At 68.2% G+C, this 56,919-nt stretch carries 55 protein-coding genes and 1 pseudogene (2 of these 56 only partly in view); 16 read left to right on the top strand and 40 right to left on the bottom strand.

The genetic code is table 11. The features are described from left to right. The 4 genes from ACPXCG_RS19555 to ACPXCG_RS19540 form a co-directional block, all read right to left on the bottom strand. A protein-coding gene (locus ACPXCG_RS19555) for a ribonuclease J (protein WP_425793769.1) crosses the window boundary here: on the bottom strand, nt 1–833 show its start. It extends 1,207 nt beyond the left edge of the window; 833 of the gene's 2,040 nt are visible here — the first part of the coding sequence; the start codon lies at nt 831–833; the stop codon falls past the left edge of the window. Continuing rightward, complete coding sequence (dapA, locus tag ACPXCG_RS19550) at nt 833–1,738, bottom strand: 4-hydroxy-tetrahydrodipicolinate synthase (protein ID WP_164308314.1); 906 nt, start codon at nt 1,736–1,738, stop codon at nt 833–835. Before dapA ends, ACPXCG_RS19555 begins: the two co-directional genes overlap by 1 nt. Nucleotides 1,739–1,800: 62 nt before the next feature. Then, nucleotides 1,801–2,553: an FAD-dependent thymidylate synthase gene (gene thyX / locus ACPXCG_RS19545; RefSeq protein WP_425793768.1), complete on the bottom strand. Its 753-nt coding sequence runs from the start codon at nt 2,551–2,553 to the stop codon at nt 1,801–1,803. A gap of 92 nt (nt 2,554–2,645) precedes the next feature. Beyond that, nucleotides 2,646–3,431, bottom strand: coding sequence for a DUF427 domain-containing protein (locus ACPXCG_RS19540; RefSeq protein ID WP_425793766.1), 786 nt, complete (start codon nt 3,429–3,431; stop codon nt 2,646–2,648). On the opposite strand from ACPXCG_RS19540, the gene ACPXCG_RS19535 reads away from it, so the two are divergent. From ACPXCG_RS19535 to ACPXCG_RS19525, 3 genes and pseudogenes are all read left to right on the top strand, one after another. Next, nucleotides 3,418–3,612, top strand: coding sequence for a hypothetical protein (locus tag ACPXCG_RS19535; protein ID WP_425793764.1), 195 nt, complete (start codon nt 3,418–3,420; stop codon nt 3,610–3,612). The genes ACPXCG_RS19540 and ACPXCG_RS19535 overlap by 14 nt on opposite strands. A 206-nt stretch (nt 3,613–3,818) precedes the next feature. Beyond that, nucleotides 3,819–5,395: pseudogene (locus ACPXCG_RS19530) on the top strand (alkaline phosphatase D family protein). 54 nt (nt 5,396–5,449) lie between these two features. After that, nucleotides 5,450–6,295, top strand: a complete 846-nt coding sequence (locus tag ACPXCG_RS19525; protein WP_425793762.1) for a tyrosine-protein phosphatase — start codon at nt 5,450–5,452, stop codon at nt 6,293–6,295. Nucleotides 6,296–6,335: 40 nt separating this feature from the next. Here the strand turns inward: ACPXCG_RS19525 and ACPXCG_RS19520 are convergent, their stop codons facing one another. Together ACPXCG_RS19520 and ACPXCG_RS19515 are read right to left on the bottom strand one after the other, a co-directional pair. Then, nucleotides 6,336–7,100: an HAD-IIB family hydrolase gene (locus ACPXCG_RS19520; RefSeq protein WP_425794006.1), complete on the bottom strand. Its 765-nt coding sequence runs from the start codon at nt 7,098–7,100 to the stop codon at nt 6,336–6,338. A gap of 94 nt (nt 7,101–7,194) precedes the next feature. Next, entirely contained in the window at nt 7,195–7,770 is a 576-nt protein-coding gene (locus ACPXCG_RS19515) for a TetR/AcrR family transcriptional regulator (RefSeq protein WP_425793761.1), read from the bottom strand. An 86-nt stretch (nt 7,771–7,856) separates the two neighbouring features. On the opposite strand from ACPXCG_RS19515, the gene ACPXCG_RS19510 reads away from it, so the two are divergent. Further along, nucleotides 7,857–8,876 (top strand): NADP-dependent oxidoreductase, encoded by a 1,020-nt coding sequence (locus tag ACPXCG_RS19510; RefSeq protein WP_425793760.1) that lies wholly within the window; start codon nt 7,857–7,859, stop codon nt 8,874–8,876. Nucleotides 8,877–8,881: 5 nt separating this feature from the next. On the opposite strand, the gene ACPXCG_RS19505 is transcribed toward ACPXCG_RS19510, so the two are convergent. The 4 genes from ACPXCG_RS19505 to ACPXCG_RS19490 are packed head-to-tail and all read right to left on the bottom strand — an operon-like array spanning nt 8,882 to nt 11,832. Beyond that, entirely contained in the window at nt 8,882–10,105 is a 1,224-nt protein-coding gene (locus ACPXCG_RS19505; RefSeq protein WP_425793759.1) for a winged helix-turn-helix domain-containing protein, read from the bottom strand. Nucleotides 10,106–10,113: 8 nt separating this feature from the next. Then, nucleotides 10,114–10,635, bottom strand: a complete 522-nt coding sequence (locus ACPXCG_RS19500; protein WP_425793758.1) for a dihydrofolate reductase — start codon at nt 10,633–10,635, stop codon at nt 10,114–10,116. Continuing rightward, nucleotides 10,635–11,471, bottom strand: coding sequence for a thymidylate synthase (locus tag ACPXCG_RS19495; RefSeq protein WP_425793757.1), 837 nt, complete (start codon nt 11,469–11,471; stop codon nt 10,635–10,637). The genes ACPXCG_RS19500 and ACPXCG_RS19495 overlap by 1 nt, the downstream gene beginning before the upstream one ends. Before the next feature lie 43 nt (nt 11,472–11,514). Then, the gene (locus ACPXCG_RS19490) at nt 11,515–11,832 is read right to left on the bottom strand and encodes a hypothetical protein (RefSeq protein WP_425794005.1); all 318 of its coding nucleotides are present in this window, start codon (nt 11,830–11,832) and stop codon (nt 11,515–11,517) included. Between the two features lie 65 nt (nt 11,833–11,897). Between ACPXCG_RS19490 and ACPXCG_RS19485 the strand changes: the two genes are divergently transcribed. Further along, nucleotides 11,898–12,590 (top strand): TetR/AcrR family transcriptional regulator, encoded by a 693-nt coding sequence (locus ACPXCG_RS19485; protein WP_425793756.1) that lies wholly within the window; start codon nt 11,898–11,900, stop codon nt 12,588–12,590. A gap of 34 nt (nt 12,591–12,624) precedes the next feature. Here ACPXCG_RS19485 and ACPXCG_RS19480 read toward each other — a convergent pair whose 3' ends face one another. The 4 genes from ACPXCG_RS19480 to ACPXCG_RS19465 are packed head-to-tail and all read right to left on the bottom strand — an operon-like array spanning nt 12,625 to nt 14,859. Continuing rightward, on the bottom strand, nt 12,625–13,080 hold the full coding sequence (locus ACPXCG_RS19480) for a flavodoxin family protein (RefSeq protein ID WP_425793755.1): 456 nt from the start codon (nt 13,078–13,080) through the stop codon (nt 12,625–12,627). Then, complete coding sequence (locus ACPXCG_RS19475; RefSeq protein WP_425793754.1) at nt 13,077–13,556, bottom strand: hypothetical protein; 480 nt, start codon at nt 13,554–13,556, stop codon at nt 13,077–13,079. Before ACPXCG_RS19475 ends, ACPXCG_RS19480 begins: the two co-directional genes overlap by 4 nt. 5 nt (nt 13,557–13,561) lie before the next feature. After that, nucleotides 13,562–14,314, bottom strand: coding sequence for a 4-hydroxy-tetrahydrodipicolinate reductase (gene dapB, locus ACPXCG_RS19470; protein ID WP_425793753.1), 753 nt, complete (start codon nt 14,312–14,314; stop codon nt 13,562–13,564). Nucleotides 14,315–14,370: 56 nt separating this feature from the next. Next, nucleotides 14,371–14,859, bottom strand: coding sequence for an Lrp/AsnC family transcriptional regulator (locus ACPXCG_RS19465; RefSeq protein ID WP_425793751.1), 489 nt, complete (start codon nt 14,857–14,859; stop codon nt 14,371–14,373). A 138-nt stretch (nt 14,860–14,997) separates the two neighbouring features. Between ACPXCG_RS19465 and ald the strand changes: the two genes are divergently transcribed. Continuing rightward, nucleotides 14,998–16,104, top strand: a complete 1,107-nt coding sequence (gene ald, locus ACPXCG_RS19460; RefSeq protein WP_425793750.1) for an alanine dehydrogenase — start codon at nt 14,998–15,000, stop codon at nt 16,102–16,104. 139 nt (nt 16,105–16,243) lie between these two features. Here the strand turns inward: ald and ACPXCG_RS19455 are convergent, their stop codons facing one another. The 5 genes from ACPXCG_RS19455 to ACPXCG_RS19435 form a co-directional block, all read right to left on the bottom strand. Beyond that, entirely contained in the window at nt 16,244–17,011 is a 768-nt protein-coding gene (locus tag ACPXCG_RS19455; RefSeq protein WP_425793749.1) for an NRDE family protein, read from the bottom strand. 11 nt (nt 17,012–17,022) lie between these two features. After that, nucleotides 17,023–18,510: a putative nucleotidyltransferase substrate binding domain-containing protein gene (locus ACPXCG_RS19450; RefSeq protein WP_425793747.1), complete on the bottom strand. Its 1,488-nt coding sequence runs from the start codon at nt 18,508–18,510 to the stop codon at nt 17,023–17,025. 109 nt (nt 18,511–18,619) lie between these two features. Further along, the gene (locus tag ACPXCG_RS19445; protein WP_425793746.1) at nt 18,620–20,890 is read right to left on the bottom strand and encodes a polyribonucleotide nucleotidyltransferase; all 2,271 of its coding nucleotides are present in this window, start codon (nt 20,888–20,890) and stop codon (nt 18,620–18,622) included. A gap of 403 nt (nt 20,891–21,293) precedes the next feature. After that, on the bottom strand, nt 21,294–21,563 hold the full coding sequence (gene rpsO / locus ACPXCG_RS19440; RefSeq protein ID WP_267628575.1) for a 30S ribosomal protein S15: 270 nt from the start codon (nt 21,561–21,563) through the stop codon (nt 21,294–21,296). A gap of 163 nt (nt 21,564–21,726) precedes the next feature. Next, the gene (locus ACPXCG_RS19435; RefSeq protein WP_425793744.1) at nt 21,727–22,695 is read right to left on the bottom strand and encodes a bifunctional riboflavin kinase/FAD synthetase; all 969 of its coding nucleotides are present in this window, start codon (nt 22,693–22,695) and stop codon (nt 21,727–21,729) included. Between the two features lie 160 nt (nt 22,696–22,855). On the opposite strand from ACPXCG_RS19435, the gene ACPXCG_RS19430 reads away from it, so the two are divergent. After that, on the top strand, nt 22,856–23,611 hold the full coding sequence (locus ACPXCG_RS19430; RefSeq protein WP_425793743.1) for a metal-dependent transcriptional regulator: 756 nt from the start codon (nt 22,856–22,858) through the stop codon (nt 23,609–23,611). Between the two features lie 17 nt (nt 23,612–23,628). Here ACPXCG_RS19430 and truB read toward each other — a convergent pair whose 3' ends face one another. The 11 genes from truB to rimP form a co-directional block, all read right to left on the bottom strand. Next, nucleotides 23,629–24,531, bottom strand: coding sequence for a tRNA pseudouridine(55) synthase TruB (gene truB, locus ACPXCG_RS19425; RefSeq protein ID WP_425793742.1), 903 nt, complete (start codon nt 24,529–24,531; stop codon nt 23,629–23,631). 1 nt (nt 24,532) lies between these two features. Next, the gene (locus tag ACPXCG_RS19420; protein ID WP_425793741.1) at nt 24,533–25,189 is read right to left on the bottom strand and encodes a 4'-phosphopantetheinyl transferase family protein; all 657 of its coding nucleotides are present in this window, start codon (nt 25,187–25,189) and stop codon (nt 24,533–24,535) included. Next, nucleotides 25,186–26,175, bottom strand: a complete 990-nt coding sequence (locus tag ACPXCG_RS19415; protein WP_425793740.1) for a metallophosphoesterase family protein — start codon at nt 26,173–26,175, stop codon at nt 25,186–25,188. The genes ACPXCG_RS19420 and ACPXCG_RS19415 overlap by 4 nt, the downstream gene beginning before the upstream one ends. 62 nt (nt 26,176–26,237) lie before the next feature. Continuing rightward, nucleotides 26,238–26,993, bottom strand: coding sequence for an esterase/lipase family protein (locus ACPXCG_RS19410; protein ID WP_425793738.1), 756 nt, complete (start codon nt 26,991–26,993; stop codon nt 26,238–26,240). A 67-nt stretch (nt 26,994–27,060) separates the two neighbouring features. Continuing rightward, nucleotides 27,061–28,410, bottom strand: coding sequence for an MATE family efflux transporter (locus tag ACPXCG_RS19405; protein ID WP_425793737.1), 1,350 nt, complete (start codon nt 28,408–28,410; stop codon nt 27,061–27,063). Nucleotides 28,411–28,415: 5 nt separating this feature from the next. Then, complete coding sequence (locus ACPXCG_RS19400) at nt 28,416–29,372, bottom strand: DHH family phosphoesterase (protein WP_425793736.1); 957 nt, start codon at nt 29,370–29,372, stop codon at nt 28,416–28,418. Next, nucleotides 29,369–29,842, bottom strand: a complete 474-nt coding sequence (rbfA, locus tag ACPXCG_RS19395) for a 30S ribosome-binding factor RbfA (RefSeq protein WP_425793735.1) — start codon at nt 29,840–29,842, stop codon at nt 29,369–29,371. Before rbfA ends, ACPXCG_RS19400 begins: the two co-directional genes overlap by 4 nt. A gap of 93 nt (nt 29,843–29,935) precedes the next feature. Continuing rightward, a complete protein-coding gene (gene infB / locus ACPXCG_RS19390) occupies nt 29,936–32,761 on the bottom strand; it encodes a translation initiation factor IF-2 (protein ID WP_425793733.1) in 2,826 nt (941 codons plus the stop codon). A gap of 102 nt (nt 32,762–32,863) precedes the next feature. Then, on the bottom strand, nt 32,864–33,223 hold the full coding sequence (locus ACPXCG_RS19385) for a YlxR family protein (RefSeq protein ID WP_425793731.1): 360 nt from the start codon (nt 33,221–33,223) through the stop codon (nt 32,864–32,866). 44 nt (nt 33,224–33,267) lie between these two features. Then, on the bottom strand, nt 33,268–34,305 hold the full coding sequence (gene nusA, locus ACPXCG_RS19380) for a transcription termination factor NusA (RefSeq protein WP_425793730.1): 1,038 nt from the start codon (nt 34,303–34,305) through the stop codon (nt 33,268–33,270). A 107-nt stretch (nt 34,306–34,412) separates the two neighbouring features. Beyond that, nucleotides 34,413–34,955, bottom strand: a complete 543-nt coding sequence (gene rimP, locus ACPXCG_RS19375; RefSeq protein WP_425793729.1) for a ribosome maturation factor RimP — start codon at nt 34,953–34,955, stop codon at nt 34,413–34,415. 175 nt (nt 34,956–35,130) lie between these two features. On the opposite strand from rimP, the gene ACPXCG_RS19370 reads away from it, so the two are divergent. Both ACPXCG_RS19370 and ACPXCG_RS19365 read left to right on the top strand, forming a co-directional pair. Continuing rightward, the gene (locus ACPXCG_RS19370) at nt 35,131–35,676 is read left to right on the top strand and encodes a hypothetical protein (protein ID WP_425794004.1); all 546 of its coding nucleotides are present in this window, start codon (nt 35,131–35,133) and stop codon (nt 35,674–35,676) included. Continuing rightward, the gene (locus ACPXCG_RS19365; protein ID WP_425793728.1) at nt 35,673–36,107 is read left to right on the top strand and encodes a ferritin-like domain-containing protein; all 435 of its coding nucleotides are present in this window, start codon (nt 35,673–35,675) and stop codon (nt 36,105–36,107) included. Before ACPXCG_RS19370 ends, ACPXCG_RS19365 begins: the two co-directional genes overlap by 4 nt. 92 nt (nt 36,108–36,199) lie before the next feature. Here the strand turns inward: ACPXCG_RS19365 and ACPXCG_RS19360 are convergent, their stop codons facing one another. After that, nucleotides 36,200–37,930: a proline--tRNA ligase gene (locus ACPXCG_RS19360; protein WP_425794003.1), complete on the bottom strand. Its 1,731-nt coding sequence runs from the start codon at nt 37,928–37,930 to the stop codon at nt 36,200–36,202. Nucleotides 37,931–38,032: 102 nt separating this feature from the next. Here ACPXCG_RS19360 and yaaA point away from each other — a divergent pair, with 102 nt between their 5' ends. Then, nucleotides 38,033–38,773 carry a peroxide stress protein YaaA gene (yaaA, locus tag ACPXCG_RS19355; RefSeq protein ID WP_425793727.1) on the top strand — a complete coding sequence of 247 codons (741 nt, stop codon included), beginning with the start codon at nt 38,033–38,035 and terminating at the stop codon, nt 38,771–38,773. Nucleotides 38,774–38,782: 9 nt separating this feature from the next. On the opposite strand, the gene ACPXCG_RS19350 is transcribed toward yaaA, so the two are convergent. The 3 genes from ACPXCG_RS19350 to cobA all read right to left on the bottom strand — a co-directional run bounded on the left by ACPXCG_RS19350 (nt 38,783) and on the right by cobA (nt 42,223). Next, entirely contained in the window at nt 38,783–39,313 is a 531-nt protein-coding gene (locus tag ACPXCG_RS19350) for a pyridoxamine 5'-phosphate oxidase family protein (RefSeq protein WP_425793726.1), read from the bottom strand. A gap of 47 nt (nt 39,314–39,360) precedes the next feature. Next, nucleotides 39,361–40,878, bottom strand: a complete 1,518-nt coding sequence (locus ACPXCG_RS19345) for a DHA2 family efflux MFS transporter permease subunit (protein ID WP_425793725.1) — start codon at nt 40,876–40,878, stop codon at nt 39,361–39,363. Nucleotides 40,879–40,990: 112 nt separating this feature from the next. After that, nucleotides 40,991–42,223, bottom strand: coding sequence for a uroporphyrinogen-III C-methyltransferase (gene cobA / locus ACPXCG_RS19340; protein ID WP_425793724.1), 1,233 nt, complete (start codon nt 42,221–42,223; stop codon nt 40,991–40,993). Between the two features lie 139 nt (nt 42,224–42,362). Between cobA and ACPXCG_RS19335 the strand changes: the two genes are divergently transcribed. The 3 genes from ACPXCG_RS19335 to ACPXCG_RS19325 all read left to right on the top strand — a co-directional run bounded on the left by ACPXCG_RS19335 (nt 42,363) and on the right by ACPXCG_RS19325 (nt 45,580). Further along, a complete protein-coding gene (locus ACPXCG_RS19335; RefSeq protein WP_425793723.1) occupies nt 42,363–44,024 on the top strand; it encodes an AMP-binding protein in 1,662 nt (553 codons plus the stop codon). Between the two features lie 201 nt (nt 44,025–44,225). Next, nucleotides 44,226–44,906 carry a response regulator gene (locus ACPXCG_RS19330; protein ID WP_425793722.1) on the top strand — a complete coding sequence of 227 codons (681 nt, stop codon included), beginning with the start codon at nt 44,226–44,228 and terminating at the stop codon, nt 44,904–44,906. A gap of 473 nt (nt 44,907–45,379) precedes the next feature. Beyond that, nucleotides 45,380–45,580, top strand: a complete 201-nt coding sequence (locus ACPXCG_RS19325; protein ID WP_425793721.1) for a hypothetical protein — start codon at nt 45,380–45,382, stop codon at nt 45,578–45,580. Nucleotides 45,581–45,761: 181 nt separating this feature from the next. On the opposite strand, the gene ACPXCG_RS19320 is transcribed toward ACPXCG_RS19325, so the two are convergent. From ACPXCG_RS19320 to mqo, 6 genes are all read right to left on the bottom strand, one after another. Beyond that, complete coding sequence (locus ACPXCG_RS19320) at nt 45,762–47,408, bottom strand: GAF domain-containing protein (protein WP_425793719.1); 1,647 nt, start codon at nt 47,406–47,408, stop codon at nt 45,762–45,764. Further along, a complete protein-coding gene (locus ACPXCG_RS19315) occupies nt 47,405–48,850 on the bottom strand; it encodes a cobyrinate a,c-diamide synthase (RefSeq protein ID WP_425793718.1) in 1,446 nt (481 codons plus the stop codon). Before ACPXCG_RS19315 ends, ACPXCG_RS19320 begins: the two co-directional genes overlap by 4 nt. 43 nt (nt 48,851–48,893) lie before the next feature. Continuing rightward, nucleotides 48,894–49,511 (bottom strand): cob(I)yrinic acid a,c-diamide adenosyltransferase, encoded by a 618-nt coding sequence (cobO, locus tag ACPXCG_RS19310; RefSeq protein ID WP_425793717.1) that lies wholly within the window; start codon nt 49,509–49,511, stop codon nt 48,894–48,896. Nucleotides 49,512–49,550: 39 nt separating this feature from the next. Continuing rightward, entirely contained in the window at nt 49,551–51,578 is a 2,028-nt protein-coding gene (locus ACPXCG_RS19305) for a VWA domain-containing protein (RefSeq protein ID WP_425793716.1), read from the bottom strand. Next, complete coding sequence (locus tag ACPXCG_RS19300) at nt 51,575–52,081, bottom strand: GNAT family N-acetyltransferase (protein ID WP_425793715.1); 507 nt, start codon at nt 52,079–52,081, stop codon at nt 51,575–51,577. The genes ACPXCG_RS19305 and ACPXCG_RS19300 overlap by 4 nt, the downstream gene beginning before the upstream one ends. Nucleotides 52,082–52,165: 84 nt before the next feature. Continuing rightward, nucleotides 52,166–53,695 (bottom strand): malate dehydrogenase (quinone), encoded by a 1,530-nt coding sequence (gene mqo, locus ACPXCG_RS19295; RefSeq protein ID WP_425793713.1) that lies wholly within the window; start codon nt 53,693–53,695, stop codon nt 52,166–52,168. A gap of 185 nt (nt 53,696–53,880) precedes the next feature. Between mqo and ACPXCG_RS19290 the strand changes: the two genes are divergently transcribed. The 3 genes in view from ACPXCG_RS19290 to ACPXCG_RS19280 are tightly spaced (at most 50 nt apart) and all read left to right on the top strand, a layout consistent with a single transcriptional unit that may run on beyond the window. Further along, nucleotides 53,881–54,966 (top strand): alpha/beta hydrolase, encoded by a 1,086-nt coding sequence (locus tag ACPXCG_RS19290; protein WP_425793711.1) that lies wholly within the window; start codon nt 53,881–53,883, stop codon nt 54,964–54,966. Further along, a complete protein-coding gene (locus ACPXCG_RS19285; protein ID WP_425793710.1) occupies nt 54,963–56,357 on the top strand; it encodes a mycothione reductase in 1,395 nt (464 codons plus the stop codon). The genes ACPXCG_RS19290 and ACPXCG_RS19285 overlap by 4 nt, the downstream gene beginning before the upstream one ends. Nucleotides 56,358–56,407: 50 nt before the next feature. Further along, nucleotides 56,408–56,919, top strand: the 5' portion of a protein-coding gene (locus ACPXCG_RS19280) for a molybdopterin-dependent oxidoreductase (protein ID WP_425793709.1). It continues 85 nt past the right edge of the window; the window shows 512 of its 597 coding nt (coding positions 1–512); it begins with the start codon at nt 56,408–56,410; the stop codon falls past the right edge of the window.

The following is a 56,919-nucleotide window of genomic DNA, read 5'->3' as shown; positions in this document are numbered from 1 at the left end:
GTCCGGATGGCCACCGCGATGGCGTCCGGGATCGAGTGATTGACCGCGAAGTACTCACAGTCGAACGGGCCGTGCGTGGTTCGCTCACCCTCGACCACCTGTACGAGCTTGGGGCGCAACCGGTGCTCGCGACACTTCGCGTCGACCAGTGCAAGCGTGAACTTCGACCCGATCACCGGGATGTCGCTGCGCAACCGGAGCAGGAACGGGACCGCGCCGATGTGGTCCTCGTGACCATGCGTCAGGACGATCGCGTCGACGTCGTCCATCCGGTCTTCGATGTATGTGAAGTCGGGCAGGATCAGGTCCACGCCGGGTTGAGCGTCTTCGGGGAACAGCACGCCGCAGTCGACGATGAGCAGGCGGCCGCCGTATTCGAAGACGGTCATGTTCCGCCCGATCTCACCGATGCCGCCGAGGGCCACGATGCGAAGACCGTTACGGGGAGCCCGGCGAGGGGTACCGAGTCGATCGACCGCAGGCACCGTCGCGGCCTGCGATCCGCGGTTGTCGCCCCGCCGGTCCCGGCGCTCGTGGCGTCCGCCGCCGGAGCGTGACTGCCCCGATTGGGCCCGCGCGGCGTGTTTCGGGTCGGCTTCCTGGCTGCTCCGGGCAGCCGACGAATCCGCCTTCTTGGGAGCCTTTTTCGCGGTAGCGCCCGACGCCTTGGCCGCCTTGGCAGGCGGTGCTGCGTCGGCCGGCGGTGCCGCCTTGGTGGACGGGGCCGCCTTGGTGGACGGGGCCGCCTTGGTGGACGGGGCCGCCTTGGTGGGCGGGGCCGGAGGTCCTGCCTTTCGGCTTGCGGTACGACGACGCCGCGCTGGCCCGGTCATCAGTTCAGCACGCCGGCCGTGCGGAGATCCGCCACGAGCGCCTCGATCTGCGGCCCGTCTGCCGGGACTTGCGGCAAACGCGGTCGGCCGACATCGAATCCGAGGATTCGCAGTGATTCCTTCACCATCGTCACACCACCCAATCGGCCCATCGCGTTCACCAGCGGGAGCATCGAGATGTTGAGCTCCCGGGCGGTCGCGATGTCACCCTTCTCGAACGCCATCTGCATGTCGCGCAACCGATCCGCGACCAGGTGCCCGATCACGCTGACGAATCCGGTCGCACCCACCGAGAGCCACGGCAGATTCAGCGCGTCCTCACCGGAGAGGTACTCCAGATCGGTCGACGCGATGATGCCCGCCGCCGAATGCAGGTCGCCCTTGGCGTCCTTCACACCCTTGATGCGCGGGTGTTCGGCGAGCGCGAGCATCGTGTCGTTGAGGATCGGGACCACGGACCGGGGCGGAATGTCGTACAGCAGCACGGGAAGATCGGTGGCGTCCGCGATCGAGCGGAAGTGTGCGTACAGGCCGGCCTGGGGCGGCTTCGAATAATAGGGCGTCACCACGAGCAGTCCGTGGGCGCCGACCTTCTCCGCCTCGATGGCGAAGCGAACGCTCTCGGCGGTGTCGTAACTGCCCGCGCCCTGGGTGATGCGAGCGCGGTCTCCGACGGCGTCGAGCACCACGCGCAGGAGCTCCAGCTTTTCCGGGACGGTGGTCGTCGGTGACTCGCCGGTCGTGCCCGACACCACGAGTCCGTCACATCCCTTGGACACCAGGTGTTCGGCCAGCTCGGCGGCCTTGTCCAGATCCAGCGCACCGTCGGGGGTGAAGGGGGTCACCATGGCGACGCCGATGGTCCCGAAGGGATGCGTCTGCGGCTGGTCTACGCCTGCGTTCATGGTGCTCAAGGCTACCTTCTCCGTGCCGCGGATACGCGTGCGGGCGCCCGGCGCGGCGCCGCTCAGCCCTCGAGGACGAACGGCGAGGTGGCGACCTCGGTTCCGTCGGACAGCGTGCCGATCTCGAAGTCACCGAACACCGTCGGCGCCACCTCCATGAGCTGACGCAGACACTCGACGGCGAGTTGCCGGATCTCGACGTCGGCGTGTTCGGTCGCGCGCATCCCGACGAAGTGCCGCCACGCGCGATAATTGCCGGTCACCACGATCTTGGTCTCGGTCGCATTCGGCAGCACCGACCGGGCCGCCTGCCGCGCCTGCTTGCGCCGCAGGATCGCATTGGGCACATCGGCGAACTTGGCCTCGAGGGCATCGAGCAACTCGCTGTAGGCCTTTCGCGCCGAATCGGTCGCCTCGGTGAACAAGGCCTCGAGCTCGGTGTCGCCGCGGATCGCCGGTGGTGCCACGACGTTCGAGTCGTGCTCCGGGACGAATCGCTGGGACAGCTGTGAGTACGAGAAGTGGCGGTGCCGGATCAGTTCATGGGTACACGAACGGGAGATACCGGTGATGTAGAACGTCACCGACGCGTGCTCGAGCAACGACAGGTGGCCCACCTCGAGGATGTGCCGCAGGTAGCCCGCGTTGGTCGCCGTCCGGGGATTCGGCTTGTCCCAACTCTGGTAACAGGCCCGACCCGAGAACTCGACGAGCGCCTCGCCACCATCGGCGTCGGTACTCCAATCGACGTCCGGCGGTGGGGTGAACTGCGTCGCGGCGACCATCTGCACCGTCAACGGCACCAACTCGGACACGTTGCCTCCTCACCGCATTCTGTTCGACCTGCCACCCGTTTCTGCGGGGTCGGTTCCGTCGATTGTCCACCAGTTGCGCAGACCCCTCCCCGTCACCCCGCGATACCGTCCACGGTGATGTCGACCCGATCGTCGTCGAAGCAGATCAGGTCACGAACCGGCTCACCGTCGATCAGCGGATCGGGATAGCACCACGCGACGTCGGCCACGGTCTGCCCGTGCACGATGGCCGACCAGTACGACGCGCGCCCCTTGTAGGCGCAGGTGGTGTGCGTGTCGCCGGCGACGAGCAGATCCATCCGGATGTCCTCCTGAGGCAGGTAATGACGTTGCGGAAGGTGGGTCTCGAGCAGCAACGTGGGCCGGTTGCTCTCGGCGACCACCACGTCGTCGATACGGACCACGACATGCCGGCTCGTGTCCAGACAATCGATGTGCTTGAACGGATCGTGTGGATGGGCGAGCGCGGTCTGCTCCTCCTCCCGCCACTCGTCGAACGCGGACCAGTCGAGGACGGCGTGGCCTCCCAGATCCGGATCGTCCGGGGTGAACGCGGCCGCGACCAGGGGGTGATCCCCGACGGCGATGTTCCAGGCGGTCCCCGGGCAGGTGTGCAGCAGAAATGCATCGTCCGGGGTCAGGATCGGCGGACGGTGCTCGGCCGGTGCGACCACGACCGGATCGATGAGCCCCGCCGAGATGTCCGCGATCGGTACGGCATAGGAGCCCACCACCCGGTCGGGCTCCCACACCTGGAGCACATCACGTGAGTCGACGACGGTCTCGCCGGCGACCGCAGCACGCACCCGTCGTCGCATCGCGCACCAGCGGAGTTCGCCGAGTCGGGACATCGTGAACCGGTCCATGTCGATCGCCATGATGGAAATCCTGCTCCTTCCGCCAGGGCGGCACCAGACCCTCGCCGCGGCGGAGACCGGCGATCGGATGTCGATCGGGCAGACTCCGGATGAACGTTCGGCGACACCCGTCAGAATCCCCACGGGCCTGCTGATCTGGGAGTGCGCGCCGGTCGCCACCGTGGCATCGGGTGCCGCATGATGAGCGTCGTGTCCGCACCGCCCCGTGACTCCAGTGCCCTCCGTGATTCCAGTGCCCTCCGTGACTCCAGTGCCCTCCGTGGCCCCCGTGACGCCGATCGGCCCGACGCCCCCTCTGCAGAACCGTCGGAGCGATCCGGGATCAGCCGCCGAGCCGTGTTGCGCACAGGCGCGGTGGCGGCCGGGGTCTCCACCGCCGGCATCGCCATGTCACCCGCCTCCGCCGCGCCCCGTTTGGCTGCTGTGTTCGCACACGGCGTGGCCTCGGGCGATCCGCTCCCCCACGGCGTGATCCTGTGGACACGCGTCACGCCGACCGCCGCGGCGACGCCGGGCTCGGGTCGCGGCCCCGGCGTCGACGTCATCTGGGAGGTGGCCCGTGACGCCACCTTCGTGCGCACGGTCGCATCCGGATCCGTCCGCGCGTCCATCGCGGCGGACCACACGGTGAAGGTCGATGTCGCCGGGCTGGAACCCGACACGCGGTACGTCTATCGATTCCGGGTCGCGTCGGGACCCACGGTGGGTGCGACGTCGCGACCGGCCATACCCGTACCGCACCGGCCCTCGGCGCCGATGTCGATCGGGTGCGGTTCGGCGTGGTCTCGTGCGCCAACTGGGAAGCCGGGCACTTCGGGGCGTATCGCCATCTCCGCGCACACCGCGATCTCACCGCGATCGTGCACCTCGGCGACTACTTCTACGAGTACGAGACCGGCGGCTACGGCGGGAAGTCCGGCGTGGTGCGGAAGACGGAACCGGCCAACGAGACGGTGACCCTGCGCGACTACCGGATTCGGCACGCCCACTACAAGACCGACGTCGACCTCGCCGAGCTGCACCGCCTCCTGCCGTGGATCTGCACGTGGGACGACCACGAGTCGTCCAACGACGCCTGGAAACGCGGCGCGGAGAACCACAGCGCAGGCGAAGGGCCTTGGGCAGCAAGAAAGGCCGCATCCGAGCGCGCCTATTACGAGTGGATGCCGGTGCGTCCCGAAGCGACCGGAACCGGCAGGCATCTCTACCGCAGGCTCCGTTTCGGCCGGCTGCTCGAACTGTCGATGCTGGACCTGCGGACGTATCGGGACCAACAGGTGTCGGCCACCTCGTCCGACGTCGACGACCCGCGCCGGAGCATCACCGGAGCGGCCCAGATGCGTTGGCTCACCAGCGGATTGACGTCGTCGTCCACGCGATGGCAGATCATCGGGAATCCGGTGATGATCGCACCCGTCCTGATCCCGCCTCTCGATGCCCGCAACACCGCGGCCGTCACCGAATTACTCGGCCTGCCCGCCGGCGGGGTGCCCTACAACGCCGATCAATGGGACGGCTACACCGCCGATCGCCGTCGACTGCTCTACGCCATCCGCGATCATCGCGTCGACAACGTCGTCTTCATCACCGGCGACATCCATTCATCCTGGGCCTGCGACATCCCGGCCGACGCGGCTCGTTTTCCCGCCGGCGGTTCGGTCGCGACCGAGCTGGTGGTCCCGTCGGTGACCTCGTCCAACATCGACGACATCCTCGGAGTGCCCGAGCACACCGTCGGCGCCGCCGTGCCGACGGCGATCATGGCGGCCAACCGACACGTCCGGTGGAACGACTTCGACGCACACGGCTACGGGGTGTTGAGCATCACGCCGGCGGCGGCGCAGATGGACTGGTACTTCCTCGTCGACAAGGCCGACCCGTGGACCAGTCGCTACCACGCCAGATCGTTCCGGGTGCGCTCCGGAACGCCACGCGTCGGATCCGTCGCCGAACCCGCCGACTAGCGTCACGGGAGGCACCGTGATCGTCACGTCCAACCAGGAAACGAAAGGCCCGAGATGACCACACCTTCGCACCGCTCCGCACTGCGGCGACGACTCGTATGCGCGGCCGCTGCACTCGCCGTGGTCGGCGCACCCGCGATCGCACCGACCGCAATCGGAACCGCGACGGCAGCCCCGTCGCAGACCGCACCCACGACCGCGCCCGCCGCATTCGACCTCGCCGGCACGGTGAACACGCGCATGTTCACGAACTATCACACCGCCGACGGTCACACGATCAACGGCCGGGTCATCCGCAGCGACAGCCTCGACAAACTCACCGCGGCCGATCAGAAGAAGCTGGCCGGACACCGGGTCACCTCGATCGTCGACTTCCGCAGTGACGTCGAGCGCGCCGTGCAGCCCGACCGCGCGGTCCCGGGTGCGACGGCGCTGAACTACAACGTCGTCGGTTCACCGGTCCCGATCAGCCTGGACTCGGGCTCGTCCGACCTGTCCGATCCGACGAGTTCGTATCGCGAGTTCGTGACCAGCGCGTCGGCGCGCGACGCGTTCCGGAAGACGTTGCTGGACATCAAGACCACCGCGGGCAAAGGTGACACCGTGCTGTATCACTGCACCGCGGGCAAGGACCGCACCGGCTGGGCGTCTGCCGTCCTGCTGAGCATCCTCGGCGTCGACCGCAGCACGGTCGAACAGGATTACCTGGCCAGCAACACCTTCCGCCATGCCGACGCCGGCGACTCGCTGAACGGCGTGAACATCTCGTCGCTGCGTGCCGCGTTCGCCGCTGCGGACAAGACGTACGGCAGCTTCGACAACTACGTGTCCAAGGGCCTCGGTCTGACGTCCGGCGACATCGCCGGGCTCAAGAAGGCACTGCTGGTCAAGCACGCGTGATCACGGCGTTCGCGAAGTCGGCTCGGCGATCGTCGGCGACTCACACGTCGACGATCGCCGACAGCTTCGCGTAGGTGTCCTGCCAGCCGTCGACGGCGATCGACTCGATCCCGAGATCCAGGACGGGCCGGTCGTTGCCGCCCTTGTCCAGACGGTCACCGAAGAACAGGATGTCGCCGGTGCCGAGATCCAGGATGTCCATCAACTTCCGCGCGCCATACGCCTTGTCGATGCCCTTCTTGGTGACGTCCACCGACGTCGACCCACCGCTGCGTACCTCGAGGTCGCTCAGGCGCTCGGCGGCATAGGCGCGCAGCGACTCCTTCTTGGCGCCATCGGGGTCCCAGGCTGCCTTGGCGTCGACCGGGGCCGACTGTCCCAAAGCACTGAACGTGATCTGACTGCCACGATCCTCGAGGATCGGGCCCCAGGTCTCCGACTCCCACAGACCGAGCTCCTTGGCCCCGGCCTCGAGGACCGCGAGCGTGCGCGTCTTCTCGTCGTCACCGAGGTATTCGGCATAGACGGTCTCCCAGTCGGTACCCGACCAGCGCACGTACTGCGTGCCACACGTCGGCATCAGGTGGAGGTTTCCGATCGAGTCGAAGGTCCCGAGACGCGCCAGGACCTGCGCGGAGAACTGCTCGAACCGGCCGCCGGAGATGATGCACCCGAGACTCCGGTCGAGCATGCGGCGCATCAGTGCGACCATCTCGTCGGCCATCGGGCTCTTCGACGGCGCCAGGGTGTCGTCGAGGTCGAACATGACCAGCCGGTAGTCCTTGCCCTGGTGCGAAACCGCCATCATCAGCCTTCCCGATCGAGCACGTCCGTGTGCACATTGGTCGAGCAGAAGCATGGCATCCCGGCGTCGCAATTGCACCAGTCGGGGTGGTCGGTCAGCGAATCATGGCCGACGTCACGTCGAGAAGCCGAACCGCCTCGTCCCGGTTGACGCGCGCGAGAGTCATCGCCGCGATGGTCGCCCCGGTGATGGACGTGGCACGCGCCGCGACGGACTCCGCGTCGTCGTCGGGGAATCGTGCGGCCACTCCCCTCGTGACGGCCGCGAGAAGTTCGGCGTGATAGGCACCGACCACCTGCCGCACGGCCGCGTCATCCCCGAGGGTGGACCCCGCGGTGCCGACGAGCAGACAGCCGGTCGGTTCGTCGGAGTCCCCGAGCCGCCCGATTGCCTCGGCCAGGCCGGTGAGGTACCCGGCCAGTGCCCCGGGCGCGACATCCGGTTCCAGCAGCGGACGGATGCGGGGCGCCACGATGGTGTCGAGATAGTCCTGTACGGCCGCGTCGAACAGCCCGCGCATGTTCCCGAACGCGTGGTAGATGCTCGATCGCGACAAACCGGTCACCTTCTCCACGTCGGACACCGAGACTCCGTCGAAACCCCTCTTCCAGAACAGATTCCGCGCCGAGGCGACAACGGTGGCGGTGTCGTACGCCTGCGTTCTGCCCATGGTCACCCCTGACTCGTTCGATTGTCGTGCCGACCAGCGTACGCTATTGTGGAACGATCGGTACACAATCCGGAAGGGACTCATCGATGACTCAGACCAGCACTCAGATCCAGCTCGCGAACCGGCCGACCGGCTGGCCGACGGACGCCGATTTCCGCACGGTCACCGTCGAGTACGGCGACCTCGGCCCCGGGCAGGTGCGCGTCGCCAACGAGTTCGTCTCGGTGGATCCGTACATGCGGGGCCGGATGATCGACACCCGTAGCTACATCCCGCCGTTCGTCCTCGACGAGACGATGACCGGTGGTGCCGTCGGCCGTGTGATCGAGACGACGACCGACGATCTGCCGGTCGGCACCCTGGTCTCCCATCAGTACGGTTGGCGAGACCTCGTCCAGGAGGACGCCAAGGGGTTCCGCGCGCTTCCCGAACCGCCCGAGGGCGTTTCGTCGTCGGTCTACCTGGGCATGCTCGGCATGACCGGGCTCACCGCGTACGTCGGGCTCCTCACGATTGCGCAGATGCAGCCCGGTGACACGGTGTTCATCTCCGGCGCGGCGGGCGCCGTCGGGACCGCTGCCGGACAGATCGCCCGACTCAAGGGCGCCGGAAGGGTCATCGGCTCCGCGGGTTCGGCCGAGAAGGTCGCGCTGCTCACCGAGCGCTACGGCTACGACGCGGCCTTCAACTACAAGGACGAACCGTCGGTGCGTAAGCAGCTCCGCGAGGCCGCACCGGACGGCATCGACGTCTACTTCGACAATGTCGGTGGCGATCACCTCGAGGCGGCGCTCGACTCGTTCAGCGACGGCGGACGAGCGGCGCTGTGCGGGGCTATCGCCCAGTACAACAGCACAACTCGCACCCCCGGACCCGGCAACATGGCCAACATCATCACGCGCGGCCTCACGCTCACCGGATTCACGGTCGGCCACCACTTCGATCAGCTGCCGGAGTTCACCCGCACGATGGGTCAGTGGTTCGCGGCCGGCGAGGTCGTGCACGACGAGACCGTGGTCGACGGGATCGACAACGCGGTCGACGCCTTCCTCGGTCTCATGCGAGGCCAGAACACCGGCAAGATGGTCGTGCGCATCCCGTCCTGATCAGCTCACCCGACGGCGGCGGAGAGTGCGCGGGCGAGATCGCCCCGCTCTCCGACGTCGACCCGGTCCAGTCCGAGCCACCCGGCCATCGCCCCGAGGTCGGCGGCCAGCCGGCCGGCGACGACCTTCTCGCCCCGGCCGTCCTCGAGAAAGGCGCCGAGCACCAGGAGCGCGCCGGCCTTGCGGTCGGCCTTCAGGTCGACGCGTGCGGCGATGTCGTCGCCCATCAGATACGGCAGCACGTAGTATCCGTGCACCCGTTTGTGTTCCGGCACATAGATCTCGATGCGGTAGTGGAAGTCGAAGACACGCTCGGCCCGTGGCCGGAAGAACACCAGCGGGTCGAACGGCGAGAGGATCGCGGTGCGATCGGTCCGGCGCGGGATCACCGCGCGGGCATGCAGGTAGGCCGGGTCCCGCCATCCCTCGACCGTGACCGGCGTCAGTTCCCCCGCATCGACCAGATCGCCGATCGCCGGCCGCACGTCGGCACTCTTGGTGCGGTAGTAGTCGGCGAGATCGGCGAGCGTCGCGACCCCCAGGGCGCTCGCCGCCCGCGCGGTCAGTTCCCGGTGCGCGTCGACCCGGTCGATGTGCTCACCGACGACGTCGGTCCCGATGACGCGTTCGGTCAGGTCGTAGTGCCGCACGAAGTTCTCGTTACGCACGGCCGAGAGGTCGCCGGCGGCGAACATGGCCTCACAGAGGTGCTTGACCTCCCCGCGATGCCACCAGCCACCCGGGATCCCCGTCGGGCGGACGATGCCGAGGTGATCCTCGATCTGCTTCGGCGTGCTCGGGCCGCCCTCGGCGATCACCGCGTGCACATCACGCGCGAGTTCCCGGTTGCGGCGCATGACGTCCTGCGTGAACCGGTACCGCCCATCACGGAATTCGTCTCTGCGCCAACCGAACAGAGGCCAGTCGTCGACGGGGATGAGTGCGGCCTCGTGGGCCCAGTACTCGACGAGAAGTCGCGATCCGCGCCGGGGGCGCCAGGCCGCGCGGTCGAGGATGTCGCGGTCGTAGGGACCCAGTCGGCTGAACATCGGCATGTAGTGGGCACGCGCGGCGATGTTCACCGAATCCATCTGCAGCAGCCTGGTCCGGCCGACGACCCTCCGCAGGTGCGCCGACGTCGGCGCACCGGACGGTGGACGATCGATGAATCCCTGTGCGGCAAGAGCGATTCGCCGCGCCTGCGCGGCGGAGAGGCTGGTACGGGTCATGTGCCCGGCTATGCCCCTCGCCCCGACCGCACACTCGCATGCCGGAGATAGTCAACGAATCGGAAGTGGAGGCCCGCCGACGACGGCTGCCAGTCACCGGTGACGTCGGCCTCCCACGTATACGGGTCCACCTCGGGCGCAAAGGCGTCGGCACCCTCGACCAGCATGTCGATTTCGGTGATGCGCAGATGCGTTGCCACACCCATCGATGCCTCGTAGATCTGCCCGCCACCGATAACCGTCACCGGCCCGTCAACCAGCCCGAGGGCGTCGCCGACCGTATGGACGATCTCGGCCCCTTCGGCCGACCACGTGGCCGACCGCGTGATCACGATGTTGCGCCTACCGGGCAACGGGCGGACCCGATCGGGCAGGGAATCCCAGGTCTTCCGCCCCATCACCACCGCGTCGGTCCCGGTCAGCTCACGGAACCGTCGCATGTCCTCGGGCACCCGCCACGGGATGGTGTTCTCGCGACCGATCGCGCCCACTCGATCCTGGGCCCACAGCAAGGTGACCGTGGTCGCCATCAGATCGCCACCGGCGCCTTGATCCCCGGATGCGACTCGTAGCCCACCACCGCGATGTCGTCGAACTCGTAGTCGAAGATCGAATCACGCTTCCGCAGTTCGAGTTTCGGATAAGGGTATGGATCACGCGACAGCTGCTTGCGCACTTGTTCGACGTGATTGTCGTAGATGTGGCAATCACCACCGGTCCAGACGAACTCGCCGACCGCCAGATCGGCCTGCTGCGCCATCATGTGCGTGAGCAGGGCGTAGGACGCGATGTTGAAGGGCACGCCGAGGAAGAGGTCCGCACTGCGCTGGTAGAGCTGACACGAGAGCTTGCCGTCGGCGACGTAGAACTGGAAGAAGGCGTGGCATGGCGGCAGCGCCATCTGCGGGATCTCACCGACGTTCCACGCCGAGACGATGTTGCGACGGGAGTCGGGGTTGGTCCGGAGCAGGTCGAGGGCGGCGGAGATCTGGTCGATGTGTTCACCCGAGGGAGTCGGCCAGCTGCGCCATTGCACGCCGTAGACCGGCCCGAGGTCGCCGTCGGCGTCGGCCCACTCGTCCCAGATGCTCACCCCACGGTCCTGCAGCCATCGGACATTCGAGTCGCCGCGCAGGAACCACAGCAGCTCGTACACGATCGACTTCAGATGCACCTTCTTGGTGGTGACCAGCGGGAAGCCTGCCGCCAGGTCGTAGCGCAACTGGTGCCCGAAGAGGCTGCGCGTGCCGGTGCCGGTGCGGTCGGCCTTGGGAGTACCGGTCTCGAGGACAAGCCGGAGCAGATCCTCGTACGGGGTCGGGATCGTCGCGGCGTGGGAGGTCGCTGAATGGGTGGCCGTGCTCACGATGACCAGCTTACGGGCGGCCGAACGTTATCCAGCGTAGCGCCTACGCGGGACGTCTCTGGATTCCTTCGCCGAACCGTACTTCGAGCACTGTTGTCGGCGTTCGCGGTGGCTCACCCGGCGGATGAATTCCATGCGCTGCGAGGACAGGATGCACCGCCGGGTGCACCACCTTTTCGAGCGCCTTGTCGCAGCTCTCCTCGGACTCCCAGACGTCGAGGTAACTCACCGTCTCGTCATCGTTCTGAATGGCGATGTGCACGACCAGGCCAGGCATCGGGGTGGCACCCATCCGGTCGGCGATCTCACCGTAGATCTCGGGTGTGATCGGGACATTTTGAGTCCACGCGAAGAAACTCATGATGCTCACCCACTTTTCATCCGACTCTTTATCGGATCAATTGGTATAGCGATATGCTAGACCCGATGTCAAACGCCGTCAATCGTCAACCTCCAGGTCAGCGCCCCCGTCGATACGACTCCAGTCGGCGGCGCGCAGCCGCGGAGGAGACCCGCACACGCATCCTCGAGGCGGCTCGCCGGTTGTTCATCGCTGACGGGTACGCCGTCACCACGGTCGCGGCGATCGCTCGGCAGGCAGATGTCGTCCCGGATACCGTCTATGCGACGGTCGGCCGCAAAGCAGCACTGTTCCGGGCACTCATCGAGCTCGCGCTCTCGGGGACCGGCCAGCCGGTGCCCGGCGCTCAACGCGACTACGCCGAGCGAGTTCGCGCAGCTTCCGACCCACATCGGAAGCTGGCCATCTACGCCGAGGCCGTCACCGCAATCCAGGCGCGCCTGGCCCCCCTGTTCCTGGTGTTACGCGAAGCCTCGGCCGTCGACGCTGAACTCAAGGCGCTCTGGGACGAGATCACCCGTCGGCGATCGGACAACATGCGCGCGCTCGCAGCGGATCTGGCGTCCACGGGTGCCACACGGGCCGATCTCACCGTCGACGAGATGGCCGACGTCATCTGGACCATGAACAGCTCCGAGTACTACTCCTTGCTGGTGATCGACAGAGGGTGGTCCGAACGGCGCTTCTGCGAGTGGCTGCTCGATTCATGGTCTCGATTGCTCCTCGACCAGAAGGCCGCCGGCAAATCGGCCGATTGACTGTCTCGCGTCTCGCGATCTGGACCGAACTCGCTCAGGCCTCCATCAGGCCGGCCGCGACCGTCGCGCCGAGTTCCCAGCACTTCTCGAGGTCGTCCTTGGTCGGCTTGCCCGCGACGGCGATGTACTCGGCTGCCTTGGTCCACCCGAGTCCGGTGGTGATCGAGTCGACGGCCTTCTCGGCGCCCTCGGTCCCCTCGTTGCCGTGCAGGTACAACCCGAACGGCCGCCCCTTGGTCGAGTCGAGGATCTGGTAGTAGGTGCTGTCGAAGGCGTGTTTGAGCGCGCCACTGATGTAGCCGAGATTGGCCGGGCTGCCCAGTACGTATCCGTCCGCTTCCAGCATGTCGGTTGCGGTGACGGCGAGCGCGGCACGCCGCACCACGTCCACACCCTCGATCTCCGGATCCGATGCGCCGGAGATCACCGCCTCGAACATCGCCTGGCAGTACGGCGACGGCGTGTGGTGGACGATCAGCAGGGTACTCACGTTTCCTCCCCTTTGAACTGTGCGACGGCCCTTTTCATCATCTGACGGGCACGCCCACGGTCGCCGGCGTAGTCATAGGCGCGGGCGATCCGGTACGTGTTGCGCCACTGCGATGGATCTGCCTCCCACTCCGCTTTGACCTGGGCAAACAACTCATCCGCCGCGTCCCGCTCGATGCGCCCCGAGGCCCTGCGCGGCAGCGAGGACACGTCGAGCTCACGCCCCTCCTCTGCCATGATCCGGGCCAGCCGCTGATGTTCGAGGCCTGCGCGGAGCGTCGCGTAGATCAGCCATGCACCGATGAACGGCAGGATCAGCACGCCGATCCCGATACCGATCCCGGCCACGGTCCCCGACGAGATGAGGTCGATCCCGCGCTCCCCGAGGATGACGAAGTACACGACCATCGCCACCACCAGGAACCCGATCATCCAGACGATCGGGCGGGCGTCGCGCTGTTTCGGTTCGGCGGCCATCTCGCTCAGAGGTCCATCAACTCTTCCAGGCCCACCGTCAGGCCCGGTCGTCCGCCGATCTCTCGGACGCCCAGGAGGACTCCGGGCGCGAACGATGCGCGGTCGAGCGAATCGTGGCGGATCGTCAGCGTCTCCCCCTCGGTGCCGAGGATCACCTCCTGGTGGGCCACGAGGCCCGCCAGCCGGACCGAGTGCACGCGGACACCGTCGACCTCGGCGCCTCGTGCGCCGTCGAGCTCGTCCGTCGTCGCGTCGGGGCTCTCCCCGACCCCGGCGTCCGCACGCGCCTGCGCGATGAGCGCCGCGGTGCGGTAGGCGGTTCCCGACGGCGCGTCCGCCTTGTGCGGATGATGCAGCTCGATGACCTCCACCGAGTCGTAGAACCGCGCGGCCTGCGCGGCGAAACGCATCGACAACACAGCCCCGATGGCGAAGTTCGGCGCGATGAGGACGCCGACGCCCGGGTTGTCGGCGAGCCACGACCGGACCTGGTCGAGTCGCTCATCGGTGAACCCCGTGGTGCCGACAACCGCGTGGATTCCGTTGCGGATCATGAACTCCAGGTTGTCCATCACCACGCCGGGATGGGTGAAGTCGATCACGACGGTGGTGTCGGATTCGGTGAATTTCTCGAGCGGGTCGCCCTTGTCCACGCCCACGGTGAAGGTCAAGTCGTCGGCGGCCTCCGCCGCGGCCACCATGGCCTGGCCGACCTTGCCCGCACTGCCGAGCACACCGACCCGGATCTCACCTGACATCGAGAAGTCCCTTCGTTTCGCGACATACCGCACCCGATTCTATGGCGCGTCGTCGTTCAGAAGATCGGCGCACCACCCCGGCGATGCTCGAAGACGAGCGACGTCGTCGTCCCGGACACCTCGCGCCGCGAGTTGAGCATCTCGACGAACTCTCGGAGTGCTTCGGTGTCGGCCGTGGCGACGTGCAGCATGTAGTCGTCGACACCGGCGAGGAAGAAGACGTCGATCACCGCGTCCTGGCGTGCGATCTCGCCGACGAAATGCCGGATCTCCCCACGGGCCTCCGACTGGAGACTGACCGCGACCATGGCTCGCAGGGGGCGGCCCACCGCCGCCGGATCCACTTCCGCGAAGAATCCACGGATGACCCCGAGATCGGTCAGTCGCCGGACACGTCCGTGGCAGGTGGACGCCGCAATGCCCGCCCGCGCCGCGAGCTCGCTGTTCGGCATCCGCGCGTCCGTCTGCAGGAGACGCAGCAGTGTTCGATCGGTGTCGTCGAGGGCGCGATCCGCGCCCCGAACATCCTTCGGCTGGACAGTCATGCCTCTCCTCACTTTCGTCGGATCTTCACCCTCACTCCGATTTGGAGAATGATCTACACAGACATTGTGCCATTTCCGTGGTTCCTTCACTCTTGAGTCAACACACCCGCTCCGCCCCCATCCGCAAGGAGAACCGTCATGCACGTCGGCATCCCCACCGAGATCAAGAACAACGAGTACCGCGTCGCGATCACCCCCGCAGGAGTCGCCGAACTCCACCACCGCGGCCACGACGTGGTGATCCAGGCCGGCGCCGGCGAGGGCTCTGCCATCCATGACAACGACTTCAAGGAGGCCGGGGCCCAGATCCTGTCCACCGCGGAGCAGGTCTGGGAGCAGTCCGATCTCTTGCTGAAGGTCAAGGAGCCGATCGCCTCCGAATACCCGCTGCTACGGGAGGGACAGACCCTCTTCACCTACCTCCACCTCGCCGCCAGCCGACCCTGCACCGAGGCATTGCTGGAGTCGAAGACCACTGCGATCGCCTACGAAACCGTCCGCGCGGCCGACGGCTCGCTCCCGCTGCTCGCGCCGATGAGTGAGGTCGCCGGACGGCTCGCCCCGCAGGTCGGCGCGTATCACCTCATGCGTTCCGAAGGTGGCCGCGGCGTATTGATGGGTGGCGTGCCCGGTACCGAACCGGCGAATGTCGTCGTGATCGGCGGCGGTGTCAGCGGCGTCAACGCCGCCACGATCGCCGTCGGCATGGGCGCGCAGGTGACCGTGTTCGACGTCGACATCGCCAAGCTCCGTGCCGTCGATGCCCGGTTCGCCGGCCGTGTCCACACCCGCTACAGCACCGGTCTGGCGCTGGCCGAAGCGGTTCGCGACGCCGATCTCGTAATCGGTGCGGTCCTGGTCCCGGGCGCGAAGGCCCCGGTCCTGGTGCCGAACAGCCTTGTGGCACAGATGAAGCCAGGCGCCGTCCTGGTCGACATCGCGATCGATCAGGGTGGGTGTTTCGAGGACTCGCGCCCCACCACCCACGACGACCCGACATTCGCCGTACACGACACGATCTTCTACTGCGTCGCCAACATGCCCGGCACCGTCGCCCGGACGTCGACGTCGGCGTTGACCGGCGCAACCCTCCCCTACGTCCTGCGTCTCGCCGACAAGGGCTGGGAGCAGGCCTGCCGCGACGACGCGTCGCTGGCCGCGGGGCTGAGCACCCACGACGGCGCCCTGTTCACGCCGGAGGTCGGTGCGGCCCTCGACATCCCGGTCGCCGCCGCGCCGTTCTGATCCAGCCCCAGTCCGCCGACCGGGTACGGTTTTGCGCCGAGCGGGCGCAGGATCTCATCGACCGTGCGCAGGACCTCGTGACCGCGCACGATGGGTGCACGACCGTGCCCGATCGGCGAGATCCTGCGCCCGATCGGCGTCAGAAGCGGATCGAGGTGGTGCCTCGACGACGGCCGCGGTAGGTGAAGCGGCGCTCGGTGATGTCGCCGCACCCGTCTCGGCCGATCCGCAGGACGGTCGAGGCACGCGTTCCGTAGCCCCGCATGTCGATGAAGATCGGCGACAGGTCGGCCTCGAGTTCGCCCGGGACCCCGGTGTCGGGCAGCCGCTCGACGGCGGGCCTGCGCCGATCGGCGAGGACGTTCAGATAAGGCTCGACAGTCGCCGTCCCGCCCGGCCGCAACACCAACTCCTCCATCGTCGCGCGCCCGTCGGTGACCTTCGGCCAGTCGCTGTCGAGCGCACCGTTGGAGAGGCCGTGCACCCCGGGCGCCACGCGTTCGGCGCGCGGCTCCGGCCAGTTGGTGATCCACCACAGTTCATGCTCGTCGCCGACGAGCAGGTTCACCGGCAGATACTCGTGTCCCTCCCGGCGCAGCCGCTGTGCAAAAGCACCGGGGTCATCGGCACCCACGAGGAATTGCACGGGCAGCGCGCCGCGTGAGCGCGGGCCCGGTGCGCCCGGCCGGCCCACCCGCACATTGGTCACCATCGCGACGCGCGACGGATTCACGGCGTCGACACCCATCCACGTCCCGCCCGCGACGCGATCCCGTCCCCCGATGATGGGCAGATCTGGCCAGCGCGACAGCGGCGCCGTCTCCCGACGGTGATACTCGTCCCGGTTCGCGGCGACCACGAGCCGCTGGTGCGGATCGGTGTTCCAGGCAAACAGAATGAGACACAAGGTGTTTCAACTCACTTCGACTGATCGGTGATCGGCAGGTAATGGCTCAGGTTGACCATCCGGCGCTGGACACCCGCGACCTCGCGTACCGCCTGCGCGACGAGGCTGCGATCGAGTGGCGACAGCCGCTTCATGGTGAGCAGGTCGCTCACCGGCTCACCCCGGTCGAACTGCGCCACCTGATAGGTGAGCCGGACCCGTTGCAGCACATCGAAGACCTCGACCAAAGTGGTCGCGTGGTCCGCCGGCAGCATCGGACTGCCTGCGGCCGCCCGTAGTCGCGATCGCGTGTTCAGCTCGGTGCTCTCGACGCTCAGCGCGGCCCATCGCGCGATGTTCACCAGTGGGGTGAGCGCATGGGCCTTGATGTCGAACGTGTCACCGCGCCGGGCCAGCATGTCACGCATCGAGCGCAGTCGCGCCTTGTAGGACAAGGCCTCCGCCAGCAAAAGACCCATCGTGCCCGGATGGGAACGCAGGTCGCTGAACACCTCCCCGACCGCCGACAATCCCTGGTCACCCCAGATGGGGCGTCCGTCGAGCAGCAGGGACGTGAAGATCATCCCCTTGTTCTCCAACGGCGCATCGATCCAGTCCCGTGCGGCCGCCCGCCACTGCGCATGTGTCCGGGCGAACAGCGGCTTCGACGCGATCGCACCGTTCGCGTCGATCGCCATTCCCGCACCTCGGAGAATCTCGTCGACCTCGGCGAACGCGGACCGGTACGCGACGATCTCGTCGTCTCCCAGTGCGTCGTCGAGCGACACGGCGGAATCCATGTCCGAGGTCAACACCGGCTCGCGACGCGCATTGCTGCCCAGCGAGAGCCAGGTCACCGAATCGGGGTCCAGGTCCGGATGTTGTGCGAGCACGAGTTCCAGAGCGCGCCGGACGACGGCGTCGTGAATCAATGACGCCACCGCGGTGATCTCGTGGACCGGCTGCCCACGGCGCAGCAGATCGGCGATCAGATATGGCACACGCTGCGCCCGCGCCTGCAGGTCGTCGACCGTCGGGGCACGGGACACCTGCCCGCGCAGCGACATTCCCGGACCCGACGGTGCCGCGACGAAGTCAGCCGCCGCCACCACACCGACGACGTCCCCGGCCGGATCGACGACCGGGATCACGCTCAGCTCCCGATCGAGGAGTTCGGTGAGCGCGTCGACAGCGGCGGTGTCGCGGCGGACACCATGGACGGGAACGGTGACCAGGTCGCCGACCGGGGTGTCGATGCCACGCCCCGTCGCCACCACCCGGGACCGGATGTCGGCGTCGGTGAGCAGCCCGTACTCGTGGTCCCCCAACGGGATCAGCACGTACTCCTGGCGACGCTCGGTCATCAACGCGGCCGCGTCCCGCACGGTCATTGCCGGCGACCCGATGACGGGCTCGGTCACCAGGAGGTCGTCGACGGTGGCACGGTCGGGCACGCCGTCATCTCGTCGGCGCGCGACGGTGAGCTTGTCGGGGGGAATGCCGCCCTCGGTCTCCGACACGAGTCCTCATCCTCCGATCGTCACGGCCGTCGCCGTCAGCCTATCCACGCCGGACGCAGACGGCCCGTCACCCACAAGCGGGTGACGGGCCGTGCGCGATTCGGGACGATCAGGCGTTGGCCTCGGCGGCCTCCGGCGCACTCTCGGCGGCGGCGTCGTCGTCGACCGGCACCAGGCTGATCTTGCCGCGCTCATCGATGTCGGCGATCTCCACGCGGAGCTTGGAGCCGACGTTCACGACGTCCTCGACCTTGTTGATCCGCTTGCCCTTGCCGAGCTTCGAGATGTGCACGAGGCCATCCCGTCCCGGGAGGAGCGACACGAACGCGCCGAAGGCGGTGGTCTTCACCACGGTGCCGAGGAAGCGCTCGCCTACCTTCGGCAGCTGCGGGTTGGCGATCGCGTTGACTCGATCGATCGCGGCCTGCGCCTTCTCACCGTCGGATGCGCCGATGAACACGGTGCCGTCATCCTCGATGGAGATGTTGGCCCCGGTGTCCTCGGTGATGCCGTTGATCGTCTTGCCCTTGGGGCCGATCAGCTCACCGATCTTGTCCATCGGGATCTTGATGGTGGTGATCCGCGGCGCGTACGGGCTCATCTCGTCCGGCTCGTCGATGGCCTCGGCCATCACGTCCAGGATCGTCAGCCGAGCGTCCTTGGCCTGGCTGAGCGCACCGGCGAGCACCTTCGACGGGATGCCGTCGAGCTTGGTGTCGAGCTGCAGCGCCGTGACGAAGTCCTTCGTGCCGGCGACCTTGAAGTCCATGTCACCGAAGGCATCCTCGGCGCCGAGGATGTCGGTGAGCGCCACATAACGGGTCTCCCCGTCGACGGTGTCCGACACCAGACCCATGGCGATGCCCGCAACCGGGGCCTTGAGCGGCACACCGGCATTGAGCAACGACATGGTCGACGCACAGACCGAACCCATCGAGGTGGAACCGTTGGAGCTCAACGCCTCCGAGACCTGACGAATGGCGTACGGGAACTCCTCGACGCTCGGCAGCACCGGCATCAGGGCGCGCTCGGCGAGCGCTCCGTGGCCGATCTCGCGGCGCTTGGGCGAACCGACGCGGCCGGTCTCACCGGTCGAATACGGCGGGAAGTTGTAGTGATGCATATAGCGCTTGGACGTCTCCGGCCCGAGCGAGTCGATCATCTGGGCCATCTTGACCATGTCGAGGGTGGTGACGCCCAGGATCTGGGTCTCGCCACGCTCGAACAGCGCGCTGCCGTGTGCGCGCGGGATGACCGCGACCTCGGCCGAGAGCGACCGGATGTCGGTGATGCCACGACCGTCGATACGGAAGTGATCGGTCAGGATCCGCTGGCGCACGAGCTTCTTGGTGAGCGAGCGGTAGGCACCGCCGATCTCCTTCTCGCGGCCTTCGAACTGTCCCCCGAGCTGGGCGAGGATGTCGGCCTTGAGCTCGTCGGTCTTGTCGTCGCGCTCCTGCTTGCCCGCGATCGTGAGGATCTCGCCCAGACGATCGGTGGCGGCGGACGCGACGGCGTCGTAGACATCGCTCTCGTACGGCGGGAACAGCGGGAACTCGCCGGTCGCCTTCGCGGCGGCGTCGGCGAGCGACTTCTGCGCCTCGCAGAGACGTGCGATGAACGGCTTCGCGGCCTCGAGGCCCTCGGCCACGATCGCCTCGGTCGGCGCCTGCGCACCGCCTGCGATGATCTCGAGAACGTTGTCGGTGGCCTCGGCCTCGACCATCATGATCGCGACATCGGCCGAATCGCCCTCACCGGAGACGATCCGTCCGGCGACAACCATGTTGAACACGGCGCCTTCGAGCTGCTCGACGGTCGGGAACGCGACCCACTGGCCTGCCTTGTTCTCCTCCGTCGGGACGAGGGCGACACGCACGCCACCGACCGGGCCGGAGAACGGCAGTCCGGCGAGCTGGGTGGATGCCGAGGCCGCGTTGATGGCGACGACGTCGTAGAGGTCCTTCGGATCGAGCGACATCACCGTCACGACGACCTGGATCTCGTTGCGCAGGCCGTCGACGAAGGTCGGGCGCAGCGGGCGGTCGATCAGACGACAGGTGAGGATCGCGTCGGTCGACGGGCGGCCTTCACGACGGAAGAACGAGCCGGGGATGCGGCCCGCGGCGTACATGCGCTCCTCGACGTCCACGGTCAGCGGGAAGAAGTCGAAATGCTCCTTCGGCTGTTTGGATGCCGTGGTCGTCGACAGCAGCATGTTCTCGTCGTCGAGGTAGGCGGTGACCGATCCAGCGGCCTGCAGCGCGAGGCGGCCGGTCTCGAATCGGATGGTGCGGGTGCCGAAGCTGCCATTGTCGATCACGGCGGTGGCTTCGGTGATGGCGTCGTCGTAATCGACGTCGGTGTTCACATCGGTCATGTGGATGTAGGAATCCCTTCGTGTCAGCCGCCGCACTTCGGCGGCTGCGTTGTACATGCGGGTCGACACGTCCCTGTGCACACCACTGTGTGCGACGTCTGCGAGTGCAGGTTGCCGGCCCGGAACGGAGCCGTGAGAGAAATGCCGGTCGTGCGGGGGCGCGATCGCGAGATGCGCGCCGCATGGTGGCAGACGGCCTTCGATCGAAGCGGCCGGAACCGCGATGAACCCGGGTTCCGGCGGCCACTACCGAGGACCGATCTGCTCGTTCGTCACGTCCAGCAGGACTTTCACGGCAACGATCAGTGATCAGCCTATCATTGTGGGCTGATCAGCATAAATGCCTCGGCCGTCCCCGTGTGACGGAGACGGCCGAGGCGATGGTGTTCGGGAGGTCGGTCGCTCAGCGACGCAGACCCAGGCGCTCGATCAGCGAGCGGTAACGGTTGATGTCGACCTTCGCGACGTACTTGAGCAGACGACGACGGCGACCCACGAGCAGCAGCAGACCACGACGGCTGTGGTGATCGTGCTTGTGCTCCTTGAGGTGCTCGGTCAGGTCGGTGATGCGCTTGGTCAGCATGGCGACCTGCGCCTCGGGCGAACCGGTGTCGGTCTCGTGCAGCCCGTACTCGGCGAGGATTTCTTTCTTCTGGGTGACAGTCAATGCCATGGAGATACTCCTGAATTCTCAGTCCCGCGCTCGTCTGGAAGCCGCCCGCATCTACCCAGATGCTCCGGCGGATGGCGCGCCACCGCGGACCACAGCAACGCCAGCGAGCCAATCTACCAGCGCAGACCGTTCCCGCCCAAATCGTCGGCACCTGCCGTCGACGTCACCGTTCGGCCTGGGCCAGCAGCCTCCGCGTCTCGTCGACATCACCGGCGATGGCGGTGATCAGGTCGTCGACCTCCGGGTAGTTCACCATGCCCCGCAGGCGGCCGACGAAGTCCACGGCGACGTGCTGCCCGTAAAGGTCGGCGCTCGTGTCGAGGACAAAGGCCTCGACCGTGCGCGTCCGTCCCGAGAAGGTCGGGTTGGTCCCCACCGAGACCGCGGCCTGGTAGCGCTCCCCCGGTTCGACCTGGCCCACCACCGGCCCGACGCCGAGCACGGTGAACCAGGCGGCGTACACGCCGTCGGCGGGGATGGCGGCATACATCGGCGGCGCCACGTTGGCGGTCGGGAAACCGAGTTCGCGACCGCGGCCGTCCCCGCGGACCACCACACCCTCCACCCGGTGCGGCCGTCCCAGCGCCTCTGCAGCGAGTTCCACGTCGCCGGCCGCCACGCAGGAACGGATGTAGGTCGACGAGAAGGTCACCGCGTGTTCGCCGAACAGCGAGATGCCCTGCACTTCGAAACCGAACTTCTGCCCGAATTCCGTCAGCTTCTCGACATCGCCCGCCGCCTTCTTGCCGAAGGTGAAGTTGTCACCGACAACGACATCTGCGGCATGGAGTGTCTCCACGAGGATGTCGTGGGCGAAGTCCTTGGGTGAGCGGGACGCCAGCTCAGGGGTGAAGGGCATCACACAGAACACGTCGATGCCCAGTTGTTCGGCGAGTTCCGCCCGGCGCGTCAGCGTGGTGAGTTGTGGCGGATGCGATCCCGGCCGGACCACCTCGGCCGGATGGGGATCGAAGGTCATCAGCACGGCCGGTACACCGCGTTCGGCGGCGGCGGCCGTCGCGGCATGGATCAACTGGGCGTGCCCACGGTGGACGCCGTCGAACACACCGATGGTGACCACGCACCGACCCCAGTCCGCGGGGATGTCCTCGAGACCTCGCCAACGCAACACGCGGACAAGCCTACGGCCCGCCCGGCCCGCAAACCACTTCTGGTCGCTGGTGTTGAACAGCGAGTTTCGCAGGGTCCGACGACTGTTGAACAGATCGCCAACGCGCCAACACACCGTCACCTGTCTCGCTCTGGACGAAGGCAGGTCCTAAGCTCGAAGAATGCCCCAGTCCCCCACGGCCCGATCCGGCAGAGCGCCGTCCGGCGCGACCGACAGCGGCGCCGCACTGCCGGTCCCGGAGCGACCCGTCACGGAGCTGTCCACGGTCACCCAGGACTATCTGAAGGTCATCTGGACCATCCAGGAGTGGGCAGAGGTCAAGGTGACCACCAAGATGCTTGCCGAACGCCTCGGCGTGTCGGCATCGACGGCCTCCGAAGCGATCCGCAAGCTCGCCGACCAGGGTCTCGTCTCCCACGAGCGCTACGGTGCGGTGACGCTCACCGACGAGGGACAGACCGCGGCGATCCTGATGGTGCGTCGACACCGGTTGCTGGAGACGTTCCTGGTGCGTGAGCTCGGATACGGCTGGGACGAGGTCCACGACGAGGCCGAGGTCCTCGAACACGCGGTGTCCGATCGTCTGATGTCCCGGCTCGATGCGAAACTCGGTCACCCGAACCGAGATCCGCACGGCGATCCGATCCCGGCTCTCGACGGATCGGTACCCAGCCCGGACGTGAAACTCCTGTCCGAACTCGATGTGGACGAATCCGGGACGGTGGCAAGGATTTCCGACACCGATCCGGACATGCTCCGCTACTTCGACGAGGTCGGAGTGGCGTTGGACTGTGAGGTGACGGTGATCGAGAAGCGTCCGTTCGCGGGCACCATCTCGATCTCGGTGGACGGCAACGACCACATCGACCTCGGCGACGTCGCCGCCCAGGCCATCTTCTTGGTGCCGCTGTCGTGAGCCGCTGACCTTCTGGCTCAGCGCAGGGTCGCCGGCCGGACGACCATCACCGAACTGGCCCGCCGGCCCTTCTCCTGCACGAGCGCGATGGCCTGACCGGACGGGTCGATGACCACGTAGATCTCCTTGCGCCCGAGCGGGTCCAGCCACCGACCCTGGCTGATCGACTCCGCTTCGTCTCCGCTGATGTCGCGGTGCGGGAACGACAGTTTCGCAGCCTCGTCGATGGTCAGCGACAACCGTGGCCCCTCGGTCAGAGTGGCGAGCGTGCGCGCGTGTTCGAGCGTGAACGGCCCGACTGCGGTGCGCCGCAACGCCGTCAGGTGTCCCCCGACACCCAGCGCACCGCCCAGGTCCCGGGCCAGCGAACGGATGTAGGTACCGGACGAACAGTCGACCTCGACATCAAGGTCGACGAAACCGGCGTCGGTGCGCCTGGTCTCGAGCACCGCGAAGCGTGACACGGTCACCGGCCGGGCGGCGAGGTCGAACTCGGCGCCGGTCCGGACGAGGCTGTGTGCCCGCTTGCCGTCGACCTTGATCGCGCTGACCTTGGCCGGGATCTGCTCGATGTCGCCGGTCAGCTCGGCCACCCCGGCGGCGATCTGGGCATCGCCTACGTGCGTGGCATCCGCACGGGAGATGATCTCGCCCTCACGGTCGTCGGTGTCGGTGCCGGCACCCAGGCGGATCGTCGCGGTGTACGCCTTGGTGGTCAGGGACAGGAGCCCGAGCAGTTTGGTCGCGCGTTCGACTCCGACCACCAGGACGCCGGTCGCCATCGGGTCGAGCGTGCCCGCATGTCCGACCCGCCTGGTGTCGAACAGCTTCCGGCACTGGGACACGACGTCGTGGCTCGTCATGTCCGCGTCCTTGTCGACGATGACGAGCCCGGCGTTCTCGATGGATGCGTCGGCCATGTCAGACGAGCGCGATCGATGTGGTGATCAGTCCGCGATCGACGAGCCAGCGGCCGGACAGTTCCCGGAGCGGGGCGCCGCCGTCGACGGCCGTGCCGTCGACGAGGATTCGCGAGGTGAAGGTCCCGGCCTGCGCGGATGTCGGTTCGAAGGTGATGTGGGCGTCCTCGAATCCGAGCCAACGCTGCGTGATCGGAAACCACGCCTTGTAGGTTGCCTCCTTGGCGCAGAACAGGAGTCGGTCCCAGTGTAGACCGGCCGGGCGGGTGGCCAGGACGTCGCGCTCCTCGACGATGCTGGTGTGGTCGAGCACGCCGTCGGGAAGCTGTTCGTGCGGCTCGGCGTCGATGCCGAGCGACCGTACCTGCAACGAGTAGGCGACCACCGCGGCGCGGTAGCCGTCGCAGTGCGTGAGACTACCGACCACGCGTTCCGGCCACAGCGGCATTCCGCGCTCGCCCCGCATGATCGGCGTCGGCCCGATCCCCAGCTCGGACATGGCCTGTCGGGCACAGTGTCGAGCGGTGGTGAACTCGCGGCGACGCTTCTCGACGGCTCGTTCGATGAGAGTGCGCTCGGCCGGCATCGGTTCGATACCGGGCGGGTCCTCGAATGCCTCTGCCGACGCCACACCGCTGGGCACCAGCTGTTCGATCAACGCGGCTCCTCGTGATCTGTCCGGCCGCCCGAGCGCACAGCCCGTCGGTCCCTGCGTTCCTGGATTCGCCGGGCGAACTCCTGCGCGCGCTCCTCGTAGTCCGGCGGCAGCTCGAACCGTGCGCCATGTCCCGCTAGGTCGGCCTCGGTGAGTCCCGGGTCCGGGATGATGGCCCGCAGCAACGGATCCGGTAGCCCACGCCGCTTCCACTCGCGCGGGTATCCGACCGACACCTCTTCGAACCGGACACCGTCGTACCAGGTGGTCCGCGGGATGTGCAGGTGCCCGTACACGCAGCATGCCGCGTGATACCGGGTGTGCCAGTCCGCGGTCAGCTCGCTGCCGCACCACAGCGCGAACTCCGGGTACATCAGCACATCGGTGGGTTCGCGCCGCAACGGCCAGTGGTTGATCAGCACTGTCGGCTCGGCCGGGTCGATGGCCTCGAGCCGGTTACGGGTGGCCTCGACGCGGGCCCGCCCCCAGGCATCCCGGGTCGGATAGGGCTCGGGCGACAGCAGGAACTCGTCGGTGGCGACCACGTTGCGTTCGCGGGCCAGCGCGAGTGCGGTGAGTGTCGTCGTCGTGCCCTCGGGCCGGAATGTGTAGTCGTAGAGCAAGAACATCGGCACCACCCGCACCGGCTGCGCCCCGTTGCCCGGGTCGAACAGCGGATAGATGTCCTCAGGGGTGACCACCCCGATGTCGCGGCACGCCTGGACCAGATAGTCATAACGCGCCACCCCGAAGATCTGCAGCGGGTCCTTCGCCGTCGTGTAGAGCTCGTGATTGCCCGGTACCCACACCACCGTGTGGAACCGGGTGCGTAGCCGCCGCAGGGTGTCGATGATGTCGTCGGTGCGCTCGGCCACGTCGCCCGCGACGATCAGCCAGTCGTCGCCGCTCTGCGGCCGCAACTGGTCGACGATGTGCTCGTTGCCCCGATGTGCGACATGGAGATCACTGATTGCCCACAACGTCGCCATGCCCACCAGCCTAACGATGTGCGGTGGCTCACCTCCGAGCGGCCGCTGTCACGACCGACCGGTCAGCGGTAGCCCGGCGCCCCGGGCTGCGCCGACTTCTGGTAGGTCAGGACGCCGTCCGGCTCGGTGACGAACCGGCCGCGGCACTGCCCGTTGATCGCGGCGACGGTGACGTCCCAGAACTTCGGGTCGAACGGCTCGAAGGTGTGCTCGAGACCGAGCTTCGGCAACGACTCGTTCGCCGGGAGCGGAGTGACCCGGCACTGCCCGCCGTCGAGGTGACCGTCGACCCACTCACGGGCGCTGCGCACCCCGTAATACCCGGTCTTGCCCGGGGTGTCGTCGCCCTTGTTCAGCGACTTCATGAAGGACGTACCCGGGCAGACCTCGGGCGCCGCCTTCTGACCACAGGCACCGGGTGAGCCGTATTGGGGCGAGCCGGCCGCCACGTAGGTCGCAACCTTGGCATGCCCGCCCATCTCCTTGAGGTAGTAGCGGGCGCTCACGCCGCCGATACTGTGGCCCACCAGCGCGATGCGATCTGTCGGATGCTCGCGATGGATCCGGTCGACCGCGACACCGATCTTCTTCGCATCGGTCTTCATGTCGAATCCGGGCAGATCGAGCACCGTGGTCGGATACCCGCGGAAGGTCAGGTTGTCGGCCATCGGCACGAACGGGAGCGCGCCCACGTACTGGCCGGGGATGATCAACACTCGCGTCGTCGGGGGCGCGGCGTTCGCCGCGGGCGCGGCGACGATGGAGAGGATCATGGCGAGGACGCCGGTGACGAGGACGACGACAGATCGGATCGACATCAGGTAAGGGTAACCGAACTCGGCCGCAGTCCACCCAGGGCCGACGCGAACCGTCCGACCGGATGACTCAGGCGTCCACCCCGGTGCGGTGCCAGCGACCCGACCGGACCCGGAAGACGACCGCCGCGAGCCGCAGGAGCATGAACACCACGAGCCCGGTCCAGATCCCCGCGAGTCCCCAGTCGAAGGCGAGGGACATCCAGATCAGCGGGAGAAATCCGACGAGGGCGGCGACAAGTGTTGCGGTACGCAGGAATCCGGCATCACCACTGCCGAGGAGAACGCCGTCGAGCGCGAACACGATGCCCGCGATCGGCAGCATCGCGACGAAGAACCACCACGGTACGGCGATTGCGTCGAGGATCTCCGGATCGGAGGTGAACAGACGGGGGATCAGCCCCGCTCCGAGTGCGAACACACCGGCCATCAGACCCGCGGCGAGCAGCGACACCACGGTCACGCGTCGGGCGACGCCGACGGCCGCTCCCACCGCGCCCCCACCGAGCGCGGCACCGACCAGCGCCTGCGCGGCGATCGCCAGGGAGTCGAGGAACAGGGACATGAACTCCCACAGCTGCAGCACCACCTGATGGGCCGCCACGGCCGACACCCCGAAGCGCGCCGCGACGGCGGCCGCGGACAGGAAGCACACCTGGAACGAGAGGCTCCGCAGGACGAGGTCGCGCGCCATCACGAGTTGTGCGCGCATCACCGCCCACTGCGGTGCAAGGCTCGTCACCGCCGATCGGCGTGCCTCCCGAATGACGCGCACCGCGAACAGCAGCCCGGTGATGCCCTGTCCGATCAGGTTGGCCACTGCGCTGCCCGGGAGTCCCAGACGGGGGAACGGGCCGATCCCGTGGGTGAGTCCGACGACGAGGACCGCGGCGACGACGAGGCCCGCGATCACGTAGAGAACGGGCCGGCGGGTTTCCTGGACACCGCGCATCCACCCGTTGCCCGCCATCGACAGCAGGATCAGCGGGACACCGAACATCGCGATCCGCAACCATCCGGTCGCGTCGACGACGACCTGCTCCGCCTCCGGAGAACCGCCACCGACGAGCACCCGGAGCACGACCGGGGCCAGCGGATACATGACGGCGACCAGGACCGCACCGACCGAGACCGCGATCCAGCTCGCCTGCACGCCTTCGAACACCGCTCCCGCGCGGTCCCCGGCGCCGAAGCGCCGCGCCGCCCGTGCAGTGGTGCCATACGAGAGGAAGGTGAGTTGCGTGCTGATCACCGATAGCACGAGTGTCGCGACCCCGAGAGCGGCGAGCTCCCGGCCACCCAGGCGACCCACCACCGCCAGGTCGAGCAGCAGGTAGATGGGTGGCGCGATGAGCACCGCCAGTGCGGAGACCGTCAGAACGGCTATCCGACGCCCGCTCGCGGTTTCTCCGGTGCTCACTCGGCTCAGAGCGACTCCAGCAGATTCGCGACGACCTCGTCGGCGGTTCCCGCATCGCTGTATCCAGATGCGTGACGATGCCCGCCACCACCGTGTGACGCTGCGATCGGCACCAGGTCGACGTGGCGCTTGGAGCGCAACGACACCGTCCAGGTCGCCGGCCCGGTCTCCTTGAACACCGCAGCCACCTCGGCCTCGTTCGCAGTCCGGACGATGTCGACGACGCTCTCCGACTCCTCCCAGCTCATGCCGGAGAGGATGTCGTGCCCGACAATCGCGTAGACCAGTCCCTCACCCTGGCAGGCCTCCGGGACCAGTCGGGCACCGCCGAGCACCGAGGCCACCATCTCGAGCCACCGGAACGGATGGCTGTCGAGCAGGTCGCGACTCCAGGTACGCGCGTCGACTCCGGCGTCGAGCAGGCGTGCGGCGATCCGGAACGATTCGGGACGCGCCCAGCGGAACGAGCCGGTATCGGTCACGAGGCCTGCGTAGAGACACGTCGCGATGTCGTCGTCGATCTCCACGCCCAGGTCGTCGAGCACCGACAACACGAGCACGGCTGTACAGTCCGCGGCCGCATCGATCAGGTCGAGGTCGCCGAATCCCGTGTTGGACGCATGGTGATCGATGGTCATCGACCGCTCGGCGGCGGTGAACACCGCAGCCAACGAATCCAGGCGGCCCAGACTGGCCGCGTCCACCGAGACCACCACGGGATGTCCGACCAGCTCGTGTGCCGCGACCAGCAGGGTGCTGCCGGGCAACCCGGCCAGCGTCGTCGGCAGTGCGACCGTGTCCGGGAAGGCGACCTCCACGTCGACGCCCTGTCGGTCGAGCGCCAATCCGAGCGCCAGACCGCTGCCGATGGTGTCCGCGTCGGGGCGGACATGACAGAGGATGGTCACCGCCGGGACGTCGGTCAGCTCACGGGCCACCGCCGCACTCGTCGAGGCAGTCACTCGACGGAGCCGTCCTTGCTCGTGCCGTTCTCGGTGTCGTCCTCATGGGACCGGTAGGGGTCGACATCGCCTGCCGGAGTTGCCTCCTGCGCCCGTCGCGCCACCATCTCGTCATTGGCACGGGCCCGGGCGACGAGCTCTTCCATGTGCCGGGCGGAGTCCGGAACCGTGTCGAGCACAAACGTGAGCGTCGGCGTGAACCGCACCCCGGTGCCTGCGCCGACCTTGGAGCGCAGGATGCCGGTGGCCTTGGCCAGTCCGGCCGCCGCGGCCTCGTAGTCGGGTTCGGCGTCGATCGACTCACCCATCACGGTGTAGAAGAGCGTTGCATCATGCAGATCGTTGGTGACACGAGCGTCGGTGATCGTCACGTAGGCGAGCCGCGGGTCCTTGATCTCGGTGCCGATCGCCGAGGCGACGATCGACGAGATGCGCTTTGCCATCCGGGCAGCCCTCGCCGAATCAACCATCTTCGATCCTTTCCATCGGGAAAACCACTCCCCTTCCCGTCCGCACTCGATGGCGCGGACGGGAAGGGGAGATCGGCAGACGGCGCGCGGACCTCAGTCGCGCGGCTTCTCCTGTAGTTCGTAACTCTCGATCACGTCGTCGACCTTGATGTCGCTGTAGGTGAGCGTGAGACCACACTCATACCCGTCGCGGACCTCGGTGACATCGTCCTTCTCGCGCTTGAGGGACGCAACGGTGAGGTTCTCGGCGACCACGACGTTGTCGCGCAGCAGCCGTGCCTTCGCGTTGCGGCGGACGATGCCCGATTGCACCAGGCAGCCGGCGATGTTGCCGACCTTCGACGACTTGAAGATCGCGCGGATCTCGGCGCGGCCGAGCTCCACCTCTTCGTAGACCGGCTTGAGCATGCCCTTGAGCGCGCTCTCGATCTCGTCGATCGCCTGGTAGATCACCGAGTAGTACCGGATGTCGACGCCCTCGCGGTTGGCCAGCTCGGTGGCCTTGCCCTCCGCGCGAACGTTGAAGCCGATGATGATCGCGTCCGAGGCCGTCGCCAGGTTGACGTTGGTCTCGGTGACGCCGCCGACACCGCGGTCGATGACCCGGAGTGCCACTTCGTCGCCCATGTCGATACCCAGGAGTGCCTCTTCGAGAGCCTCGACCGTACCGGAGTTGTCGCCCTTGACGATCAGGTTGAGCTGACTGGTCTCCTTGAGAGCCGAATCCAGGTCTTCCAGACTGATCCGCTTACGGCTGCGCGCGGCCAAGGCATTGCGCTTGCGCGCATTGCGACGGTCGGCGATCTGCCGTGCGGTTCGGTCCTCCTCGACGACGAGCAGGTTGTCGCCCGCGCCGGGCACCGAGGTGAACCCGATGACCTGAACAGGTCGCGACGGCAGCGCCTCGGCGACGTCGTTGCCGTGCTCGTCGACCATGCGCCGGACACGTCCGTAGGCGTCACCGGCGACGATCGAGTCGCCGACCTTGAGCGTGCCGCGCTGGACCAGCACGGTTGCCACCGGGCCGCGGCCGCGGTCGAGGTGGGCCTCGATCGCGACACCCTGGGCGTCCATGTCCGGGTTCGCCCGCAGGTCGAGCGAGGCGTCCGCGGTCAGCAGCACGGCTTCGAGCAGTGCGTCGATGTTCTCGCCCTGCTTCGCCGAGATGTCGACGAACATGCTCTCGCCGCCGTACTCCTCGGGGATCAGCCCGTATTCGGTGAGCTGTCCGCGGATCTTCTGCGGATCGGCGCCTTCCTTGTCGATCTTGTTGACCGCCACCACGATCGGCACGTCAGCGGCCTGCGCGTGGTTGACGGCCTCGACGGTCTGCGGCATGACGCCGTCGTCGGCCGCGACCACCAGGATCGCGATGTCGGTGGCCTTCGCGCCGCGGGCACGCATGGCCGTGAAGGCCTCGTGACCCGGGGTGTCGATGAAGGTGACCAGACGATCGTCGCCGTTGAGGTGAGTGTTGACCTGGTACGCACCGATGTGCTGGGTGATGCCGCCGGCCTCGCCCTCACGGACATTGGCCTTACGGATGGTGTCCAGCAGGCGGGTCTTACCGTGATCGACGTGACCCATGACGGTCACCACCGGCGGACGCTGTTCGAGATCCTCGTCGTCGCCCTCGTCCTCGCCGTAAGTGAGGTCGAAGCTCTGCAGGAGCTCACGATCCTCGTCCTCCGGGCTGACGACCTGGACGGTGTAGTTCATCTCGGAACCGAGCAGTTCCAACGTCTCGTCGTTCACCGACTCGGTTGCGGTGACCATCTCGCCGAGGTTGAACAGCGCCTGCACCAACGATGCCGGGTTCGCGTCGATCTTGTCGGCGAAGTCCGACAGCGATGCGCCGCGGGCGAGCCGAATGGTCTCGCCGTTACCACGTGGCAAACGCACGCCGCCGACGGCGGGCGCCTGCATCGAGTCGTATTCCTGACGCTTCTGACGCTTCGACTTGCGTCCCCTGCGCGGTGCACCACCGGGGCGACCGAACGCACCCGCGGCACCGCCGCGGCCACGTCCGCCACCGCCACCGGGACGACCGCGGAAACCACCGGGAGCACCACCTGGTGCGCCGCCCGGGGCACCGCCACCGCCACCGCGGTAGCCTCCGCCACCGCCGCCACGATTGCCGCCGCCCGGTCCGCCACGACCTGGGCGTCCGGCGTCGGGACGGGCCGCACGACTGGGCATTGCACCCGGGTTCGGACGCGGGGGCATGCTGCCCGGGCTCGGACGGGGACCGCCCTGGCCCGGAGCCGGACGGGGACCGCCCTGACCTGCGGGGCCGGGTCGTCCGGTGCTGCCCGGACGACCGCCGCCCGGACGAGGACCGCCTTGTCCGGGACCGGGGCGCGGAGCCTGCGGACGGGGAGCGGGTGCCGGTGCCGACGAGTACGGGTTGTTGCCGACGCGCGGTGCGCGCGGGCCGGGCTTCGGGCCCGGTCGCGGTCCCGGGCGAGCCGGTGCAGCGGCGCCCGAATCCTGGGCGGCCGGCGCCTCGGCGTGGGGAGCCTGCGCGGCCGGGGCCTCCGCAGCCGGGGCCGCAGGCGCCGGGGTCGGTGCAGGTGCCGGGGTCGGCGCGGGTGCCGCCGGGGCCGGCGCCGGAGCGGCGGCCGTCGGGCCGGGTGCGGGTGCACCCGGCTTGGGACCAGGGCGGGCCTGCCCGGGCTTGGCCGCGGCACCGTTGCCACCGGGCTTCGGTGCGCCGTCGGGTTTGGCCGCCGACTTCCGGGCGTCCTTGGATCCTGAGTTCTGGGGGAATGATTCGCGAAGTCGACGGGCCACCGGGGCCTCGACGGTCGACGACGCTGATTTGACGAACTCGCCCTGTTCCTTCAGTCGCTCGAGCACTTGCTTGCTCGTCACGCCGAGTTCTTTGGCCAATTCATGCACGCGGGCCTTGCCTGCCACTGCTCTCCTCACTTGGAGGTCGAGCGGGCTGCCCGCTACGACCTCGGTTTACGTTAGAAACGCGCTCATCGTGGGTACTTCACGGTGTGCTCATGTCTTCTGCTACCTGTTCCGGCCGTTGAGGCCATCTACTTCGGTGATCCCACCGATTGCTTCGGCGAGGTCGTCGGGTGCCACGGTCAGACCGGGCGCCCGAAGTGCCGAGGGAAATGCCTTGCGTCGCACCGCGGCGGACAGACAGTCCCGTCGCGGGTGCAACCAAGCACCCCGTCCCGGCATGGTCTTCGCGAGATCGACCACCGTCACCGGCGGACCGTCACCCCGACGGGCGACAATCCGGACCAGAGCCGTTGCCTCGGCACGTTGCCGACATCCGACACATGTGCGGACAGGCCCGCGGATGGCCGAACCATCTCGCGCGGCCCCGTCCTCGACCGGTGTCGGGAGAGTTCGCTGAACCATCGATCAGTCTAGCGCGCCCCTGCGCATCTCCGGCAACCGGCTGCTCAGTTGGTGTGCGGGACGTCGGAAGAGGGCCCGTCAGCTGCCGGCGGCGCGGGATCGGCATCCGACCGGATGTCGATCCGCCAACCCGTCAGGCGTGCGGCCAGCCGCGCGTTCTGGCCTTCCTTGCCGATGGCCAGCGACAGCTGATAATCCGGCACCACCACCCGGGCCGCCTTGGCCGCGAGGTCGATCACCTCGACCGAGACAACCTTCGCGGGTGAGAGTGCATTCCCGACGAACGCCCCGGGTTCCGTGTCGTAGTCGATGATGTCGATCTTCTCGCCGGCGAGCTCGCTCATCACGTTGCGGACGCGCTGACCCATCGGACCGATGCAGGCACCTTTCGCATTGAGGCCGCTGACCCCGGTGTGCACGGCGATCTTGGAGCGGTGTCCCGCCTCGCGAGCCACCGCGACGATCTCGACCGACCCGTCCTCGATCTCGGGTACCTCGAGCGAGAACAACTTGCGGACGAGGTTCGGGTGGGTACGCGAGAGGGTGATCTGCGGGCCCCGCGGTCCCCGGGACACCCCGACGACGTAGCACTTGATGCGGTCACCGTGGGTGTAGGTCTCGCCGGGCACCTGCTCGGCGGGCGGGATCACCCCTTCGGCGGTGTTGGCGTCGCTGCCGATGGCCACGACGATCATCCCGCGGGCGTTCGCACGGGCGTCCTGCTGGACCACGCCACCGACGATCTCGCCCTCGTGGGTGACGAAGTCGCCGAAGTTCTTCTCGTTCTCCGCGTCACGCAGTCGTTGCAGGATGACCTGGCGGGCCGTGGTGGCCGCGATCCGGCCGAATCCCTCCGGGGTGTCGTCCCACTCGTGCACGACCTCGCCGGTGTCGTCGAGTTCCTGCGCCATCACCCGCACCGCGCCGGTCTTGCGGTTGACGTCGATGCGGGCGTGCGGCGCGAACCCGTCGGTGTGGCGGTACGCGGTCAACAGCGCGGTCTCGATCGCGGTGATGACCGTGTCGATCGAGATACCCTTGTCCGCCTCGATCATGCGGAGCGCGTTGATGTCGATGTTCATGGATTTGAGCTCCTATTCATTTGTCGCTTCGTATTCATTTGTCCGTTTCGATTGTGCGCAGATCCTGCTCGATCGTGGAACCGGAACTCCCGGCGTGTCCGGTCGGCTCAGGACCGTCTGCGGCGGATCTCGTCGGGATCGAGCCCGCACATCTGCAGTTCGGTGGCGCTCGGCTGTCCGAAATCGACCTGCACGACGGCGGTGGTCACCGAGTCGAGCTCGACCGTCTCGGTGCGGAGTCGCCCACGTTCGTTGACCACGAGAAGTACCCGGCCGTCGTCGACGGGACCGGCGCGACCGGTGACGCGACGCGGCGACGCGTCGTCGTCGGCGGCGATCTCGACCGCGACCTTGCGACCGCGCGCCCGCTGCCAGTGCCGCGCGGCGGTCAGCGGACGGTCCACGCCCGGCGAGGTGACCTCGAGGGTGTAGGCGGCGTCGCCGATCGACGGCGCGCTGTCGAGGAGATCGGAGAGTTCGCGACTCAGGTCGGCGAGGACATCGAGATCACCGCCACCGTCGCGGTCGACCACGACGGTGAGCTCGGTGCGATCGGCCACCCCGGTGACGACGACGTCCTCGAGATCGAATCCTCGACCGGAGACGACTGGTTCGACGAGTCGGCTCACCTGTTCGGCGGTGATCGGCACGGGCGCTCCTCGTCTTCAGTTGTCCCGACGGCACTCCCGGGGGCGCCGCTGGGCGGCCACTCGACCGGTGAGACGCAATCATCCTAGTGGATGCGGATCGGCCGGGGCGCCGACCCCGGACCCGTCGGACATGACCCCCGCGTCCGTCCGGGCCACGGCCGCAGCAACTGGCATCATGTGTCGCGTGACCTCACCCCTGACGCGCCGCGCGGTTCTGCGCGGCGGCCTCGCCGTCACGGTCGGAACCGTCGCTGCGGCAACGGTGGCGGCCTGCGACAGCGGGCCGTCTCCCGAACAGATCGCGGCGGCCGCACTTGTGCCACTCGCTGATGCGGCATTCGCCGATCAGGCCTCCGCGCAGGCACTGGCGCCTCGGACACCGGCGTACGCGAATGCGCTCGGCGTGGTCGCCGAGCAGCGGGGTGAACACGCCAAGGCGCTCCGTGAGGAGGTCGCGCGCCTCGATGAGCAGACCGCCGGGCGGATCTCGGTACCCGGCGCGGCGACGCCGTCGTCGGCGCCCACATCGACACCCCCGAACAGTTCGCCGTCCCCGGCACCGGCCCCGACCGCGAACACCATCGACGCCCTTCGTGCGCAGTTGGCCCGGTCGGCGCGGACGGCCGCCGACGCGAGCGTCGACCTGAGCGGATATTCGGCAGGGCTCGCCGGCAGCGTGAGCGCGTCGGTGACGAGCATGGTGGAGGTACAACTCGCATGACGGCGACCACCGATGCCCTGGCCGCGGCCGTCGACGCGGAGAATGCGGCGATCTTCACCTACGGCGTGTCCACGGCCTTCGTGTCCGCCGCCCGGCGCGACACCGTCGCCGAGTACGCCGCGGCCCACCGGGCCCGTCGGGATGAACTCGTGGCCGCGCTCAACGCGGCCAAGACCACGGCTCCGGAGTCGGCCGCCGGCTACACGCTGCCGCTGACCGTCGACGATTCGGTCACCGCGGTGAAGGCACTCCTCGCCGCCGAGGTGGACTGCACGGTCGCGTATCGGTCCGTCCTGGAGCGTGCCGAGGACGGCGCCGCCCGCCGGCTGGGGCTCGACGGCCTCAGCGACTCATCGGTCCGCGCAGGCACCTGGCGAGTCGCAGTGCGGATCTCGCCGGCGACGGTCGCCTTTCCGGGCCGACCCGGCTGAAGCCCGCCCCGCCCACCGGCAGCTACGCGAATCCCGCCGACAGCAACCGTCATCGCGTCGACAGCACCGCTCAGCAGAAGCGGAAACCGGCCTCAGCTGCGGGCGGCCTCAGTCACCTGCGCGACGGCGTCCGCGACGGCGACCTCGGAGGTCTCGCCGGTGAAACGGTCGCGGATCTCGATGGTGCCGTTGGCATATCCGCGACCCACCACCACGACGACGGGCATCCCGAGCAGTTCGGCGTCCTTGAACTTCACGCCGGGCGAGGCCTTGCGATCGTCGAGCAACACCGACAATCCGGCCGCGTCGAGATCCGCGGCCAATTCGTGCGCGCCGGTGATCGCGGCATCGTCCTTGTTCGCGATGACAAGGTGCACCGCGAACGGCGCGACCGAACGCGGCCACCGCAGCCCCTTCTCGTCATGACACTGTTCGGCGATCACCGCGACCAGTCGTGAGACGCCGACGCCATAGGAGCCCATGGTGAGACGCACCGGCTTGCCACTCTCGCCGAGGACGTCCACCTCGAAGGCGTTGGTGTACTTCTGGCCCAGCTGGAAGATGTGGCCGATCTCGATGCCCTTGGCGGCGACGAGCGAGCCCTTGCCGTCCGGGGACGGGTCGCCGTCGCGCACCTCCGCCGCCTCGACGGTGCCGTCGGGGGTGAAGTCCCGACCGGCCACCAGACCGACGTAGTGCCTCCCCGATTCGTCGGCACCGGTGATCCACGACGTACCGTCCACCACGCGCGGATCCACCAGAAACTTGATCCCGTTGGCCGCCAACCCCTTCGGGCCGATGTACCCCTTGACCAGGAACGGGTTCGCGGCGAAGTCCTCGTCGGTCAGCAACTCCACCTCGGCCGGTTCGACGGCGGCCTCGAGCCGCTTCATGTCGACCTCGCGGTCGCCGGGGACACCGATACCGGTGATCTCCCAGTCGCCACCCGGCTGACGGATCTTCACCATCACGTTCTTCAACGTGTCGTAACCGCCGTAGGTGTGCTCGAAGGTGGTGTTCGCCCACTGCACCAGGGTCTCGATGGTCGGGGTGTCCGGCGTGTCGTGCACCGTGGCCTCGGGGAGCCCCTCGAACGGGATCGGTGCTGGCGCGGGTGTGATCACCGCTTCCACGTTCGCCGCATAACCCGAGTCGAGACACCGCACGAACGTGTCCTCGCCGACCTCGCTCTCCGCGAGGAACTCCTCAGACGCGCTGCCCCCCATCGCCCCCGACGTCGCGGCGACGATCACATAACTGACGTCCAGGCGCCGGAAGATCTTCTGATACGCCTCGCGGTGCGCGTTGTAGGACGTCTTGAGCCCGTCGTCGTCGAGGTCGAAGGAGTAGGCATCCTTCATGACGAACTCACGGCCGCGCAGGATGCCCGCCCGGGGCCGCTCCTCGTCGCGGTATTTGGTCTGGATCTGGTAGAGGATCACCGGCAGATCCTTGTACGAGGAGTACTCGCCCTTCACGAGTTGGGTGAACAACTCCTCGTGCGTCGGGCCGAGCAACATGTCCGCACCTTTGCGGTCCTTGAGCCGAAACAGGCTGTCGCCGTACTCGGTCCACCTGCCGGTCGACTCGTAGGGGTCACGCGGCAGCAGCGCAGGCAGGAGGATCTCCTGCCCGCCGATCGCGGCCATCTCCTCCCGGACGACGTTCTCGACGGCCTTGAGGACGCGCAGGCCCAGCGGCAGCCAGCTGTAGACGCCGGGGGCGGTACGGCGCACGTAACCCGCCCGGACCAACAGCTTGTGGCTGGGCACCTCGGCGTCGGCCGGATCGTCGCGGAGAGTACGCAGGAACAGGGTCGACATCCGTGTGATCACGGGGTTCACCTTAGTCGGGAGCCTCCGCCCACGGCCCCGCGGTATGGGACGGTCCCCGACCCCGTCATTCCCCACCGTTATGGTGTTGCAGTGCTCGTCATCCTGCCTCCCTCCGAGACCAAATCCGACGGCGGGCGAGGCGCCCCACTCGACCTGGACACCCTCTCGTTCCCCGAGCTGAACCCGATCCGCAAGCGCATCGCCGAGGCGATCGTCGATCTCGCGAGCGATCTCGACGCCAGCCGAGAGGCGCTCGGCCTCGGTCGCGCCCAGCTCGGCGAGATCGATCGCAACGCCGATCTCTGGCTCGCACCCACCCGCCCCGCGATCGAGCGCTATACGGGAGTTCTCTACGACGCGCTCGACCACGGCTCGCTCACCCGTGCCGGCAGGTCCAAGGCCGCCGAACGTCTGGCCGTGGGGTCGGCGTTGTTCGGTGTGGTTCGCGCTCCGGACATGATCCCGGCGTATCGGTTGTCGGGCGGATCGAAGCTCCCCGGGTTGCCGACGCTGGCGTCCGTGTGGAAACCCGATCTGTCCGACAGCCTCGGGACGGTCGACGATTTCGTCGTCGATCTACGATCGGGCGTCTATCAGCAGCTCGGCCCGATCCGGGGCGCGGTCACGGCGACGGTGGTCACCGAGGCCGCCGACGGCAGTCGAAAAGTGGTCAGTCACTTCAACAAGCACTACAAGGGCCTGATGGCGCGCGAGTTGGTGCGGACCCGACGGAACGTACGGGACGTCAACGCGCTGGCCGCCGTGCTTGCCGATGCCGGTCAGCGCACCGAGATCGCCTCGGACGACACGATCGTCGTCGTCACCGACTGAGCGCCGCGCTCAGTCGAAGGTGAAGCGGGTGGCACCGCCCGGGTCCACCGTCAGCAGCGCGGTGGCCGCGCTCGGCGTGACGCGATAGACGTACCAGGGCGGCGGGCCCGCGGACGGGGCGCTGAAGTCGGCGGTGAGCGCGACGCCGCCGTCGTCGACCCGACACGGCCACTCGACCGCCCACTGCTCGGCGAGCTCGGCCACGACGTCGGGGTCGGTGACCCGACGCGCATCTCCCTCGACGACGAGGTCGTAGTCGTCCATCGCGAGCGACATCGTGCATCGCGGGTCACGGGCGACGTTGCGCCCCTTCCTGGTCTCGGCGCCCGTCTGGAACCACAGCGCGCCGTCGTGCCACAGCGCTCCGACACCGGCGATGTGCGGGCGGCCGTCGGCGTCGATGGTCGCCAGCCACCAGGTGTGCCGGTCAGGTCCGCCGGTCCCCGGTGCCTGTGACACCCCGTCGTCGAGGCGAGCGGCTATCAGGTCCCAGTCGAGCGTGGGGAGCTGGTACAGGTCGGCCAGATTCTTGGTTCTCATGGAGACGTAGACCCGCCGCGGCGAGGAAAGTCACCGGTCAGATCCGCTCAGGGATGTTCGGGGTCGACGTCGAGCGACGCGTTGGCCGCTTCTTGCGCGGCCTGTCCCTCCGCGACCTCTTCCGGCGTGAACCGCATGAACATCACGACGACGGCCGCCAGCACCGCGATGCCGGCACAGCACGCGAACGCTAACCCGTAGCCACTCGCCTGGGCGGCCAGTTCGGTCGGGTTCATGTCCTCGACCGGACGCGTGGTGCCGCCCTCCGACAAGGCCCGTGAGGTGACCGCCGCACCGACGGCGACCAGTCCGATGGCTCCGCCCAGATTCTGCGCGACCTGCGCGAGCGCGGTGAGCGGACCGATCTCCATCGGCCCGACCCCGGCGACCACCGACAGCGTGAGCGGTATGACGGCGAAGCCGACGCCGAAGCCGATGACGACCACGGGGAGCGCGATGCTCGGGAAGTATCCGGGGGTCGCCGTGGCGATCGACGAGGCGTAGAGGCAACCGGCGAGGATGATCGCACCGCCGAGCAGCACCAGCCAGCGTGGCTGGATCATCAGGGCCAGCTTGGAGGCGATCGCAGCCGCCACACCGAGCCCGAAGGCGAACGGCACGACGGCCAGCCCGCTCTGGATCGGCGAGTACTTGAGGATGCCCTGGAGGTACAGCGAGATGAACACCGCCATGCACATCATGATCATGCTGGCCAGGAAGATCGACGCCAACGCGGCGACGCGATTGCGGTTCTCGAAGATGACGAACGGAAGGATCGGGTTGCTCGCCCGCCGCTCGACGAAGACGAAGGCGATCAGCGCGAGCGCCCCCAGGATGAACGAGCCGACCACGACCGGGCGAGCCCAACCGCTCGGCCCCTCGTTGACCGCCAGCACCAGCAACGAGCACCCGAGGGTTGCGAGTATCGCGCCCGGCACATCCAGCGAGAGCCGCTCGCCCTGCGACTCGCGGAGGACAGCGATCGCGCCGACGGCGACGATCACCCCGATCGGCACGTTGATCAGGAACACCAGGCGCCACGACACCTGGGTGAGAACACCTCCGAGGATGAGCCCGGCGACCGACCCGACGCCCGTCATGGCGGCGTAGATCGCAAACGCCTGGCTACGGGCCTTGCCCGGGGCGAACGTCGTCGCGACGAGTGCCATCGCCGTCGGTGCGGCGACGGCGGCCGACGCGCCCTGCAGCGCGCGACCGATGATCAGGCTCGTCTCGTTCCATGCGAGACCGCACAACAACGACGTCGCGGTGAACGCGACGACGCCGACGATGAACATGCGCTTGCGACCGAAGGTGTCGCCGAGCCGACCGCCCAGCAGCATCAGTCCGCCGAAGGCGAGCACGTAACTGCTGATGATCCAGTTGGCGCCGGATTCGGAGAGTTGCAGGCCGTCGCGGATCCGCGGCAGCGCCAGTGCCGCGACGGTGCCGTCGAGCACCATGAGCAGCTGCATCCCGCTCAGGACGATGATCGCGGGTCCGAAGACGTTGCGGTATTCCGGCACGGCCGTGTGCCCGGGGCTCGACGTTTCCGGTGCGGACATAAAGCCCGACGCTACCGCCCCCGGAGTGGAATATGCCAATCGCCATTGGCCCGTTGACGGGCATCGTCGCAGGGTCGGACGTCCTGATCAGACGTCCAGGTCGGAGGGGGCGTCAGGATGCGGCTTCGGTGAACCCGGCCACGTCGCCGATCACCACGATCGCCGGGGGCCGCAGGTCCTGTCCCCGGGCGGTTGCCGCCGCATTGGCGAGGTCGGTTCGCAGCACGCGCTGCGTAGGCAAGGAGCCGTTCTCGATCATCGCGACGGGCGTGTGCGCCGGCTTTCCGCCGGCGAGCAGCGCATCGGCGAACACATCGACCCGCTCCACCGCCATCATCAGCACCAGAGTCCCCCGCAGTCGCGCGACGGCCGACCAATCGATCAGCGAATCCGGGTGGCCGGGCGGGACGTGCCCCGACGCGATCACCACCTCATGCGTGACACCGCGATGGGTGACCGGGATCCCCGCCGACGCGGGTACGGCGATCGGACTGCTGATCCCGGGGACGACAGTCACCGGGATCCCGGCCTCGACGCACGCCTGGACCTCTTCGAAACCGCGGCCGTAGACATACGGGTCACCGCCCTTGAGCCGGACGACGAACTTCCCGGCCTTGGCGCGATCCACCAGGACGGCGTTGATGGCCTCCTGTTTCATGGCCCGTCCGTAGGGCACCTTCGCGGCGTCGACGACCTCGACCTGTGGTCCCAACTCGGCGAGCAGTTGGGCTGGTGCGAGGCGATCGGCGACCACCACATCGGCCGCCTGCAGGAGCTTCTGGCCTCGCACGGTGATCAGGTCGGGGTCACCGGGACCTCCGCCGACCAGAGCGACGCCCGGCGGATGGGGCGCGTCGTCGTCGACGGTCAGAGAACCGTCGGCGAGGGCACGTCCGATCGCTGCGCGCAACGCCGCCGACTGCCGGTGGTCACCGCCGGCGAGCACCCCGAACTGGAGGTCCCGATGGCGGCCCGAGGCCGGGGTGACGGCCGTGCCGAAGCGGGCGTCGTCGGTGCGGACGCAGAAGGTGTGACGTGCCTCGGCGTCGGCGACGACCCGAGCGTTGACCTCGGGATCGTCGGTGCACGCCATCACGTACCAGGCCCCGACGAGATCGTCCTCCTGGTAGGCGCGGCGGTACACGGTGACGCCGGGGGTCGACTCGACGGCGGGCGTCGGGTCGATCGCCACGACATGCACCTGTGCGCCCGCTGCGACCAGATTGGGCAGTCGCCGCTGCGCCACCGATCCCCCGCCCACGAGCACGACTTTGCGGCCCGTCAGATCGAGGCCGACGAGGTAGTGACCGCCGGACGAGCCGTCTGCGGATGCTGGTGCCGACATGAGCCACGAGCCTACCGTCCGAACCGTGGTTCGCCGTCGCCAGCACGACGCCGGTGGCACCGGATCACCGATCCCGCGCGATCACGGTGATACGTTGCCGATCACCGCCACGTAACCGACGTCACACAGGGGTGCCCGGATGACCGACCCGTCGACGAAGACGATCGCCGACCTACTCGCCGCCCGCAGCGACGATCCGGGCATCGCACTGCTTTCCGGTGCGGACGCATGGACGTGGCATGAGTTCGTCGCGGAGTCGGCGGTCCGGGCCGCAGCGCTCAGAGAGCTGCGCGGTTCCCGGCCCGGCCCGTGGCACATCGGCGTCCTGATGGACAACGATCCCGAGTATCTGTTCCTCATCGGTGGTGCGGCGCTCGCCGGCGTCACCGTGGTCGGCATCAATCCGACCCGACGCGGCGCCGAACTCGCCGCCGACATCCGACGGACCGACTGCGGACTGATCCTCGTCGGCGCCTCGCGCCGCGAGCTGATCCCCGACTGCGGCGACGTCGAGACCCTCGAGACCGACTCCGCGGTCTACGCCACTGTGATCGGCGACCATCGACAGGCCCGCATCGACGACTTCCCCGCCTTCCGCGGTGTCAATCACGATCTGCTGCTGCTGTTCACCTCGGGGTCGACGGGGGCACCCAAGGCGGTGATCTGCAGCTCCGCGCGCCTCGCAGCGATCGGCGAACTCAATGTCCGCGACCTCGGCCGCGACGACGTCGCATACAACGCCATGCCACTCTTCCACGGCAATGCGTTGATGAGCGCCTGGGCACCCATCCTCGCCTACGGCGGGACGTTCGCCATCCGCCCCCGATTCAGCGCGTCGGGGTTCCTCCCGGACGTCCGCCGCTTCGGCGCCACGTTCTTCAACTATGTCGGTCGGTCGCTGACCTACATCCTGGCCCAGCCCGAATCGCCCGACGAATCGCGCACTGATCTCCGACTCGGCTTCGGGACCGAGGCGTCTGCGGTCGACCGTGCGGAGTTCACGCGCCGGTTCGACTGCCGGATCATCGAGTCCTATGGCTCCTCCGAGGGAGTCTGTGTGATCCTGCGGGACACCGACACCCCACCCGGGGCACTCGGCATTCCCCGACCTGAGATGGGCCTGGAGATCCTCCATGACGACGGAACACCCTGTCCTCCTGCGAGTTTCGATGAGGACGGGATCATCACGAACGCCGAGCAGGCGATCGGCGAGATAGTGGCGCGCGGCGGGGGCGCCCGCTTCGAGGGCTATTACAACAATCCCGAGGCGACTGCGGAGAAGATCCGCGACGGCGACTACTGGTCCGGTGACCTCGCATACCGGGACGGCGACGGCGTCTTCTGGTTCGCCGGTCGCACCAGTGACTGGATTCGTGTCGACTCCGAGAACTTCGCCACCGCACCGCTCGAGCGGATCGTGGCCCGGTTCCCCGGCCCGCGAGGCGTCGCCGCCTACGGCATCCCCGATCCGCGCACCGGAGACCGGGTGATGGTCGCGCTTGAGTTGCCCGCCGCCGAGTTCGATCCACAGGCCTTCGCCGAATTCCTGTCCGCACAGCCCGATCTCGGCACCAAGTGGACGCCGTCGCTGGTGCGACTGACCGATGCGCTCCCCCTCACCGCCACCCGCAAGCTCGACAAACCCGCGTTGCGACGTGCGGCCTGGTTCACCGACGACCCGATCTTCGAGTTCCGCGACGGCGACTACCACCCGTTCGACGAGGCCCGGGCGGCCCGACTCGCCGACGAATTCCGCGAACACGGGAGAGCAGACGTTCTTCCGCAGGTACCGGCGGGCTGACACCGGTCAGCGGGCCGCCACCTCGACCAGCCCCGTGGCCGCTGACGGGCCAGGGCGCGCGCGCTCGTGATTCTTGGGTGACCGACTCCGCACCTGCGGGCGACGTCGTCATGTGTCGCACAAAGTCCCGGATCGAGTGGGTCTCAAGTCGTCAAAGCTCATGTCCCTCGCGCCGTCTGGGCCTGCGGTACCGTCGAGAACATGCCTGCCGATCCCACACCGGACGGCGCGCCGGACAAGCCGGTCCGCGTCTACCTCGTCGATGACCACGAACTGGTCCGGCGCGGGCTGCGCGACCTCCTCGGCACCGCCGACGATCTGAAAGTGGTCGGCGAGGCCGCATCGGTGGGTGAGGCGAAGGTCGGCATCCTCGCGACCAAGCCCGATGTCGCGGTACTCGACGTCCGCCTCCCTGACGGGAACGGCGTGGAACTCTGCCGTGACGTGCGCGCCGAAGAACCGACGGTGCACTGTCTGATGCTGACCAGTTACGCCGACGACGACGCCTTGCTCGCGGCGGTGCTGGCCGGTGCGTCCGGCTTCGTGCTCAAGCAGATCCTCGGCCACAACCTCGTCGCGGCCGTCCGGACGGTGGGGCACGGCGGTTCCCTGCTCGACGACCGCAGCACGGCCGCGCTCCTCGCCAAGCTGCGGGACGGCAAGGGTTCGGCGGCCGATCCGCTCGCCGAACTCACCGCACAGGAGCGCGAGGTGTTCAACCACATCGGCGACGGGCTCACCAATCGTCAGATCGCGGAGCGGATGTTCCTGGCCGAGAAGACGATCAAGAACTACGTGTCCCGTATCCTCGCGAAGCTCGACATGCAGCGGCGCACCCAGGTCGCGGTGATGGCGACCAAGCTGCGCGACGGCAAGATCTGACGCCGCGTCGGGCTTGTCCCGCACCTCCCCCAGTGTCGTTGCGCCATCGAGCTCGATGCCCGCCTGCACCTGGAGATCGGGCTCGGGAATCTCTGGGCAACCGCTGAGCGCCGGCCTGCTCAGCGGCTCCCCCACGCTCTCCGACCGCCCGTCCGCGAGCGGCAGCGCCGCCCGCCGGACGATGCCGTGCCATCCGTGAGGCACCTCGGTGATCTCGTCCGGCTCCGCACCCATGCGGTCCCGAATCGAGTGCACAGACGGCCCGCCGGTGATCGCTGATCTGGGCGATGCCGCAGACCGTCCGCGCGAGGGATGTCAGACATGCCATCGATCCGGACGATCTCCGATGCCGGCAGAGGCGCTCGGTGGATGATCCCGCGTTCGGTGCGGCGACCGGTCGTCGACGCCGTGAAATGGACCTTCGACAGATCGGGCCAGAGCAACGGCACACGATGCATCACCGTCGCCGAGGTATGACTGAGGATCCGCGTCTCGGTTCCCTGCCGAGCGGCTCCCATCACGGTCTCCCGGTACCGTTCGGTTTCGGTGAGGTACCCCTGTGCCGCGGTGCCATCACCGGATTCGGCAGCGGCGGGCACGCCGTGCCAGACGCGCTCCACGCGCCCATCTGCGACCTCGCGGCGCAACCGGCCGTCCGTGACACCTCGCCGTAGTGTGCTTCGGACCGATGCGGTGCGCTCATGGCAAACATCGTGCACCGCAAGGACGCGGACCCCGGACCCATCATCCACAGGATCAGCGGGGCTGCGGGTGATTCCCTTGCGCCGCAATTGTGTTCGTGTGCCGAGAGCTCACGGCGCACGAACGCAGAACCCGCGCACAGACTCCCGGGGACTAGCCGGTCAGCGGGACCGACCACGTCAGCGTGGTACCCGCACCCGGTCGCGTCACCACACTGAACACCCCGCCGCATTCCTCGGCCCGGCGGGTCAGATTGTCGAGGCCTCGGTAGACCACGTCGGAGCCGATACCGACCCCGTCATCGCTGATCTCGACGGACAGCACGTCGTCGTCGGCGCGCACCGAGACGTCGATGTGCCGGGCTCGCGCATGTCGCAGCGCGTTCGACAGTCCCTCGCGCAGGACCCCGTCGATGTGCGGGCCCAACGATTCCGGGACCACGGTGTCCACCGGTCCGGCGAACGCGACACCGGGCGCGATCTGGGCCTGGGCGGCCAGTTCGGACACGATGTCGAGGACGCGGCGGCGCAAGGTGGTGGTGTCGTGATGCCCGGGAATCGTCTGCAGATCGAAGATGGAAGTGCGGATCTGCGCGATGGTCCGGTCGAGGTCGGCGATCACCTGCTCGAGGCGGGACGTGATGGCACTCTGCGCCGCCGATGTGTCCGCCCCGTCTGCCGACGTCTCGGTGGCCAGCATCGTCTGCACCGACATCCCGATCGCGAACAGCCGCTGGATCACCAGATCGTGCAGGTCCCGGGCGATGCGATGGCGGTCCTCGAGCACCTCCAGATCGCGGGCGACCTGCTGCTGTTCGGCGTAGGCCACCGCCAGCGAGGCCACTTCCGCGACGCCGGCGAGTCCCGACGCGTCCTCGCCGTCCCACCGGGGCCGCTCGCGGTGGGTGATCACGATCCAGCCGAAAACTCCGGCCGCTCGCTGCAGCGGCTGCAGGGTGGCCCACTGTGCCCCGCCTCGGACGAGTTCGGACGGCAGATCGGTCGCGGAACGAACCGTGTGGATGTCCGTGGGCGGCAACGACATGTCCCCCGCGGCCACGACCCGCCCAGTGTGTCCGGCCACCTCGACAGCGCCGGGCTCGCCGGTGAGGAGGTAGGCGTCGACACCGTCGGTCAGCTCGGCGACGTCGTCGCACAACCGGGACAGCGTGTCATCGAGTGCGATGCCGGCCAGCGGCTCCGAGCCACGGCGGGCGATGACCTGCATCCACCGATGCCGGGTGCGGGCCCGCTCGAACAGTCGGGCGTTGTCGACTGCGATGCCCGCGGCGACGGCGAGCACCGCCACCAGCGTCTCATCGACCTCCCCGAATTCGGGCGCGGACTGCTTCTCGGTCAGATAAATACTCCCGAACACCGAGCCGCGCACGATGATCGGCGCGCCGAGAAACGTGTTCATCGGCGGATGGTTGTCGGGAAAGCCCACCGAGGCAGGGTGTTTCGACAGCGCCGGAATGCGCAGCACCTGCGGTTGCTCGATGAGCAGACCCAACACCCCGCGGCCGACCGGGAGGTGATCCATCCGCCTACGCTGAGATTCGCTGATCCCGGTGTACACGAAGGCGCTCAGGCCGCCGTCGGGTCCGCGCACACCGAGAGCCCCATAGCGGGCGTCGACCACCGCCGAGGCGACCTCGACGATCCGTTGGAGGGCCTGATCGAGTTCGAGTCCCTGGCCGACGACGAGCACCGCCTCGAGGAGATCACGCAGGACCGCGGGATCGTCGACGCCATGTCGGGCCAAGGCGTCGAGAGCCTCGTCGACCCCCTGGTCACTCATCCGATCCGCTCCGCCGCCTCGTCTCGTCCGGAGCCCGCCATCTCGGCGGCGCGCCGTGCCGCGGCGACGAATCTCGTCACGGCGGCCGGATACCCGGCCGGATGGACATGAAGATACGAGGCATGCACCGATGCCTGCGCGAATCCGTGCGAACCGGGCGCACCCTGATGATCCCGCCACGCCCAGGCGGGCGTGATCGCGCCACGGACCTCGACGGAGGACCGGTGGAACTCGTGTCCGGTCACGCGCTCACCGGCGACAAACGCCACGGAATCCGCGACGGCGACCCCGTCGCGGTAGCCGAGGGTCAGGGCCGGGCCGAACCGTCCGACCACGTCGAGCACCCCGGCCATCGGATGGCCATCGAGTTCGGTTGCCAGATAGAGCAATCCGGCACATTCGGCAAGCACGGGACGGCCTGCGAGGGCGTGTGCGGCGAGCCCGGTGCGCAATGGTTCGTTCGCCGACAGCGCCTCGGCGTACTCCTCCGGGAAACCACCCCCGACCACGACTGCGTCGGTGTCGGGCGGCAGCGGATCGTGCAGCGGGTCGAACCCGACCACGTCCGCGCCGGCGGCGGCGAGCAACTCGCTGTGTTCGGCATAGCCGAAGGTGAATGCGGCACCACCCGCGACCGCCACGATCGGCCGCCGAGTGCGCGAGCCAGCAGGTGCGGCGCCGCCGGCCACCGCGTCCGCCGCGGACCAGGCGTCGACCGACCCTTGCCTGCGGGTACGGGCCGCAGTCACGATCGCCGGGAGATCCAGCGCCGCACCGACGGTGGTGCTCATCGCGGCGACCGCGCGGACCGCGTCGTCGCGGCGTTCCGCGGCCGGGATCAGCCCGAGATGGCGCGACGGTACCTGTAGATGCGGATCCCGACGCAGCACCCCGAACACCGGCAGGCCGGCCCGCGCGCATGCCTGACGCAGGACGGTCTCGTGACGATCCGAACCCACTCGGTTCAGGATCACCCCCGCGACGTGGATCGACGGGTCGTACCCGACGAAGCCGTGCAGCAGGGCGGCGAGCGATTGGCTGTGTCCGGCCGCGTCCACCACCAGGACCACCGGTGCGCCGATCAGTTGGGCGACGTGGGCTGTCGAGCCGAAACCCCGCGGATCGCCACCTCCGTCGTCGGGCAGGATGCGACCGTCGAAAAGCCCCATCACCCCCTCCACCACGGCGATGTCGGCGCCCGCGGTCCCCGCCGCGAACAGCGGCGCGACGAGGTCCGTCCCCACCAGGTTCGGATCGAGATTGCGGCCGACCACCCCGGCGGCAACCGCGTGGTAGCCGGGGTCGATGTAGTCGGGCCCCACCTTGAACGGCGCGACCCGGTGTCCGGCGGCTCGCAACGCCCCGATCAGTCCGGTCGACACCGTCGTCTTTCCGCTCCCCGACGCGGGCGCGGCGATCACGACGGCCGGAACCGAACTCATCCCGGCCCCTCCCGAAGGAGAGCCGGAGCCGTCGCGGATCGCGTCACCACTCGATGCCCTTCTGCCCCTTGCGACCTGCATCCATCGGGTGCGCGACCTTACGCATCTCGGTGACGAGGTCGGCAGCCTCTACCAGGGCCGCCGGGGCGCGACGCCCGGTGATGACGACATGCTGTCGCCCGGGCCGACCACCCAGCGCGGCGACCACCTCGTCGGTGTCGACCCAACCCCAGTCGAGGGGATAGGTGAACTCGTCCAGCACGTAGAAATCGTGCTGTTCGGTGGCCAGCCGCCGGGCTATCTCCGCCCATCCCGCGCGAGCGGCCTCCGCGTGGTCGGCGTCATGGTCTTCGTTTGCCCGCAGCCACGACCAGCCCTGTCCCATCTTGTGCCATTCCACCGGACCACCCTGCCCGGTCTGCTCGTGCACGGCGCCCAGCGCCGTGAGCCCGGTCTCCTCGCCGACGCGCCACTTGGCGCTCTTGACGAATTGGAACACGGCCACCCGCATGCCGGCGTTCCACGCACGCATCGCCATCCCGAACGCCGCCGTCGACTTACCCTTGCCGTCCCCGGTGTGGACCGCCAGGACCGGCTGGTTCCGGCGTTGCCGGGTGGTGAGCCCGTCGTCGGGGATGGTGTCGGGAACTCCTTGCGGCATTGCGGTCTCCTGCCGTTTCTCGCTGGTGCAGAACAGATGTCAGGCGGCTCGTCCTGGACGGGCGAGTACGTCGGCGGTGAGCTCGGCCATCGGCAGGCATCGGGCGCCCATGGCGGCGGCAAGGTCGTTCGCCAGACCGAGCCGGACCATGCCCTGTTCGCAGTCGACCACGACCGCATCGATGTCGCGGCGGCCGACCGCGGCCGCGGCCGATCGAGCGCGGCCGGCGGCATCCGGGCCCGCGGTCGCACGCCCGTCGGTGAGGACGACCAGCAACGGACGTCGCTGGGGCTCCCGGCGCCCGGCCCGCTCGATGAGTTCGGCCGCGGTGGTGATCCCCTCCGCCAACGGGGTACGGCCCCCGGTGCGGATGTCGGCCAGCCGGCGCACGGCGATGTCGACGGATTTTGTCGGCGGCACGGCCACCGACGCCGACGTCCCCCGCGCGACGACCACCGCCACCCGATCGCGCCGGGTGTAGGAATCGCGCAGCAGATCGACGCACACACTGCTCACGGTGGTGAGCCGACGTCGCGCGGTCATCGACCCCGACAGGTCGACGAGGAAGACGACGAGGTTGCCCTCCTGACCGATGCGCTGAGCGGCGCGCAGATCGTCGGCGACCACCCGCATCGTCGAGGAGCTCTCCGCTGCCGCGCGGCCCGGCGAACCGTGGTGGCGCTCCGCCGCACTCAGGATGGTGCCGAACAGGTGCACCGGGCGCCCGTTCTCGAAGGTGGTGGCATGTGTGGTGTGCCCCCGTCGGGACCGCGCGCGCGACCGGCGACCGGGATCGCCGTCACCCACGCCGTCCACCCGCAGCCTCCGCACGGTGGGCGCGGTCGCGCGTGTGGGCGGTGTCCCGAATCGCGCACCCGGTGCGGGTGCTTTCTCGTCGGCGTCGGTGTCTGCGTCGCCTCCCGGGTCGGGCTCCGGATCGGTTGCCGTCGTGCCGGATTCCGCGGGTCCGGGCGAGGCATCGTGGCGGGGATCGCCGTCGCCGGGACCATCCGGTCCTGGATCGGTCGGGTCGGGGTCGGTCGGGTCGGGGTCGGTCGGGTCCGGGTCGTCGTCGGGTTCGCCCGATCCGGCCGCCTGATCGCCGGCATCCATCGCGTCGTCGAGTTGGTCTGTGGTCAAACCGGATTCATCGAACGGATTCCGGCGCCGGCGGTGTGGCAACGCCAGTTCGACGGCCACCCGGACATCGTCCTCGGTGACCTCGCGGGCCTCGCGCCATGCGGCGTGCGCAGCTGCCGTCCGCGCGACCACGATGTCGCCGCGTAACCCGTCGACGTCGAGGTGCGCACAGATCCCGGCGATCCGGCGCAACTCCGCGGGTGGGATGTGGACCGACGGCATGAGTTCGCGGGCGGTGCCGATCCGTCGCGTCAGTTCCTGCTCCGTGTCCTCATGGCGCGCCGCAAAACCGTCCGGATCGGCATCGAATTCCATTCGGCGCGAGACGATCTCCACCCGCTCGGCGATGTCGCGGCCGGCGGCCACGTCCACCGCGAGTCCGAACCGGTCGAGGAGCTGCGGTCGGAGCTCCCCTTCTTCCGGGTTCATCGTCCCCACCAACACGAAGTCGGCGGATTGGGTGTGCGACACACCATCTCGTTCGATGGTGACCCGGCCGCCGGCGGCGGCGTCGAGGAGAACGTCGACGAGGTGGTCGGCGAGGAGGTTGACCTCGTCGATGTAGAGCACGCCGCCATCGGCCCGCGCCAGCAGACCGGGGGTGAATTCCGCACGGCCTTCGCTGAGTACCGCCGTCAGGTCGAGAGAACCGATGACGCGGTCCTCGGTGGCGCCGATCGGCAGTTCGACGACGCGACCACGGGCGTCGTCGGCGGCGCGGGTGGGATCACCGGCGAGCAGCGGGCCGAGCCCCCGGACGATCGTCGACTTGGCCGTCCCCTTCTCACCACGGATCAGGACGCCCCCGATCGCGGGCGAGATGGCGGACAGGATCAACGCGAGTTTCAGCCGCTCCTGCCCGACGACGGCGCTGAACGGGTACCGGGTCACTTCCGGCTCCCCCGCCGAACGGTGGCGACCGCTCATCGGACGGTGTCCGGAGAGACACCGACGCGATCGGTCGCGACGCCACGGTCCCGGACCATCGAGACGTGCGGAATGCCGTCCTCGAGGTACTCGTCGCCCTCGGTCACGAAACCGAACTTCGCATACATGTCGACGAGATAGGCCTGCGCTTCGATGCGGCACGGGTCGTCGTCGACCTCGGCGAGCGCGGCCGACAGCAGACGTGCTGTCAGCCCCTCACCGCGATGCGTGCGCTCGGTGCACACCCGGCCGATACGGAAGAGAGGCCTGCCGTCGGCCGACGGCGGTTCGGTCAGCAGGCGCAAGGTGGCGATCACGCATCCTTCGGTGTCGGCGATCCAGAACTGGCGCGTGCTCGACTCGAGGTCGCGGCCGTCGAGTTCCGGGTACGGGCATGCCTGTTCGACGACGAAGACGTCCACCCGCAACCGCAGGATCTGATAGAGCGTCGCCGCATCGAGGTCCGCGGCCGGGCTCTGGTGCAGTTGCCCTACCGGAGTCATGGTGTCGTGACTATCACATCGGCGTTCGGTCGCACCAGCCACATCCGTGACGATCGGACGGCGCTGAGGTCGGCGGCATCGATGTCACAACGCCGCGGCAGGTGTGCGATCCGCTTCGACGCGGGTGTCCACGGCGCCGCGTTTGAGTTGCAGACTCGCCGTGGTCCAGTCCCAGACCTGACGGAAGAGGTCGCGATTGTCCGAGAGCTTCTGTCCGAACGACGGGATCATCTCGGTGAGCGTCGGCCCCCATCCCGCGTACTCGTTCGGGAAGCACTTCTCGAGGACCTGGAGCATCGCGGGCACCGCCGTCGAAGCACCCGGCGAGGCGCCGAGCAGACCGGCGATCGTACCGTCGCCCGCGGTGACCACCGCGGTCCCGAACTCGAGGGTGCCACCGACGCCGGTCTTGCGGATCACCTGGACGCGCTGACCGGCCGTGATGATCTCCCAGTCACCGCCGTCGGCGCGCGGGACGAACTCGCTCAGCGTGTTGACGCGATCCGCGCGGTTCGCCGCGAGTTCGCTGATCAGGTACTTGAGCAGCCCGAACTCCTGCGGTGCGATGGAGAGCATGGGCAGCAGATTGCTCGCCTTGATCGAGTTGGGCAGGTCGGTGACCTTCCCGTTCTTGAGGAATTTCGGCGACCAGCCCGCATACGGGCCGAACAGCAATCCCGGCTGGTGGTTGATGACGCGGGTGTCGAGGTGCGGCACCGACATGGGCGGCGCACCGACGGCGGCCTGCCCGTAGACCTTGGCCTGATGGTCGGAGATCAGCTCGGGATTCGTGCAGCGGAAGAACTCGCCCGAGACCGGGAATCCGCCGAACCCCTTCGCCTCCTTGATGCCCGACTTCTGCAGGAGGTGGAGCGCGCCCCCACCGGCCCCGACGAAGACGAACTTGGCGTGGACGGTCCGCTTCTCCTTGGTCCGCAGGTTGCGGACCTTGATGATCCAGCTGCCGTCGGACTGCTTGGACAGGTTGGTGACGTCGTGGCCGTAGTAGATGTCTGCGCCGGTACGACCGACGAAGTTGAGCAGCTGCTGGGTGAGGGCGCCGAAGTCGACGTCGGTGCCGTCGGTGAACCAGTTCAGCGCGACGGGGTCGGAGAAGTCACGTCCGGCCGACATCAGCGGCAGTCGCTCGCTGAACTCGGTCGGGTCGTCGATGAACTCCATACCCTCGAACAGCACCTGCCCGGCCAGCCGGTCGTAGCGCTTGCGCAGATACTCGACGCCTGCCGGACCATGGGTGAAGCTGACGTGCGGGATCGGGTTGATGAACTCGCTCGGGTCCCCCAGAATGCCGTTGTCCACCGAGTTCGCCCAGAACTGCCGCGAGACCTGGAACTGCTCGTTGATGTTGAGCGCCTTGTCGATGTTCACGTCGCCGTCGGCGGTCTTCGGCGTGTAGTTCAGTTCGCAGAGGGCCGAGTGACCGGTGCCCGCGTTGTTCCACGGATCACTGCTCTCGGCACCCGCGGCGTCGAGACGTTCGAACAGGCTGATCGACCAGTCGGGCTGCAGCCGCCGCAGCAAGGCGCCGAGTGTGGCGCTCATGATTCCGGCACCGACCAGCGCGACATCCGTCTTGATCACCGATTGAGACACGAGGAGCTCTCCTTCGCACAGGTTGGACGATCGAGGCCGACGGCGTCTCGCCGCTGTGGTCGTCCCTGTCAACGGCCATTGTTCCCCATCATCCGCCGAACGACGGAATCGCCTGGGCGAAAATGTGGGCTGGGCGACACTCGGCGCCGGTATTCGCACGCGGGAGTTTCTCTACAGTGGATGCCGTGACCGCAACCCACGGGGCCGCCCGCCAGGATGGACCGCCCGCCGCGAACTGGCAACCCGATCGCCTCCTCGACCGCTACGAGATCCTCACCCTCCCGTTGGGGCCCGATCCCGACCGCGAGAACCCGATCACCGCCACCCTGGTCCGCAAGGCCGGCGACGCCGACACGAGTTTCCCCAACGGAGCCGTCCTGTACGTGCACGGCTTCACCGACTACTTCTTCCACGAGCCCCTCGCCGACTTCTTTCATGAACGGGGTTACGCCTTCTACGCCCTCGACCTGCGCAAGTGCGGGCGTTCCCTGAAGCCTCATCACACCGCGCACCTCACCACCGATCTCGGGCAGTACGACGAGGAACTCGGCCGGGCACTCGACGTGATCGTCGACGAGACCGCGGCTGACGGCGGACCCGCTCGCGTGATCGTCGCCGCGCATTCCACCGGGGGCCTCATCACGCCGCTCTGGCTCGACCGCCTCCGCACCGAGGCCCCCGGCCGCCACGCCCACGTCACCGGTCTGCTCCTCAACAGTCCATGGTTCGACCTCCAGGGCAGCCCGATCCTGCGATCCCTCCCGGTCTCCCTCCTGCTGCGCGGTGTCGCGACAGCGCGGCCGAAAGCGGTGATCCCCCAGGAACTGTCCGAGGGATACGGCCGGAGCATCCACGAGACCACCGGCGGCGAGTGGGCCTACGACCTCGCGCTGAAGCCGATGGGGGGATTCCCCGTCACCTTCGGGTTCCTCGCCGCGGTCCGTAGAGGCCAGGCTCGCCTGCACCGCGGCATCGACGTCGGTGTCCCGTCGTTGGTGCTGCGTTCGGACAAGACACTGTTCGATCGCGGGCGTCTCGCCAGTGTGGACAACGCCGACGTCGTCCTCGACGTCCGGCACATGGCCCGCTGGAGCGGCTACCTGGGCGACCGTGTGTCCGTGACGCCCGTCCCCGACGCGCGACACGATGTATTCCTCTCGGTCGAGAGCGCCCGCGTCCGGGCCTACCGCGAGGTCGACGCGTGGATGCGCACCAACCTCTCGGTGCCCACCGATGGCGCCGACAGCGGATCATTGGTGGGCGGCGCATGACCGCGACGCAGATCGTCGACCTCGCGATCATCGGTTCGGGCAGCGGCAACTCCATCCCCGACGAACGCTTCGAGAACCGGACCATCGCCATTTTCGAGGAAGGTGTCTACGGCGGCACCTGCCTCAACGTCGGCTGTATCCCCACCAAGATGTTCGTGTACGCCGCCGAGGTGGCCGAGATGGCCCGCCACTCCGACCGCTACGGCGTGCACGCGCGTGTCGAGTCCGTGGACTGGCCCGCGATCGTCGGCCGGATCTTCGGGCGCATCGACCCGATCTCGACCGGCGGCAAGGAGTACCGCGTGGATCGGTGCGCGAACATCACCGTGTATTCCGCGCATGTCGAGTTCGACGGCCGCGACGACGACGGCCGCTATCGGCTCGTCACCCCGGACGCCGTTGTCCTGGCCGACGAGGTGGTCATCGCCGCGGGCTCACGTGCCACCGTGCCGCCGATCATCGCCGAATGCGATGTGCGATATCACACCAGCGACGACGTGATGCGCCTCGAGCGACTTCCGGAGCGACTGATCATCATCGGAAGTGGCTATGTGGCAGCCGAATTCGCCCATGTATTCGGCGCGCTCGGTACCGCGGTCTCGATCATCGCGCGAGGCCCGACATTGCTCCGGCACCTCGACGCCGAGATCGCCGCACGGTTCACCGAGATCGCCGCCGAGAAATGGGACGTCCATCTCGACACCGATGTGGCGGGCGCCATCGACCTGCCCGACGGCGGGGTGCGGGTCAGCTTCGAGGACGGCACCCACGTCGACGGTGACGCCCTGCTGGTGGCCACCGGACGCAAACCGAACGGCGACCGGCTGAATCTGGAATCGATCGGCGTCGCCGTCGACGATCACGGCCGCGTCGGCTGCGATCGACACGGGCGCACCGACGCGGCCGGCGTGTGGGCACTCGGCGATGTGAGTTCGCCCTATCAGCTCAAGCACGTCGCCAACCACGAGGAGCGGGTCGTCCAGGCCAACCTGCTGAAGGGCTGGGATGCCGACGATCTGGTCGCCGTCGACCATCGTTTCGTTCCTGCGGCGGTGTTCACGCACCCGCAGATCGCGTCGGTCGGCCTCACCGAGACCCGAGCGCGTGATCTCGGACTCGACATCACCGTGAAGGTGCAGGCCTACGGCGACGTCGCGTACGGCTGGGCGATGGAGGACTCGACGGGCTTCTGCAAGCTGATCGCGGAGCGCGGCACCGGCCGCTTGCTGGGCTGCCACATCATGGGCCCGCAGGCGCCCACGGTGATCCAGCCGGTCATCCAGGCGATGTCGTTCGGCCTCAACGCATCCGACATGGCGCGGGGGCAGTATTGGATTCACCCGGCGATGCCCGAGGTGCTGGAGAACGCGCTGCTCGGCCTCGAGCTCTGAGACGGGTTCGTTCGCGCTGCGAGATCCGATCCGGCGCGTAGGATCTCGGCATGGCGATCGTGAACCGGGGATTCGTGGGCCGTCGTGATCGCGACGCCGCCCGTCTGCCGCCGGGCCAGTACCGGACCTTCGACTTCCCGGTGCTGTCCGCCGAGCCGACTCCGGCCATCGCGGTCGACAGCTGGTCGTTGACGATGCAATCGTCGGATCACCGGGCGCATACCTGGAACTGGGCGGAGTTCCAGGACCTCCCCCACGAGGAGATCGTCACCGACATCCACTGCGTGACCCGCTGGTCGAAGTTCGAGACACGATGGCGTGGTGTCTCTTTCGACACGATCATGAGCAACATCCCCTGGCCCGGCGACAGCCATGTGATGGCCCACTGCCACGGCGGGTACACGACCAACCTGGCGGTCGCCGATCTGGTGGCGGGCCGAGGCTGGATCGCCGATACCTACGACGGCGAGCCACTCCCGGCCGAACACGGCGGCCCGGCACGGTTGCTGGTGCCGCATCTCTACTTCTGGAAGAGCGCCAAATGGGTGCGCCGACTGCGATT

The organism is Gordonia sp. DT218 (genome assembly GCF_049847105.1).
In the GTDB taxonomy this organism is placed as follows: Bacteria; Actinomycetota; Actinomycetes; order Mycobacteriales; family Mycobacteriaceae; genus Gordonia.
Note: the sequence above shows the minus strand (reverse complement) of the source record. Positions and strands in the feature narration are given on the sequence as shown.

Coding starts and splice junctions, on each gene's coding strand:
- ACPXCG_RS19325 (WP_425793721.1), top strand. CDS start 45,380: ATGACTGAGGATCCGCGTCTCGGTTCCCTGCCGAGCGGCTCCCATCAC.
- ACPXCG_RS19510 (WP_425793760.1), top strand. CDS start 7,857: ATGACTCAGACCAGCACTCAGATCCAGCTCGCGAACCGGCCGACCGGC.
- ACPXCG_RS19300 (WP_425793715.1), bottom strand. CDS start 52,081: ATGACTCCGGTAGGGCAACTGCACCAGAGCCCGGCCGCGGACCTCGAT.
- cobA (WP_425793724.1), bottom strand. CDS start 42,223: ATGTCGGCACCAGCATCCGCAGACGGCTCGTCCGGCGGTCACTACCTC.
- dapA (WP_164308314.1), bottom strand. CDS start 1,738: ATGAACGCAGGCGTAGACCAGCCGCAGACGCATCCCTTCGGGACCATC.
- ACPXCG_RS19345 (WP_425793725.1), bottom strand. CDS start 40,878: ATGTCCGCACCGGAAACGTCGAGCCCCGGGCACACGGCCGTGCCGGAA.
- ACPXCG_RS19430 (WP_425793743.1), top strand. CDS start 22,856: ATGCCCCAGTCCCCCACGGCCCGATCCGGCAGAGCGCCGTCCGGCGCG.
- ACPXCG_RS19540 (WP_425793766.1), bottom strand. CDS start 3,431: ATGGCGATCGACATGGACCGGTTCACGATGTCCCGACTCGGCGAACTC.
- ACPXCG_RS19305 (WP_425793716.1), bottom strand. CDS start 51,578: ATGAGCGGTCGCCACCGTTCGGCGGGGGAGCCGGAAGTGACCCGGTAC.
- ACPXCG_RS19410 (WP_425793738.1), bottom strand. CDS start 26,993: ATGTCGATCCGATCTGTCGTCGTCCTCGTCACCGGCGTCCTCGCCATG.
- truB (WP_425793742.1), bottom strand. CDS start 24,531: ATGGCCGACGCATCCATCGAGAACGCCGGGCTCGTCATCGTCGACAAG.
- rpsO (WP_267628575.1), bottom strand. CDS start 21,563: ATGGCATTGACTGTCACCCAGAAGAAAGAAATCCTCGCCGAGTACGGG.
- ACPXCG_RS19475 (WP_425793754.1), bottom strand. CDS start 13,556: ATGGCCGCCGAACCGAAACAGCGCGACGCCCGCCCGATCGTCTGGATG.
- ACPXCG_RS19370 (WP_425794004.1), top strand. CDS start 35,131: ATGTGTCGCGTGACCTCACCCCTGACGCGCCGCGCGGTTCTGCGCGGC.
- ACPXCG_RS19385 (WP_425793731.1), bottom strand. CDS start 33,223: ATGGTTCAGCGAACTCTCCCGACACCGGTCGAGGACGGGGCCGCGCGA.
- ACPXCG_RS19445 (WP_425793746.1), bottom strand. CDS start 20,890: ATGACCGATGTGAACACCGACGTCGATTACGACGACGCCATCACCGAA.
- ACPXCG_RS19315 (WP_425793718.1), bottom strand. CDS start 48,850: ATGAGTTCGGTTCCGGCCGTCGTGATCGCCGCGCCCGCGTCGGGGAGC.
- ACPXCG_RS19415 (WP_425793740.1), bottom strand. CDS start 26,175: ATGGCGACGTTGTGGGCAATCAGTGATCTCCATGTCGCACATCGGGGC.
- ACPXCG_RS19350 (WP_425793726.1), bottom strand. CDS start 39,313: ATGAGAACCAAGAATCTGGCCGACCTGTACCAGCTCCCCACGCTCGAC.
- ACPXCG_RS19320 (WP_425793719.1), bottom strand. CDS start 47,408: ATGAGTGACCAGGGGGTCGACGAGGCTCTCGACGCCTTGGCCCGACAT.
- ACPXCG_RS19360 (WP_425794003.1), bottom strand. CDS start 37,930: ATGTCGACCCTGTTCCTGCGTACTCTCCGCGACGATCCGGCCGACGCC.
- ACPXCG_RS19330 (WP_425793722.1), top strand. CDS start 44,226: ATGCCTGCCGATCCCACACCGGACGGCGCGCCGGACAAGCCGGTCCGC.
- cobO (WP_425793717.1), bottom strand. CDS start 49,511: ATGCCGCAAGGAGTTCCCGACACCATCCCCGACGACGGGCTCACCACC.
- ACPXCG_RS19285 (WP_425793710.1), top strand. CDS start 54,963: ATGACCGCGACGCAGATCGTCGACCTCGCGATCATCGGTTCGGGCAGC.
- ACPXCG_RS19465 (WP_425793751.1), bottom strand. CDS start 14,859: ATGACTGTCCAGCCGAAGGATGTTCGGGGCGCGGATCGCGCCCTCGAC.
- ACPXCG_RS19505 (WP_425793759.1), bottom strand. CDS start 10,105: ATGACCCGTACCAGCCTCTCCGCCGCGCAGGCGCGGCGAATCGCTCTT.
- nusA (WP_425793730.1), bottom strand. CDS start 34,305: ATGAACATCGACATCAACGCGCTCCGCATGATCGAGGCGGACAAGGGT.
- rbfA (WP_425793735.1), bottom strand. CDS start 29,842: ATGGTTGATTCGGCGAGGGCTGCCCGGATGGCAAAGCGCATCTCGTCG.
- ACPXCG_RS19335 (WP_425793723.1), top strand. CDS start 42,363: ATGACCGACCCGTCGACGAAGACGATCGCCGACCTACTCGCCGCCCGC.
- dapB (WP_425793753.1), bottom strand. CDS start 14,314: ATGTCAGGTGAGATCCGGGTCGGTGTGCTCGGCAGTGCGGGCAAGGTC.
- ald (WP_425793750.1), top strand. CDS start 14,998: ATGCACGTCGGCATCCCCACCGAGATCAAGAACAACGAGTACCGCGTC.
- ACPXCG_RS19535 (WP_425793764.1), top strand. CDS start 3,418: ATGTCGATCGCCATGATGGAAATCCTGCTCCTTCCGCCAGGGCGGCAC.
- ACPXCG_RS19520 (WP_425794006.1), bottom strand. CDS start 7,100: ATGGCGGTTTCGCACCAGGGCAAGGACTACCGGCTGGTCATGTTCGAC.
- ACPXCG_RS19515 (WP_425793761.1), bottom strand. CDS start 7,770: ATGGGCAGAACGCAGGCGTACGACACCGCCACCGTTGTCGCCTCGGCG.
- ACPXCG_RS19525 (WP_425793762.1), top strand. CDS start 5,450: ATGACCACACCTTCGCACCGCTCCGCACTGCGGCGACGACTCGTATGC.
- ACPXCG_RS19485 (WP_425793756.1), top strand. CDS start 11,898: ATGTCAAACGCCGTCAATCGTCAACCTCCAGGTCAGCGCCCCCGTCGA.
- ACPXCG_RS19490 (WP_425794005.1), bottom strand. CDS start 11,832: ATGAGTTTCTTCGCGTGGACTCAAAATGTCCCGATCACACCCGAGATC.
- ACPXCG_RS19500 (WP_425793758.1), bottom strand. CDS start 10,635: ATGGCGACCACGGTCACCTTGCTGTGGGCCCAGGATCGAGTGGGCGCG.
- ACPXCG_RS19365 (WP_425793728.1), top strand. CDS start 35,673: ATGACGGCGACCACCGATGCCCTGGCCGCGGCCGTCGACGCGGAGAAT.